This window comes from Dermabacter sp. HMSC08H10, from assembly GCF_001807585.1.
GTDB lineage: Bacteria > Actinomycetota > Actinomycetes > Actinomycetales > Dermabacteraceae > Dermabacter > Dermabacter hominis.
The window spans coordinates 1-57,360 of the sequence record NZ_KV789425.1 but is presented as its reverse complement, the minus strand read 5'-3'; the positions used below and the strand labels follow the sequence as shown (position 1 = coordinate 57,360).

Genomic DNA, 57,360 nt, shown 5'->3' with positions numbered 1-57,360 from the left:
ATGCTTGTCCAGGACGTCAACGGTCTCGATGGCACCGTGATTCACCCGGGTCAGGAGCTCGCGCTGCCCACGCTCTAGCGGGTAGGGCCTCGGAGTATGAATGGGGCGCCCTGGTAGAATCGCGGGGTGCACTGCCCATTTTGTAGGAATGAAGATTCGCGCGTCGTGGACTCGCGTACAGCCGACGACGGCATGACAATCCGCCGCCGCCGGCAGTGCCCTGCGTGCAATAAGCGATTCTCGACTACGGAATCAGCGTCGCTCGCGATCCATAAGCGCTCTGGCGTGATTGAACCGTTCTCTCGGTCCAAGGTGATTTCTGGGGTGCGTAAAGCATGCCAGGGGAGACCAGTGACTGACGATCAACTCGCGGTCCTCGCGCAGCGCGTGGAGGAGGCGATTCGTCTCAAGGGCGTGTCGGAGATCGACGCCCATGACGTAGGCCTCGCGATTCTGCAGCCGCTCAAAGAACTGGACCTCGTCGCCTACCTTCGTTTCGCGAGCGTCTATCGCGGATTCGACTGCCTCGAGGATTTTGAGTCGGCCATCGAGGAACTACGAACCGAGGGCGAGAAGTAGGACGCAGCACTCCTGCCGAGCGCGTTGAACGAGCCGAAGGCTGACCGGCGATGCGCGTTGCTTGCCCCGGCCCCACTAGCCCGGGATTCCGTAGCTTTCCTCCGGAGCAGGCAAAAATCTCGCGGCATATCTCTTTGCTTGAGAGATTTTGAGAAAAGTGGTCGGAGGCCCTCGAAAAACACTGTATGATTTTCTTGGCCGATGGTCGCGGAGGGGAAGCCGCGGCCATCGGTTCTTTTATGCTTCCGCCGAAGTGGATGCCTCGGCCCGAACCCAGAAGCCGCCGGGGCCCTACGCGCCTAATCCGGCGGGGAGAACTCCCGAATAAACCACGCTGAGTGCCTGAGTCGGCCGCGTAAGCGCGACGTACAGATCGTTAGCGCCGCGATCATGGCTCGTGAGAATCTCGGCGGGGCGCACGATGACGACCGCGTCGAACTCGAGTCCCTTGGCATCCGTCGGAGTCATCACGGAAACTTCTCGGTCCACACCGATCGAACCACGGCCCACTGCCGAGGCGCCGAATACGGCCGAAGCTCCCGCCAAGAGGGCATCAAGATCCTCGGCGAGGCAAAGGATCGCCACGCGGCCCTGCGTGAGGTCGGCAAGCGTGCGTGCGTCGTGAACTGCTTCCTCGATGACCCTGTCGGAACGTGTGCGCCGGAAGCGGACGTCGTGTTCACCTTCGCGTACGCTCTTGACCTCCGTCACTCGCAAGCCGTGTGCGGCAGCGAGTGCGGAGGCGTGACGCATGATCCGCGACGGCGTGCGGTAATTGACGGTGAGCTCCTCGATGCTGGCCCGATCCTCAAGAAATGGCGAAAGTGCGTGATCCCACGAGTCGGCGCCGGAGACCGAGGAGGTCTGCGCCACGTCGCCCACGATCGTGAACGACTTCGTGGGGTTTCGACGCATGAGTGCACGCCACATCATGGGTGAGAGCTCTTGTGCCTCGTCGACCACAATGTGGCCGTAGGTCCAGGTGCGATCCATTGCGGCTTTCTCGGCGAGAGTGCGGCTGTCGCGCCGTGCGCCAACCTGAGCGGCGAGCTCGGCGGCGCTGACGATCCCCTCGGAATCAATCATGGACAGCACCTTTTCGGCGTACTCGAGGTTCGAGCGTTCGGTGGTGCGAGCCTTGTTTTGCTCGCGCTGCGCGGCGGTGTCGTCATCGCCGAGGAGTTCCGCGATTTCGTCGAGGAGGGCGACGTCTTCGATCGTCCACTCGGCGTCCTTCGGGCGGTGAAGGAGCGTGATCTCCCGCGTGCTTATGTGCTCGCCCGCCGCGTGAACCAGCCGCTCGGTACTCGCGAAGAATGAACGGGCGAAAGACTGCGGGCTGTATGGCAGCCAGCACCGGTTGAGGGCGACTTTGACATCGTGGTTCGTTCGCAGATCGTGAAGGAGATCCGCGCGGTCTTCCTCTGCCCACGGGCGTTCGAGGCGCGTGAGCTCGGCGACATAGGCCTCAACGAGGCGGTCGAGTGCGGCGCGTACGAAGGTTGTGCGTGCATGGTTGTGTGGCCTGCCCGTCGCGCGGGCTTCGGCGCGTGCTGCACGGACATCGCCCGGAGTAAGAGTGATGTGGACCCCGTCGATATTGAGGTCGATAGGACCCTTGGGGACTTGCTGGCGCGCCTTGACGGCGCGGCGTAGCACCTTCGTCATCGCGAGGGACCCTTTGACGCGGGCGACGTCGTCGCAATCGTGTGTGTCTGCCCGCACGCCCGGAACGAGTTCGCCAGGCGTGAGGGTGACGACGCCTGTTTCGCCGAGGCTGGGCAACACGCGCTCGATGTAGCGCAGGAAGCCGCGCGTGGGGGCAACGATGAGAACGCCCGAATGCTCGAGCCTCTTACGGTGCGTATAAAGCTGGTATGCCGCGCGGTGGAGGGCGACGGCAGTCTTGCCGGTGCCGGGGCCTCCCTGCACAACGAGCGCGCCGCGTGTTTCGTGGCGGATAATGCGATCTTGTTCGGCCTGGATTGTCGCGACGATATCGCCCATGCGGCCCGTGCGTTTCGCGGAGACCGCCGCAAGGAGTGCTCCTTCTCCCTGGAGACTCGAATGGTGCTCATCTGAGTCGAGGAGCGTGCCGTCGAGAACGTCGTCTTCGATATCGGTCACGGTGCGTCCCGAAGTGACGAGGTGCCGACGCAAACGAACGCCTTGCGGGTGCCTCGGCGTTGCCTGGTAAAACGCGGCGGCTGCGGGGGCGCGCCAGTCGACCAGGAGTTGGGTGCCTTCAGCGGTGAACACGCCGATGCGCCCAATGTAGTGCCGGGTGGCGTCGGACCTGTCGAGCCGGCCAAAAATAGCGTTCGATGAGACGGACCTCAGCAGTCCGATCCGATCCTCGTAGAAAGTCGCGAAGGAGTCTCGCTCGCTGCGGTTTTGGTGAGTGCTCGCCGTTTGGGCGCTGATGACGTCAGTGAGTTGCGTTTCGAGGCGTGCAATTTGTTCGTCGATGCGTGCGTAGACTCGGTCGGCGTAGCGCTGCTCGAGGGCGATTTGCTCGTCAGAGGAAGCCACGTGGGGTCCTTCCAGGATGGGTCACGATTCGCTTGCGTCCCTTCGCGGGAGGCAGAAGCGACATTCCATTATGGTCGCTTTTCATGTGCGTTCCAACCCGGTGTGTGCGCTCGCGTGGCCAGCAGGAATCCACTCGACACGCTGAAGGGAAACTGGGCGCGCGAACGTCCAGCGTGGAATGATGGTACCTGCGCGTGTTTTCGCGCAATTTGGTACGAGAAGTTAGGGGAGTCCACGCATGGCACAGGGCTCAGTTAAATGGTTCAACGCCGAAAAGGGTTTCGGCTTCATCGAGGTTGATGGTGGCGGCGCTGACGTGTTCGTTCACCACACGAGCATTGACATGGACGGTTTCCGCACCCTCGATGAGGGCCAGCGCGTCGAGTTCGAGGTTGTCGACGGCGACAAGGGTCCGCAGGCCGCGCACGTTCGTTCGCTCGCGTAGGTTCACCTCGCTAGGCTTTCGTTCCGCACCCGTGCAGGGTGCGGAACTTTTTAATGCCCGACGGTGGCTGCGTTCGCGTTGCCTCCGAGCTCAACGACGCTGCCGCCACTGGCGAGTTTGTCGACGGTCTTTTTGTCGAGAGTGCGCACTGTCACCGCGTCGGTTCGAATCGCTCGGCGGGCATCGTCGCTGAGCCCGCCGGGCGCGTAGACGGCGATGCAGTTAGAGCGGCGGCGTTTCTTGATGGCGCTCGGTTCCGCGATGAGCTCGATCTCGCCGAAGACTTCGCGCAGCGTGACGATCTCATCGGCGAGTTCGTGCTGGTCTCGGTCCATGGCGATGTTGGCGAGAAACATGCCGTCGTCGTTGAGTATTCGGCGCTGTTCGCGTGCTGCTTCGAGGCTGCGCATGGCGAGGGGCGTGCGGGAGTTGGAGAAGACGTCGCGTATGACCACGTCGAAGCGTGCCGTGCGCAGTGTGGGAAGGACGGCGAAGGCATCGCCCTCGCGAATGGCGACGCGAGGTGAAGGGGGAAGGTCGACCCATTCGCGAACGAGGTTGATCAGCTTCGCGTCGAGTTCGATGACGGAGTTCCGGGAGGCGGGGAAATGATGGGCGAGGGCTCGGGGGAGCGAGGCGGCTCCGCCGCCGAGGTGGGCGATGTTCAGTGCCGTCTCACTGGGGTACGTCGTCGTCATAATCAGGGCGATCCACCGCATGTATTCGAAGACGAGGTGTTCGGGATCGGGGTGGATGTGGGAGCTCTCCATGCCATCGATGATCACGGTGTAGGAACCGTCTGTTTCGGGTTCCAACCGCACGACTGAGTGGCTAGTGGGAATGTCCTCGAAGAAGGGGAGGTGGAGGGGGAGCCGGTTCGATCGACGGTTGCGTGCCATGACTCGAGTTTAAATGTCTCACCCCCTTCCTATCGTCGTGAGTGTCGAGAAAGGGGAAGAATCATGACATCGACCATGACAGTGGCGGCGCCTGCGGCGCTGCGCGAAATTCGGGACCTTAACGCGGATCTGGATCGCCTGGAGACTTTCGAAGCCGAGATCCACGCGAGCCTCGATGAGGCAGGCATGAGCGTCGCTGAACGATTTGAGCGCGTCCACCGCGCGGCGCTCAAGAGTGCGGGGCTCGCGATTCGCCGGGCAAACGCTCACAGGAAACGCAAGCTCCCGCTGAACGTGTGGGTGGCGCTTGAGCGCATGGGGGGAATGCACAGGGCGCGCGCACGGGAGGCGGCGCGTTTTGTCGAGCTTCGCCGTAGCGCGGAGCACTACTGGGAGCACACGAGTCGAATCTCCCAGCAGGACGTGCAGGAGCACGCCGAACAGACCCTCGCCTATGTTCACTCGGTGAAGGAAGAGCTCCTCGGGCTTGAGGCTCTTGCCGCTGCCTGACCGCGTAGGCTTAAGTGCCAAGCGTTGGGAGGTGCGGCATGGACGGTGAGCCGTGGCAGCGCGCGATCGCGCATGTCGACATGGATGCCTTTTTCGCCTCCGTCGAAGTTCGCGACGACCCGCGTTTGCGGGGCCGCCCCCTTGCGGTTGGTGGCGATGGGCCCAGGGGAGTCGTCGCGACCGCTAGTTACGAGGCACGCCGATACGGGGTCCACTCGGCGATGCCCATGAGCCGCGCGCGTGCACTGTGCCCCGATCTGATTGTTTTGCCCGGTCGGCACGCCCACTATCGGGACGTGTCCGCGCAGATCATGGCTGTTCTCGACCGGTTTACGCCCGTTCGCGAAGCGGTAAGCGTGGACGAGGCGTATCTCGATATCTCCGGGGTGCAGCGTCTGCTAGGGGAGCCGGCAACGATCGCGAGAGACATCCGCCAGGCTGTATGGGACAAAGTCCACCTGACCTGCTCCGTGGGCGTTGGTATCTCAAAATCCGTCGCGAAGATCGCGTCCTCGCGCGCCAAGCCCCACGGCATTGACGTCGTTGAGCCTGAACGCACGGCTGAGTTCCTTGCGCCGCTTCCGCTTTCCGCCATCGGTGGCGTGGGCCCCGTCGCGCAGAAGAAGTTCACGAACCTCGGTGTCGTCACCGTCGGAGATCTCGCGGCCCTCCCTCCGAGCGTTGTGAGCAGAGCCGTGGGCTCCGCCGCCCCCGCGCTGCTTGCGCTCGCGCGCGGCGAGGATCCGCGTCCCGTCGGCGCGAGTGCGAAAGATAAGAGCATCGGAAAGGAGCGTACGTTCTCGACCGATATCGCTGATCCCGTGCGGCTGCGCTCGATCGCGACGAGCATGGCTGACGAAGTCTCGTTCCGATTGCGCAGGCGGGGCCTGGCCGCGAAGAGCGTCTCCATCAAGGTTCGTCGCCCCGATTGGTCGAGCCTCACGCGAACGGGTAGCTTCCCCATTCCGGTTCAGGAGAGCGAGGAGTTTCGTGAGCGCGCCCTCGTCGTGTGCGAGCGTGCCCTCGAGGGGGTGGGTGCCGTACGCCTGCTCGGAGTGCGGGCCGAGCACCTCGTGCCTGCCTCGAGTGTGCATGCGCAAGGTGATCTCGAAGGGCGATCGGCGACGTGGAGCGATGTGGATCGGGCGATGGACCGTGCTCGTGAACGCTTCGGCGTCAGGTCGCTCGCCAGAGCGTCCGGGCTCGACAAACGTGACCTTGAGGCGAAGGACGGCACGGATGCGGGCACAGGCGAGACGCGAGGCGGGGGCTCTCGATAGCGGTGCGTTTTCCGAATCTCAGGTTTGCTGCCTACACTGAAGGCACGACGATCCGCCGAGCAGCGCCCCTCACTCTCGTGCGTAGATAGGGCCTACTTTGTCTCGGTGTAAGGAGGCACCAATGCCACTTTCCGAAAAAGAGCAGAGGATCCTCGACGAGCTCGAAAAGCAGCTGTCGAGCGATGACCCCACGCTTGCGCACCAGTTCGGTGGGGCTGAAAAGTCGTCGTCGTTTAACCCTCGCCGCATCGCACTCGGTGGCGGCGTCATCGTCGGTGGTCTCGCGCTTCTGATTTTTGCGGTGTCGCTGCCGGCAGTGTGGCTCGGTGTTCTTGCCTTTATCGTCATGGTCGTCGGGGCATTCGTGTGTCTTTCAGCGGAAAAGCCGAAGACCATCCCCCTCGATGACCCTCGACGGATGCACCCGTCCTTCACGCAGGGAGTTGCGGGGAAGAATTCCAAGGGGTCTCAGCAGTCGAGCTTCATGAAGAAACTCGAAGATCGCTGGGACGAACGCGGTCGCGAGCGCTAGCGTTTCCCGGGCGCCGTTGCCCGGATCGTCCTGTAGGAACCGGCTTCACGAAAGGGAAGCCGGTTTATTGTGTAGGCAAGCGCCAGCGATAAAGGAAACCGGCATCGTCCTTCGATCCCGGCTCTCTACTGCATTCCTTAGGTTCTAAGTCCTAGAGCGTGCTTCCCTCGCCCTCGACTTTCCACTGCCTCCTCCACTTCCCTCCACTCTCCCCACTTTCCTCCACCCGCGTTGCCCTCCAGGATCTTGCGACCTTGGTGCGACGGTGCACTCTTTGCGCCAATTAGCTGTTCTGAACAGGCATTTTGTGTGTAAATGCGTCTCGGTCGGTGTCGCGCAATTTCCGTGCGGGTAGTGCGGTGAGTCTGGGAAAACCCTCCGATTTTGGGTGCTTGAAGAGCTGTGCGGGGAATCTCCTCCACTTGCCTCCACTGCCATGAACTGCAGTTTTATGCCGATTTCGTGACAAAGTGGGGGAGGGGGTGTTGTTTGTGGTGGGAAGTGGGGTAAAGTGGGGGCGTAAGGAGAGGTCCACCCGAATTGAACGGGGGAATGGAGGTGCCCATGTTTCTTGGCACCTTCACGCCCAAGCTCGATGACAAGGGGCGGCTCATCTTTCCGGCAAAGTTTCGTGACCAGCTCGCGGCTGGACTCGTCATGACCCGCGGCCAGGAACACTGCGTGACGGTGTATCCCATGCGTGAGTTTGAGAGTCTCCACGAGCAGTTGCGGCAGGCGCCGGTCACGAGCAAGGACGCGCGCGATTACCTCCGCGTGCTCCTCTCGGGAGCGGAAGACGTCGTGCCGGATAAGCAGGGGCGCGTGACCATTCCTTCGCACCTTCGCTCGTATGCGGGACTCGATCGCGAATGCACGGTTATTGGTGCCGGTAATCGCATTGAGATCTGGTCGAGCGAGGCGTGGGAGACATATCTGGGACAGACCGAGGAGGCCTTCGCTCAAACGGCAACCGAAATCGTTCCAGGTTTGTTCTAGACGACGTGCCGCGAGGCATCTCTTCGCTTGCGCCCCGACGCATCTTCCCCGGTGGCGGGACGCAAGCGAGGAGATGTCTGACGGTATGACGTCACCCGCGAAATGACCAGGACATCGGCGCCGCAACGGCGAAAGTAAGCGAAGCGCGAAGGGAGGCACGGTATGGACGCATCCCAGCTTCACGCACCCGTCATGCGCGAGGAGTGCCTCGAACTCCTTCGACCGGCGCTTGAGCGGGAAGAATCCACCTACGTGGATTGCACCCTTGGAATGGCTGGCCACGCCTGTGCGGTGCTCGACGCTTTCCCGCATGCGCATCTCGTCGGTATCGACCGTGACCGCGCCGCGCTTGGTCTCGCGCGTGAGCGGCTCACGAGCGAAGGCTTCGAGGGGCGTTTCACTCTCGTGCACACCACGTACGATCGCGTTGCCGACGCGCTCGCACACGCGGGGCGCGATAGGGCCGACGGCATCCTCATGGACCTCGGGCTCTCGAGTTTTCAGATTGATACGCGCGAACGCGGGTTTGCGTACAGCGCAGATGCCCCGCTGGATATGCGTATGAACCCTGATGGAGATGCGCTCACCGCGGCGGACATCCTCAACACGTGGTCTGAGCAGGACATTGCGAACGTCCTGTATCGCTACGGCGAAGAAAAGTTCTCCAGGCGAATCGCGCGCACGATCGTGAAGGAGCGGGCGTCGGAACCCTTCGAGCGCTCCCCTCAGCTCGTCAGTGCGATCGAAAAGTCCATTCCCGCGAAGTCCCGCCACTCAGGCGGTCACCCGGCCAAGCGCACCTTCCAGGCGTTGCGTATCGCCGTGAATGAGGAACTCGACATCCTGCACGGCGCGCTCGACAACGCTCTCGCGGCCCTCGCGCCGGGAGGGAGGCTCGTGATCGAGTCGTACCATTCGCTCGAGGATCGAATGGTCAAGGAAGCCTTCACCGCGGCGAGCTCGTCGAAGACCCCCGAAGGATTGCCCGTCGACCTCGCTCAGTTTGCCCCCGATTTTTCGCTCGTGAAGCGTGGCGCTATGAAGGCGCCAGCGAGCGAGCAAGAAACCAACCCCCGTTCCGCAAGCGTGCGTTTGCGCGCCATTGAACGCATAACACCACCGGAGATCTCATAGCTATGGCACAGCTCGCTGCATCCCCCGCCTCACGCAGGCGTGCTGGCTTCGCCCCTGCTCATGCGCGCAAGGCGAACCTCGCGCTTGTCTCGCGCCCGCACATCCAACGCAGCTCCATTCCGTTCACGGTGCTGTGCTCGCTCGTGCTGCTCGGCGCCGTGGTCGCGACCCTATTGCTCAACATTTCGATGACGAACATGAGCTACGAGGTCGCGAAGCTCCAGCGCGAATCGCGTGAACTGAGCGAGCAGACGCAGATGCTCGAGGAGAAGTCGGATCTTCTCGGAACACCACAGGAGCTTGAGCGCCAGGCACGTGAGCTCGGGATGGTGCCTGCAGGGAAGGTCGCCTACATCGATCTCGCGAACGGCAGCATCATTGGTGAGCCTGCGGCCGCGACGCAGGGAGCGGCCGCGCTCGTTCCGCACGTCGCAAAAGCGCCGAAGAATCTTTACGATTACGGCATGGGTAACGAGAGGGCGCGCTAGACGTGCCGAATTCCCGTCCGCCGCGAGATTCTCGCAGCCGCCCGCCGCGCACCGTGCGTGACGGGCGTTCTCACGCTTCCCGTCGATCGGCCGGCGCCGCGCGTGTCCGGAACGGGTATGAGCCGTATCGCCGCCACCGCGTGATCGTGGCGCTCATGTTGATTGCGGCCCTCGCGATCAGCGTGCGCCTGGTGTGGATTCAGGGCATCAACTCGGCGGAGCTCGCGGCTGAGGCCCGGGCGAAGCGCTTGCACACCGAGCCAGTTCCGGCTCTACGCGGCGATATTCTCGACGCGAATGGGCAGGTGCTCGCGACGAGCACCGAGCGCTACACGATCATTGTGGACCAGCGTCAGATGCCCGAGTACCGAGCAAAGTCTCAAACGGCGACGGTCAAGGGAGTCAAGGCCGTCGCGATGGAGCTTTCACCTCTTTTGCAGATGAGTGTGGAGGAGCTCGAAGAGAAGCTCACGGGTAAATCGGGCTACACCGTCCTTGCGAAAGACGTGAGCCCTGAGGTTGAGGCTGCCGTCAAGCAACTCAAGATCGGTGGTGTCACCTCGGAGCGAGTCGCCGAGCGCCTGTACCCGGCGGGCCAGGTCGCCGGTAATATCGTGGGCTTCACGGGCTCCGACGGCACGGCCCTCGCGGGCGCTGAGCTGTCATTCGACAAGATTCTGCGAGGGACCGACGGCGAACGCCAGTATGAGCGGGGTGCGGGCGGCCAACTCATTCCCTCGGCTAAGGTCCATGAAAAAGAAGCGATCGACGGTGAAAGCATCGAGCTCACGATCGATCGAGACCTTCAATACCGCGCCCAGGAAATTCTTGCGCAGCGCGTCAAGGATTTTGGTGGCAGCGGCGGTTCGGCCGTGGTGATCGATCCCAAGACCGGCCATGTTCTCGCGCTCGCGGACTACCCCACGTACGATCCGAACAACCCGGGCGCGTCCGACGCAAAGTACCGCGGAAACCAGTCCGTTTCCAACGTCTTCGAGCCCGGCTCCACAGGCAAACTTTTCACCGTGGCTACGGTGATCAACGAGGGGAAAGCAAAGGTCGACGACCACTTCACGATCCCGTACCGCAAGGAATTTGGCGGGGAGAGTATCAAGGACTCGCACGAGCACCCCGTAGCGCACTACACGCTCGCCGGAGTCTTGAAGTACAGCTCCAACGTCGGCACGGTCGAAATCGCTGAACGGGTCCCGAAGGAAAAGCGGGAAGAGTACTTGCGGGGTTTTGGGTTCGGCGCGAAAACCGCAGTGAACCTCCCCGGCGAATCCGCAGGCATCCTCCACGCGGCGAAGGACTGGCGCGGGCGTACCCAGTACGCGACGGCCTTTGGCCAGGGATACGCCGTCACCGCGCTCCAGATCACCTCGGCGGTGGGGACGTTTGGGAACGACGGCGTGCACATTCAGCCGCGCATCGTCAAGGGACGCGTTGCCAATGACGGCTCCTTTACCCCCGAACCCGAGGGAGAGCACACTCGCGTGGTCTCGAGTGAGACCGCTGCGACCATGAGAGCTCTCATGGACAACGACGTCGATGACGACGGTAAGGCGTCCGGCAGCGTCGCGGGCTACGCGGTCGGTGGAAAATCCGGAACGGCGCAAGTGCCCGGGGGAACGTACACCTCATCGTTTATCTCAATGGCCCCGATGGATGACCCGCAACTCGTCGTTGGCGTGTTCGTCTACGGAATTAAGGGGTTCAAGTCGGGCTCGGTCGTGGCGGGCCCCGCGGTTTCTGAACTCCTTGGCTACGCTCTTCAACGCCGCGGCATCGCCCCCTCCGGCGAGCCTGGAACTCAACTTCAGAACGAATGGAAGTGAAACTCGTGAGTGATCGCACCGATCTCATGCTGGGAGATCTCGCCCGGCAGCTCGAAGGGGCGCCTGGAGCGGGCGTACTCGAGCTGCGCGGTAGGAGTGTGCCGATCTCATCCGTGACGATCGATTCCCGCAAGGCGGGAACCGGCGCTCTCTTCGTCGCCGTGCAGGGTGAAAACGCGCACGGAGCGACCTACGCCGAGGCGGCGCTCGGCCAGGGCTGCGCCGCAATTCTTACGGACGAAGCGGGCGCTGCGATCGTGAACGACGCGCATCCGGGGGGCGACTACTCGGTGCTCGTGTGCGAGGATCCCCGCGCGCTCGCGGGCTTCGCCGCAAATCTCGTGTATGGCGAGCCCTCGCATGCCATCCCACTGATCGGTGTGACCGGAACGAACGGCAAGACTTCGGTCACGACGATGTGTGCGCGCACGCTCCAAGAGCTCGGTGAAAGTGCCGGAATCGTCGGCACGAACGGGACGTTTCTCGCCTGGGCAGGCGGGCGCGAGGAGCAAATTCCGACGGAGCGCACGACCCCCGAGGCGACTGACGTCCACGCGCTTATGCGCCACATGGTCGACGAGGGCATGACGTGTGCCGCGCTCGAAGTATCGAGCCACGCGATGGTGCTCCACAGAGTAGCCGCCGTCCAGTTCGAGGTTGCGGTGTTTACGAACCTCAGCCAGGACCACCTCGACTTTCACAAGGACATGGAGGAGTACTTCGAGGCGAAGGCATCACTGTTTACGCCCGCGCATACGAAGCGGGGAATCGTGTGTGTCGACGACGAGTGGGGCCGTCGTCTCGCAGCCCATGCGAGCGTTCCGGTGACGACGTACTCCGCAAAAGGACACGAAGCCGACTTCACGGTGGGGGAGATCCGCCGCGGAGAGTACGGAACGGTGTTCACCGTGCAACCGTCGGAAGGCGAACCTTTTACGCTCGAAAGCGCGCTTCCGGGCACCCACTACGTAGCCAATACCCTCGCGGTCGCACTCGTCCTTCGAGCGCTCGGCTTCGAGGGGGAGGCGGTGCGTCGGGCGCTTGCGGTGGCGGGCACGGTCCCGGGGCGCATGGAGAGGGTCGCCGAGTCCGACGCTTGCCCACGCGTCGTCGTGGACTATTCGCACACTCCGGACGCTCTTGAGCAGGCTCTCGAGACGCTCCACACCCTCGAGGGCGTCGGAAAAATCGTAACGGTTTTCGGTGCGGGTGGGCACAGGGATTCGCTCAAAAGGCCGATCATGGGAGAGATCGCTGCGCGACTTTCTGATCGCGTGTTCGTCACGGACGACAATCCGCGCGATGAGGATCCGGCATCGATTAGGCGCGATGTGCTCGCGGGCATTCCGACGACGTGCCGTGCCGACGTCGAGAACGTGGGAGATCGTGCCGAAGCGATCGCGCGAGCGATCGGCGAAGCGGATGCGCGTGACGTCGTGCTTATCGCGGGCAAAGGCGCGGAAAGTGGACAGGTACTCGCCGATCGCACGATTGAGTTCGACGACCGGGTCCACGCACGCACGGCGCTAGCGGCGTGGCAGCGTGCACATAAGGCGGACCTGACGACGGAGGTGCGCGATGCGTAAGACGACGGTTGGCGCAATCGCGCGTCTCGTGGGCGGCCGACTCGTCGGTGGCGCTCACGGCAACGAAAGCGTCCACGGAAAGGCGAGCGTTGATTCGCGTGTCATCGGTGAAGGAGACCTGTTTGTCGCCTTCGAAGGCGAGCACGTCGATGGTCACGACTATGTGGGCGCGGCCGCGAGGGCCGGTGCCGCTGCGGCTCTCGTGACGAAGGCTGTCCCCGGTCTCGAGCTTCCCGCTATTCAGGTCGCGGATCCTCTCGAGGCGCTCGAAATCCTCGCACGACACGAGTTGGCCGAAGCACGTGCGAGTGCGAGGCCGCCGATCGTGATCGCGCTGACAGGCTCGAACGGTAAAACGAGCACGAAGGATCTGCTTCACGCAATCCTCGCGCCAGTCGGGGACACAATCGCACCCATTGGAAGCCGCAATAACGAGCTGGGTCTTCCCCTCACCGTCCTCGAGCTCAGCGAAACGACGCGCTTTCTCGTGCTCGAGATGGGGGCACGGGGCATTGGGCACATCGCCCATCTCACGCACATCGCGCGCCCCGATATTTCCCTTGTTCTTAACGTCGGCTCGGCCCACGTGGGCGAGTTCGGAGGCCTCGACAACATCGCCCTCGCGAAAGGGGAGCTCGTCGAGGTTCTCGAGGAAACCGGAACCGCCGTGCTTAATGCCGACGATGCGCGGGTAAAGGCAATGCAGTCGCGCACGTGCGCTCGAGTCGTGCACTTTTCCCTTACTGACGACTCCGCGGAAGCCTACGCGAGCGATGTCGGCCTTGATGGCGCCGCTAGGGCGAGCTTCATGCTCCATATGGGCGGTAAGAAGGCGCCCGTCTCTCTCACGCTCACGGGCGAGCATCACGTGAAAAACGCTCTTGCAGCCGCGGCCGCGGCCGCAGCTGCTGGGGTGGGCTTTGAGGACGTCGTCGCAGGGCTTCGCTCCGCCGAACAGCGCTCCCCAGGGCGCATGCAGGTGAGCGAGTTGCCGGGCGACGTGACACTCATCAATGACGCCTACAACGCGAACCCCGATTCGATGCGCGCGGGCTTGAGCGCCCTTGCGGTTCTTGGTCATGAACGCCACACCGTTGCGGTCCTTGGCGAAATGCTCGAACTCGGTCCCGAGAGCGAGAAGGCACACCGGGATATGGGTGTTTTCGCAGTAGAGCAGGGGATCGACGTCATTGTCACGATTGGGTGCGGGGCGCATGCGATCCACCAAGGTGTGACCGAAACCCGCGGTGAGAACGAGCGCGCGGTGTATGTCGAACGCCTCGAGGATGCGCCCGCTGTGCTAGAAACGGTGAAGAGGCCCGGAAGTACCCTCTTGCTCAAATCATCGAACGGTGCGGGTCTCGCGAAACTTGGTGAGTCCCTCGTGCGCACGTGGGCAGCTGAGCCCACGAAAGCGGAAGACGCAGGAGAAAAGGCATGATCGGAATCTTGATCGCGGGGGCCGTAGCCGCGGTCCTGTCGTTCTCCCTGACCCCGCTTTATATTCGCTTCCTCGTGAAGAAGCAGTACGGGCAGTTTGTGCGCGACGACGGCCCCACGACCCACGCGACCAAGCGTGGAACGCCCACGATGGGCGGCGTCATGATCATCCTCGCGACCCTCATCGGCTACGGCATGGGGCACCTGAGCATTCTTCGCGCGCCGTCAGTGTCGGGCCTGCTTGCACTCTTGCTCATGGTCGGGCTCGGCGTGCTCGGCTTCATGGATGATTACGCCAAGATTGCCAAGAAGCAGTCGCTCGGTCTTTCTCCACGCGCAAAACTTGTGGGGCAAGGACTGATCGGTACCGCCTTCGCCGTTCTTGCTCTCCAGTTCCCCGATCGCTGGGGGCACACGCCTGCCTCGATGCACATCTCATTCGTGCGCGACATCCCGTGGCTGAATCTCGCGTTTGCCGGTACGGCCGTCGGCATTGTCCTGTTTGCGATCTGGTCCAACTTCCTTGTTGCCGCGTGGTCGAACGGGGTCAACCTCACGGATGGCCTCGACGGTCTGGCCTCTGGGGCCACGATTATCTTTGCGGGTGCCTACGTGCTGATTTCATTTTGGCAGTGGCGCCAGCAGTGCGGCATCGAAGAGATTCGCTCGTGCTATGCCGCGAGGGATCCGCTCGACCTTGCGATTGTCGCTGCCGCGGTGCTCGGGGCGTGCGTGGGCTTCCTGTGGTGGAACACCTCGCCCGCACGCATTTTTATGGGCGACACGGGTTCGCTGGCTCTCGGCGGCGTGCTTGCGGCCCTCACAATCCTGTCGCGCACGCAGCTCGTCGGCGGAATCATTGGCGGCCTCTTCGTCATCATCTCGCTGTCCGTGATCATTCAGGTCACGAGCTTCAAGCTGACGCGCAAGCGCGTTTTCCGAATGGCGCCTCTCCAGCACCACTTCGAGCTCAAAGGCTGGAATGAGGTGACGATCGTCGTGCGCTTCTGGATCATCGCGGGGGTGTTCGCGGCGTTCGGCCTCGGCCTGTTCTACCTTGACGCTTTGCGCTTTATCTAACCCACGTCCGTTCTCGACCAATTGCCAGGTGGCATCGCGTGACTGCATCTGAAACATCTAAGCGACTTCCCGAGCGCCCCTTCCCGGGTCTCGACGTGTCGGGCGCCCGCATTCTCGTGACGGGTTTTGGAGTCTCGGGCTACGCGATCGTGGACCAGACCCTTCAGCGAGGAGCGCACGTCACCGCCGTGGACGCGTCGCGATCAGAATCGAACCTCGAGCGTGCCAAGGTGCTCGAGACCCTCGGAGCCCGGATCCTGCTCGGCGAAGAGCACACTCGCGCGCTTCCCACGAACGCCGACGGTTCCCCCTTCGACGTCGTTGTCACGTCTCCCGGGTGGCGGCCCGACCACCCGCTTCTCGTTGCCGCGCAGAACGAAGGCATCGAGATCTGGTCGGAGATCGAGCTCGCGCGTCGCATGCAAAAGGCCGATGGCCCGGCGTGGCTCGCGGTCACGGGGACGAACGGGAAAACCACGGTCGTCACGATGATTGAGTCGATTCTGCAGCATGCCGGTGTTCGGGCGGTCGCAGCGGGCAATGTCGGGCTCCCGCTCATCGAAGCGGCCCTCGATCCCGTGGGCTTCGAGGCGATTGCGTTGGAGCTGTCGAGTTTCCAGCTTCACTGGACGGACAACCTCGGCGCCCATTCGAGTGCAATCCTGAACATCGGTGCCGATCATCTCGATTGGCACGGGGGGATGGACGCCTACGCGCAGGCAAAAGCGAAGGTTTATGCCGGGACTGAGCACGCGTGCCTGTACAACAAAGCCGACGAAAGGACGCTCCGTGCACTTGAGGATGCCGATGTGGTCGAAGGCTGCCGCGCAATAGGCGTTGGGCTTTCCTCGCCGGGGCCGAGCGAACTTGGCCTTGTCGAGGATCTCCTCGTGGATCGCGCTTTTTGCGAGAGCCGGTACTCTCAGGCAGCGGAGATCGCGAACCTCGATACCGTTGCGCACCTCGGTCCCCACGGCGCCCCGCCGCACGTTGCACTCAACGCCCTTTTTGCCGCCGGCCTCGCGCGCTCGTTTGGCGTCGAACCGATCCACGTGCGCGAAGGTCTCGCGGCTTATCGCGCCGGCGAGCATCGAAGCGAAATCGTCCACGTTGAGGGCGGCGTCGCCTTCATCGACGATTCGAAGGCGACGAACCCCGATTCTGCAGCGGCGGCGCTCAGCGCCGCGCAGTCAGTGGTGTGGATCGCCGGCGGCGACGCTAAGGGGGCGGACCTCCACAGTCTCGTCGCCGCGCAGGCCGAGAGGCTCAAGGCGGTCGTGCTCATTGGCCGCGATCCGGAGCCTTTCACCGCGGCGCTTAATGACAACGCCCCGGATGTCCCTCGTGTCTGGATTGACCCCGAAAAATACGGGGACACGCGTGCGCTTATGCAGGCGGCCGTGACCGAAGCGGCGTCGCACGCGAGCGACGGTGACGTTGTGCTTTTGGCGCCGGCTGCTGCGAGCATCGATCAGTTCACGAATTACGCCGAGCGGGGGAACCTGTTCGCGGAAGCTGCTCGGGGGCTCGGGGGCACGCCGTGAGCGAGCGCGCACGGCAGCGAGGCGCACGCACGCCGCAACGCCCGAGCGAGCAAAACCCGCTCGGTGACGTTGGCGGCGAAGTGAAATCAACGCTCGGCCGCTGGCTCCAGTCGCCCGCGCTTGATTTCTACGCGATCGCCGTGATCGGCGGTATTCTCATCACGGTTGGTCTCGTGATGGTGCTGTCCAGCTCCTCGGTGACCAATATCGCGAAAGGCAACTCCCCGTACGCGTCATTCATGACCCAGGGAGCATTTGCCGTCATCGGCCTTGTACTGCTGATTGCCGCGGCGCTCACTCCGGTGAGGTGGTACAAGAACATCGGCGTTGCGACGCTGCTGCTCGTTCTCGGCCTGTTCCTCCAGGCGCTCGTGTTCACGCCTCTCGGGCTCGGCAAGGGCGGCAATAGGAACTGGATCCACATCGGCCCGATCCGTGGCCAGCCGTCGGAATTTCTCAAGCTTGCACTCGCGGTGTGGCTCGGCGCGTTCTTGTCGAAGAACCGCGACCGGCTGCGCGAACTTCCCGTGCTCGCAACCGCTATCGCGGGAACGAGCGCGGCGCTCGGACTCATTATTCTCGGCCGAGACCTCGGCACGATGATGATGGTGGGCATTCTCGCCGCGGGAGCCTTCTGGGTTGCCGGCGTGCCAAAACGCTGGTTCCTCATCGCTGGTAGCGGTGCCGCCGCGATCGTCATAGGACTCGTCCTCGCGAGCCCTAACCGCATGGCGCGCGCTCTCAACTGGTTGCACGGAGAGTGCGCTGGCGATTCGTGCTACCAGGCCGACAACGGCCTCATGGCGCTCGCGACAGGCGGTTGGTGGGGCGTCGGTATCGGGCAGTCCCGCCAAAAATGGGGGCGTGTGCCCGAGGCCGACAATGACTTCATTTTTTCGATCATCGGCGAGGAACTCGGACTTTTCGGCACACTTTTGATCGTGGTGCTCTTTACGCTGCTCGCTCTCGTGCTGTACCGCATGATGGTCCGCCTGCGCGATCCCTTCGTACAGATCACGATCGCGGGCATCACGTCGTGGATTCTCGCGCAGGCGTTCGTGAACATGGCCGTTGTGACGGGCCTACTGCCGGTTCTTGGCGTGCCGCTACCTTTTGTGTCGGCTGGTGGATCGGCGCTCATTGCCTCGATGCTCGCGCTCGGCGTGCTACTCGCCTTTGCGAAATCGGAACCCGGTGCGGCCGAGGCACTTCGGGCGCACGCGAACTACTCGAAGAAGTCGGCGACGGTGGTCGCGAAGCCGGCGTCGGAAACACGTGCCACGAAGGGATCGCGCTCATGACACCTCAACCCAGCATCCAGGCAGATGCCGAGGCAACCGTTCTCGTCGCGGGCGCCGGAAGCGCGGGACACGTCTCGCCCATGCTCGCGGTTGCCAGAGCACTAACGGAGCGCTATGAGGGAGTGCGAGTGGTCGCCCTCGGCACGAAGGTCGGCCTCGAAGCGGATCTCGTTCCGGCGGCGGGCTTCGAGCTCCTCACGATTGATAAGGTGCCATTCCCTCGCCGTCCAAACGCCGCAGCCTTGCGATTTCCGCGCGAGTTCGGTCGCGGACTGGGCGATGTTCGGCGGTTCATTCGCACCGAGCACGTCGATGCGATCGCGGGGTTTGGTGGCTACGTGTGTCCGCCCGCCTACCTTGCGGGGAGGCACGCCAAGCTTCCGCTAGTGGTCCATGAAGCCAATAAACGGCCCGGAATGGCCAACAAGCTTGGGGTGCGGCTCGGGGCGCGCGCCATGACCGCTTTCGATATGAGCGGGACGTCGGGGCCGTTTTCACAGGCAGAGTGGGTAGGAATGCCCATGCGACCCGAAATCGCGCATCTCGATCGCGAGGCAAAGCGGGCCGAGGCGCGGGAGTCGTTCGGCCTTGACCCCGACAAGCCGACCCTTCTCGTGACGGGCGGCTCGCTCGGCGCGCAGCGCCTCAACGAAACCTTGATCGCGGCTATGGGCCCGCTCGAGGGCCTCGGCGTGCAGATTCTCCACGTCACCGGCAAGGGCAAGCGGATCCCGGCTCGGGGAAAACACTACGTGCAGGTCGAGTACGTGGACGGCATGGAAGGCGCCTACGCAGCCGCCGATTTCGCGCTCACACGCTCGGGAGCGGGAACCGTGTGTGAACTCGCCGCCGTCGGGCTGCCCGCGCTGTTCGTGCCGCTCCCCATCGGCAATGGCGAACAGGCGCTCAACGGGGCCGACATGGTCGCGGCCGGCGGCGCGCGCATGATCAAGGATGCGCTCCTTACCCCCGAGCTTCTCGTCGAGACCGTCGGTGAATGCCTGCTCGATACCGAAGTGCGCGGGCGGATGGAGAAAGCGGCTCTCTCCCTCGGCAAGCGGGATGCTGCTGAAAAGGTCGCCGACCGCATCGCTGCGACGATTCCGGCGCTCGCGACTCAGCGCCCCAAAGGAGGTGCCCGATGACCACGTCGAGCGATTTTCTCTCTCACCTTCGCCCGTTCTCCCCGGGGGAGGTGCGCACTATGCTGAGGCCCGGCGCAGTCGTGACTGCTGCCGAGTGGCCCGAAGAGAGCGTCAGGAAGGTCCACGTGATCCGCATCGGCGGGGCGGGTATGAGCGCCGTCGCGCGCCTCGCGCTCGAAGCGGGCCTCGAAGTTACGGGCTCCGAATCCCAAGAGGGTCGGTTCCTGCCGCCCCTGCGCGAACTCGGTGCACGTATCACCGTCGGTTTCGACGCTGACTCCGTAGAAGAGGACACCGATCTCGTGATCGTGTCGACTGCCGTACGTGCCGATAACCCCGAAGTACGACGCGCGCACGAGCTGTCTATCCCCGTGATTCACAGGGCGGCGGGGCTCGCGGGTCTCCTCGGCACGCATGCGATCATCGCTGTCGCGGGCACTCACGGCAAGACTACGACGAGTGCGATGGCGACACTGGCCCTGCGCGCAGCGGGTGCCGAGCCCGCCTGGGCGGTTGGTGCGGCGGTCGCGCAGCTCGGTGCGAACGCGAGCCAGGGCGCGGGTGAATATGCGGTCGTGGAGGCGGATGAGTCCGACGGCTCCTTTGTCGCCTTCGCTCCCTCGGTTCTCGTGCTCACGAACTTCGAGGCCGACCATCTCGACTTCCACGGCACCGAACAGAACCTCCGCGCGGTGCTCTCGGCGTTCGCCGCGAGGCTCTCAGAGACGAACGGCACGCTCGTTGCGTGCGCGGACGACCCCGGCGCGCACGCCTTTGCCCTGGACGCGCGCGACGCAGGCCTTCGCGTCGTGCTGTATGGCGAACACCCCGAAGCGACGTGGCGGATTGTCGCCGATCACTCGAATGCTTCCGGCGCTCACGTCCAGGTCGTCGCACCGAACGGGCAGAACGTCGACCTCGCCTTGCGCGTTCCAGGCCGACATAACGTCCTCAACGCCCTCGGCGTGCTCGCCGCTCTCGACGTCCTGGGCATTGAGCGCGAGAGCGCCCTTGGCGGACTCGCCGAGTTCGAGGGGGCGGATCGTCGCTTCCAGGTTGCGGGCGAAGTGAATGATGTCGCCGTGATCGATGATTATGCGCACCACCCGCGCGAGGTCGCGGCTGCGCTTGCGGCGGGCCGCGAGCGTGCAGAGGGCGGGCGGCTCGTTGCCGTCTTTCAGCCGCATCTGTTCTCGCGCACGAAAGCGTTTACGCGCGAGTTTGCCGAGGCACTGAGCCTCGCAGATGAAGCCGTTCTCCTGCCGATCTACCCGGCACGCGAGGATTTCGATCCGAGTATTCGAAGCGAGGACATCGCCGCTCTCGTGGACGGCGGTGCCCGCGTTTTGGAGGCGGGCGATGTGCCCAACTACCTCGCTGAGCACGCGCATGACGCGCGCGTGATCCTCATGATGGGGGCCGGAGACATCGTGGATGTGAGCCCGCGCGTGCTCGAGGCGCTCAAGGCGAGGGGCGCATGAGCCCAGCAAAACGCCCGCCGCGCCCCGTGCGCCCCACGCGCAGGACGGAACACTCAGCCCGTTCAGGTGCGAAGGCCGCGCCGAACGCGAGCGCCGAAGCTTCCCACGAATCCGCCCAACAGTCTCGAGTCGTGGCAAAGCCTCGCTCGGGTGCACACCCTCGTCCGCCCGTGAATCCCGAACGCGCGGGGGATAAGAAGGCAAAGAGCAGCCAAGTCCCAAAGCCCTGGCGTGCGCTCGGCAACCGTCGGAAGAAAAAAAAGACTCCCGTTGGTGCCCACGCGCCTTCCCGAACGAGACCCTCGGACGGGCCGATTGTCGATGCAAGGGAGAGGTTCACGAGTCGCGTGCGGAGGAAGCCGTGGCAGCAGGGCCGGCACTGGCTTACTCTCACCGTCGGCACGATTGTGGCGCTTGTCGTTCTCGCGTTGCTCGCCCTGGCCTTTCTCCCGCAGCTCAAGGTTTCCGAGGTGCGCGTGGCTGGCGCAACGTACGTCGATGCGAGCGCCCTGGAACAGATTGGGAGCGCCCGTGAGGGTCAGGCTCTCGCCTTTGCCGACCTCGACTCTCTCGAAAAGGACCTCGCCGCTGTTCCAGGGGTCAAGGAGGCGAAGGCATCGCGTCACTGGCCGAGCACGATCCGCGTCGTCGTCACGGAGCGGACCGCGATCGCCAACCTCGATTCGGGCGGCCGCAGCGTGCTCGTGGATGGCTCGGGCACCGCGCTTCCCTCGACTGCGGCGAACCCGGCGGATCTGCCGCACCTTGTTGTCGATCCGGCATCGGCGAATACGAAGGCGACCGAAGCGGCCCTCCTCGAGATCGTGCGCGTACTCCCGCCGAATTTGCGTGCCGCCCTCACGAAGGCCACGGCGAGCGCGCCGTCGAACGTGACACTCGAAGTTTCCACGGAAGCGGGCCCTCGCACGGTCGTGTGGGGAGGCCCCGAGGATTCCGAGCTCAAAGCGAAGGTGCTCGAGGCACTTCTCAGCCAGCCTGGCGCGGTGATTGACGTCTCTTCGCCGGAGGCCCCGACGATTCGCTAAAGGGAAGCACGTACGCCCAACTACGCGCGCGTCGTTCCCACGTTCCGTGGAGGCTGTGACGAGAAAATGACATTCGTGTAAGACACGCGCCCGACAATGTTGCCCTAGACGCCTGTCAGGCAATAGCGTCGAGTACGAGACAAATGTGCCACTCCATGTCTCTTCTGTCCTGTCCGCGCCGGGCGCGGGAGGCCCACTAGGCAGTGTGATGGGGTGGAGCTGGAGCAACGAAAGCAAGGACATCCACGTGGACGGATCGCAGAACTACCTCGCAGTCATTAAGGTCGTCGGTGTCGGCGGCGGCGGCGTCAACGCCGTGAACCGGATGATTGAGTCCGGCCTCAAGGGCGTCGAGTTCATTGCCATTAACACCGATGCCCAGGCGCTGCTCATGTCTGATGCCGACGTCAAGCTCGATGTTGGCAAGGAACTGACCCGCGGCCTCGGCGCCGGCGCTGACCCGGAGGTCGGGCGCAAGGCTGCCGAAGATCACAACGACGAGATCGCCGAGGCGCTCGAAGGCGCCGACATGGTGTTCGTGACCGCTGGTGAAGGTGGCGGCACCGGAACGGGCGGCGCGCCTGTCGTCGCGAAGATTGCCCGCTCGCTCGGTGCTCTCACAATCGGCGTGGTGACGCGTCCGTTTACGTTCGAGGGCCGCCGCCGCTCGACCCAGGCCGATTCGGGCATCGATGCTCTCCAGGCTGAGGTCGACACCCTCATCACCATCCCGAACGACAAGCTGCTCCAACTTGCCGATGTCAAGGTGTCGATGATCGACGCGTTCAAGCTCGCCGATCAGGTTCTCCTTCAGGGCGTGCAGGGCATTACTGACCTCATTACCACCCCGGGCCTCATCAACCTCGACTTCGCTGACGTCAAGAGCGTGATGAAGGATGCCGGCACTGCGCTCATGGGCATCGGCACCGCGAGCGGTGACGACCGTGCCCTCCAGGCCGCTGAACTCGCGGTTTCGAGCCCCTTGCTCGAAGCGTCGATCGACGGCGCCTACGGCGTGCTCCTGTCGGTTCAGGGTGGCAGCGATCTCGGCCTCGTCGAAGTGTCGGATGCCGCGCGCCTCATCCAGGAAGCCGCTCACCCGAGCGCGAACATCATCTTCGGTACCGCCATCGATGATGCCCTCGGCGACGAAGTGCGCGTGACCGTGATCGCCGCTGGTTTCGACCCGAAGCCCGAGCGCGCAGAGGATGCCGCGCAGCAGAAGCAGCAGGGGGTGCCGAATAGCGCCCCGCAGGCCGCCCCTGCCCAGCCCGAGCAGCAAAGCTCGAGCCGCGACTGGGTGTCGGCTCCCGCGCAGGGCCAGGGCTACATCCCGGCTCGCTCGCCGCAGGTCAATACCGAACAGGCTCAGGGTGCGCAGCAGGATCCAGCTGAGGCGGAAGGCGCAGTCCAGGTTGAACGGCCGCAGGTGCCCAACGTTCCCTCGATCCAGCAGGATTCGAACCCGGACGACGACCTCGATATTCCCCAGTTCCTTCGCTGAACCATGAGCAGCGAATCATGTGCGCGGGCCTTCGACTTGTCGGGGGCCCGCGCCCTTTTCACGGGCGTTGCTGAAGGCAACCTTGCGCTGCATGTAGGCGATGACCCGAATAAGGTGCGTGCGCGTCGGGAGGTTCTGGAGCGCGAACTCGGGGTGCCTCTCGTTTTCGTCGAACAAGTGCATTCCGCGGACGTCGCTATCGTGCGCAGCGAGCGGGACGTCCATGCCATGCGGGAGCGGGCGCACGTCGCGGATGCGCTCGTGACGGACCGTTCCGACGTCGCCCTTGCGATCATGGTCGCCGATTGCGTTCCGGTGCTGCTCGCCGATGAACAGCGTGGCGTGATCGCGGCAGCGCATGCGGGGCGCCGCGGCCTTCTCGGCGGAGTCCTCGGTGCGAGTGTTGAGGCGATGGTGGGCCTCGGGGCACGCCCCGCAAAGATCCGCGCGCTCGTCGGCCCGTCGGTGTGCGGGCGATGCTACGAGGTTCCCGAGCCGATGTTCCGGGAATCGGTCGAGATTCAGTCTGCGCTGGCCTCGCGCACGTCGTGGAATACCCCGGCGCTCGACCTGCCAGCCGGTGCTGTCGCCGCGTTGCGCGACGCGGGTCTTGCGGCCGAGGGGATCGAGGTTCTCGAGCGGTGCACGCTCGAAAGCGAAGAACTCTTTTCCTACCGCCGTGATCCACGAACCGGGCGCTTTGCGGGCGTCATTACGCTGAGCCCCCGGGCCGTGTGAGAATCGCGCCTAAGCGCAACGTGCGACACGCGTGTAAATTCCGCGGCGCCAGGGTTTCCTGCGGTAGTTTCAAGAAAGACCCCGCACTCCCGTGCTTCCCCAGGGGCGAACAACCGGCTTCTTTATAGGGAGAACTTCGATGGGCGCATTGCGCAACTTGATGGTGAGCGTTGGGCTCGCCGAAGAACAGGACACCTACTACGACGACACTCAGAGCTACGCGGCCGAGGACACGCACGCTGCGCGCGTCCCGGAGCGCACCGCGGAGCCCAAGGTCCAGGAGGCAAACGTGACCCCGCTTCGTCCGCACCAGACCGGCGTCTCGCTTGCGCCGGCCGCACCGGAGACCATGCAGCGCATCACGACGATTCACCCCCGCTCCTACAACGACGCCAAGAGCATCGGTGAATCGTTCCGCGATGGCGTTCCCGTCATTCTCAATCTCTCTGACATGAGCGAAGCTGACGCCAAGCGCATGGTGGACTTCTCGGCGGGCCTCGTGTTTGGTCTTCGCGGCACGATTGAGCGCGTGACCACCAAGGTGTTCCTGCTGTCGCCGGAGTTCATCGAAGTTGAGGGTGAGTCCCGCACCGACGAGGGCACGTTCTACAACCAGAGCTGAACATGGCGATCCTCGCCTCTGTCGTCTACCTCGCGGCGTATCTTTTCTCGATCCTTCTGCTCGTGCGGATTGGCCTCGAGATGATCCAGTCGTACGCGCGATCGTTTAAGCCGCGCGGCTTTGTGCTCGTCGTATGCGAGTTGATCTACACGGTGACGGACCCTCCGGTGAAGGCCCTGAGGTCCGTGATTCCGCCACTGAGGCTCGGCGATGTAGCGCTCGATGTGAGCGTCCTCGTGATCTTCTTTGCGTGCTCAATCATCTCGATGCTCGTCGCTCCCTTCGTGCTGTGAGCACAGCTGCGGGAAACGAACCGTGTTTTCAGGGTGCGCCCGCACTCTCAGGTAGAGTTAAATAGTCATCATCTGTTCAAACGACAAGAGGTGGAACCCATGGCTCTTATGCCAAAGGATCTCGAAGACAAGCGCTTTACTCCCGTGCGCTTTACCGAGGGCTACGACATGGACGAGGTCGACAAGTACCTCGACGACGACGTCATTCCCCGCCTTCGTGAACTCATCGAGGAAAACGACCGCCTGAAGCGCGAGCTCGAGGAAGCACAGAGCCGCGTTGCCGAACTCGAGGCCCGCGTCAACCAGGAAGGCGACGGTGCCGTCACGCCGGCAGCCGTCGGAACCGAAAGCGCCGATGAGCCGACCGAGGCCCCCGCGACCGAGCCGGAGACCGAAACCGCTGTCGCTGCCGTCGCTCCCGGTGCGGCCGCAGGCGCGACTCGCGTTGGCGAAACCGATTCCGCCTCCGAGCTCATCACGCTCGCGCAGCGCCTCCACGACGAGCACGTCGCGAACGGTCAGGCCGAGCGCGATCGCCTCATCAGCGAGGGTACCGCCGAGCACGAGCGCATTATCAACGAGGCCAACGAGACCTCGCGCACCACGCTTGAGCGCCTCGAAGGCACCAAGAGCGAACTCGAGAAGGAAATCGAATCGCTGCGCACCTTCGAGCGTGACTACCGCACTCGCCTGCGTAACTACCTCGAGAACCAGCTTCGCGATCTCGACACTGGCGAAAGCCAGGAGAAGGCCGCCAACTACGGCCTGTGAGCGGCAACACGATGAAGGGAAGCGCCGGAACCGCACGTGCGGCCGGCGCTTCCGCCCGTTCCACACTGATCGTGGCGTTCGTGATCGCCACGATCGTCTTTGTGCTCGACCAGCTGTCGAAGCTGTGGGCCGAAAACACCCTCGAGCACAACGTCGCGCAGCCCCTCGTCGGGGACATCCTCAAACTCCGCCTCATCTATAACTCGGGCGCTGCTTTCGGGCTCGGCGGTTCGATCACCCCGATCATCACCGGTGTTCAGATCGGGATCGCGCTCGCCGTTATCGTCGTTCTCGTCCGTTCCGTGCGCTCGCGCGCGTGGACGATATCGCTCTCGCTTCTTCTCGGGGGCGCACTCGGAAACATCGTCGATCGCCTTTTTCGGGACCCGGGGCCGCTCACCGGTCACGTTGTCGATTTCCTCGAGCTCCCGCACTGGCCGATCTTTAACGTCGCGGACATCGCCGTCACGAGCGGAGCCGTTCTGCTCGTGCTCCTCACCCTTGTCAACGCCCCGTTGGATGCGGGGGAGAAGATCGAGGTGAGCGAGTGAGTGGCGAGCGACTTTTCTTCGTCCCCGGTGGGCTCGAAGGGGAGCGCGTTGACGTCGCTCTTTCCCGCCTCCTGGGGCTCTCGCGCACGAAGGTTGCGGATCTTGTGCAGTCGGGCAACGTCCTCATCGACGGGGAGGTCCCCGCTCGCTCGGAACGCGTGAGCGAGGGCCAGGAGCTCGCGGTGACGCTTCTCGAGGTGCGTGACATCGCCGATGTTGCCCCCGAAAAAGTGGACGGTATGGACATCGTCTTCGAGGATACCGACATCGTTGTGGTCAATAAGCCCGTGGGCGTTGCCGCGCATCCGAGCGTCGGGTGGGAAGGCCCAACCGTTCTTGGCGGCCTGCTTGGCGCGGGCGTGGCTATCACGACCAGCGGCGCGCAGGAGCGTCGCGGTATCGTCTCCCGCCTCGATGTGGGTACGAGCGGCCTCATGGTTGTCGCGAAGAGCGAAGTCGCCTACTCGGTCTTGAAGAACGCGTTTCGCAATCGGCTCGTCGACAAGCGTTACCACGCTCTCGCCCAGGGGCACTTCGACAACATGAAGGGCACAATCGATGCACCTATCGGGCGCAGCCAGAAGCACGACTACAAGTTCGCCGTCATGGCGAGCGGAAAGCCGTCGGTCACACACTACGACGTGATTGAGATGTTTCCGGGCGCTTCCCTCCTTGACATCAAACTCGAGACCGGCAGGACCCACCAAATACGCGTGCACATGAGTGCCGCTGGGCATCCCCTTGCGGGAGACCCACAGTATGGTTCCGATCCGAAACTCGCCGAAAAGCTTGGCCTCGTGCGGCAGTGGCTGCACGCGCGAGCGCTCGCGTTTGAGCACCCCACGAGGCATACGCGCGTAACATTCGAGGCCCCGTACCCGACGGATCTCGAGCACGCGCTCGAGGTGTTGCGCTCAAGCTAAGAGCAGGATCGCACGCGCGGGTTTCTGAGGCCGCCTATTCGCGTTCGGCCGACTACCATCGTGGGCATGGCTTCAGAGGATTTCGTTCACCTTCACGTCCACACCGATTACTCGATGCTCGATGGGGCCTCGAAGATCAGCAAGCTCGTGAACGCCGCCGCTGAAGCCGGCCAGAAGGCAATCGCGATCACCGACCACGGATACGTGTTTGGGGCCTACGAGTTTTACAAGAACGCTGTAGCCGCGGGCGTGAAGCCCATCATCGGTGTTGAGGCGTACGTGACGCCCGGCACGAGCCGTCACGATCGATCGCGCGTGCAGTGGGGCACGAAGGCGCAGCAGGATGCCGGCGATGATGTTTCGGCGCGCGGTGCCTACACCCACCTCACACTCCTGAGCCGCACGACCGCGGGCATGCACAACCTGTTCCGGCTCGCGAGCTTCGCTTCGCTCGATGGTCAAATGGGCAAGTGGCCCCGCATGGACCGCGAGATTCTCTCGAAGTATTCCGATGGTCTGATCGCCTCGACGGGCTGCCCGTCCGGTGAGATCCAGACTCGCATTCGCCTCGGGCAGTGGGACGAAGCCGTCAAGGCCGCTGGCGAATACCAGGACATGTTCGGTAAGGAGAACTACTTCGTCGAGCTCATGGACCACGGTCTTGAGCTTGAGCGGCGCGTCACAAAAGACCTCATCGAGCTGTCGAAGAAGATTGGCGCGCCTCTTCTTGCCACCAACGACCTGCATTACGTGTACGAAGATGACGCGAAAATCCAAGACGCACTTTTGTGCATCAACTCGGGCTCGACGTTCGATACGCCGGGGCGCTTCAAGTTTGATGGCTCGGGCTATTACCTCAAGAGCGCACGCGAGATGCGCGAACTCTTTCGTGAGCTACCCGAGGCGTGCGATAACACTCTGAGGGTCGCCGAAATGTGCGACGTGCAGTTCACGACGACCGCGGAGGGCGCGAACTACATGCCGCGCTTCCCGGTTCCCGAGGGAGAGGACGAGCACTCCTGGTTCGTGAAGGAAGTCCAAAAGGGTCTTCACGAACGGTACCCGAGCGGGATCCCCGACGAAGTGCAGGAACGCGCCGACTACGAGGTTGGCATCATCACGCGCATGGGCTTTCCGGGGTACTTCCTCGTCGTCTCCGACTTCATCCGCTGGGCGAAGGAACGCGGTATCCGCGTGGGACCGGGTCGTGGCTCCGGTGCGGGCTCGATGGTGGCGTACGCGATGCGAATTACCGACCTCGACCCCCTTCCTCACGGGCTTCTCTTCGAGCGCTTCCTCAACCCAGATCGCGTGTCCATGCCCGACTTCGACGTGGACTTCGACGATCGCCGTCGCGGCGAGGTGCTCGAGTATGTGACCGAACGCTACGGAGACGACAAGGTCGCTCAGGTCATCACGTACGGCGTGATGAAAACGAAGAACTCGATCAAGGACTCGGCGCGCGTGCTCGGCGAGCCGTATGCGCTCGGCGACCAGATGACGAAGGCGCTTCCGCCCGCCGTGATGGGCAAGGACATCACGCTCAAGGGCATCTTCGACGAGAACGATAAGCGCTACGCGGAGGCTGAGGATTTCCGCCGTCAGTATCGTGAGAATCCTTCGTGGCAGCGCGTCATGGATATCGCGCAGGGCGTCGAAGGCCTCACGCGCGGCTGGGGTGTACACGCGTGCGCGGTGATCATGTCGAGCGAGACCCTCACCGACATCATCCCGATGATGCGTCGCCCTTCCGATGGGCAGATCATCACGCAGTTCGACTATCCGACGTGTGAAACCCTCGGCCTGCTCAAGATGGACTTCCTTGGGCTGCGTAACCTCACGGTGATTTCTGACGCGATTGAGAACATCGAATCGAACGGCAAAGAGGTCCCCGACCTCGACCACCTTGGCTTCGAAGATCCGGCGACATTCGATCTGCTTCAACGCGGCGATACTCTCGGCGTGTTCCAGCTCGATGGTGCGGGCATGCGCTCCCTGCTTCGCCAGATGAAACCCGATAAGTTCGGCGACATTAGCGCCGTGTCAGCCCTGTATCGTCCGGGCCCGATGGGTATGAACTCGCACACGAACTATGCGCTCAGGAAGAACGGACTCCAGGAGATCACGCCGATCCACCCGGAGCTCGAAGAACCGCTTCACGACATTCTTGCCGAGACCTACGGCGTGATCGTGTACCAGGAGCAGGTCATGCAGACCGCGCAGAAAGTCGCGGGCTTCACGCTTGGTCAAGCTGACATTCTTCGTCGAGCCATGGGCAAGAAGAAGAAGGCAGAACTCGATAAGCAGTACGTGGGCTTTCGCCAGGGCATGCTCGACCACGGCTATAGCGATTCCGCCGTGCAGGCCCTGTGGGATGTGCTGCTTCCGTTCGCGGACTACGCGTTCAACAAGTCGCACTCGGCGGCGTACGGGGTCGTGTCGTACTGGACCGCCTACCTCAAGGCGAACTATCCCACCGAATACATGGCGGCGCTTCTCACGTCGACCCAGAACAACCGCGACCGGCTCGGCCTCTACCTCGGCGATTGCCGCCACCGGCACATCACCGTGCTTCCGCCGGACGTGAACTCCTCGCTCATGAACTTCGCGGCCGTCGGTTCTGATATCCGCTTCGGGCTGTCGGCGATTCAGAATGTCGGCGCGCACGTCGTCGAAGAGATCATCAAGACGCGTGAGGAGAAGGGCGAGTTCACGTCATTCACGGACTTCCTCGACAAGGTTCCGCTTTCGGTGTGCAACAAGCGCACGATCGATTCGCTCATCAAGGGCGGCGCGTTTGACTCGCTCGGTCACAACCGCCGTTCGCTCGTCCTCGTGCACGAGGACGCGGTTGACGGGATCGTGGACGTCAAACGCAAGGAAGCTCAGGGGCAGGATGACCTTTTCGGCGGCGGCATGTTCGGCGACGACTATGCGTCGGGTAGCGCCGCGACGATTCAGATTCCGGAGCTTCCCGAGTGGGATCGCAAGCAGAAGCTCGCGTTTGAGCGCGAGATGCTTGGCCTCTACGTGAGCGATCATCCCCTTCAGGGCCTTGAGCACGTTATTGCGCAGGCGAGCTCGCATTCGATCACAGCCCTCGCGGAAGCCGAGGATACGGACTCGCTTGGGATGGTCACGATCGCGGGTCTCATCACGAATATTCAGCGCAAGATCACGAAGAAGGGCGATACGTGGGCGATCGTCACCGTCGAGGATCTCGAGGGTGCAATCGACTGTCTCATGTTCCCGCAGTCGTATCAGCAGGTTGCGACGGAGCTCGCGGGCGATCTCGTCGTCTCGATGAAGGGGCGCGTCGATAACTCGAAGGGCTCACCCGAGATGCGCGTGCAGGAGATGCGGGTGCTTGACACGTCCGGGGCGATGTCCGATGGTCCCTTGATGATCACCGTTCCCGATTCACGCATGACGAGCGAGGTCGCCCAGCAGCTCCGGGGGATTCTCGAGGATAACCCGGGCGGGAGCGAGGTGCGCCTGCGTCTTACCGAGCCCGGCCGATCGACGCTTATGCGCGTGGACCGGCGACTGTCGGTGGCGCCTTCGCCTGCCCTTTTTGCCTCCCTCAAGACCTTGCTGGGCGCGCAGTGCTTGAACTAGGGGCGCTCGGGGTGCGGCCGCGGGTTTAGTGCGTGGAGCTGTGTCCGACGTCTGCCTGCTTCCGTCGCGTCACAAGCCCCGCGATCACACGCCAGCCCAGGAGGAAGAGCGCGTTGACGGCGAAGGAGACGAGAACGAACGGCAGCGCGGTGCCCGCGCCCGTGAGGGTGCGCAGAAGCATCGCGGTCACGACCGTGATGGCAACGATGAACACGCCGTGGGGCCACAGCCGCCATGGTTCGACCCGCCACGCGCGCAGCACGAGGTGGGCGAGCACGAGTCCCGCGAGGAATGGCCACGCGACACGCGCAAGGTTCACGAGCGTGAGCGCGCCGTTGTGGCTCAGAGTTCCGAGTACGGAAAAGAGGACAACAAGGAAAGCGTCGGCCGCGAGGGCCCTGTAGTAATTTCTCACCCCGCCACCCTAGCCCCTTCCCGGGGCGTAAAATTACGTGAGGGTCCGTGAAGGTGACGGACCCGCCCACCGACGTCGACGAAAGGCCCGCACGATGACCGCGACCCCCAGCAACGGCGAGAACGGCGAGAGCGATCGCGATAAGGCGAAAATCGATGCCGAGTTCGAGGCGATGATGCGGGGGATCGACATCGACGATTCGATCCTAGGCTCAGGGGACGAACCGCCCACCGGATACGCGGTTCCCGGCAGTCTGCGCAAGCCAACGGGACCCAACACGCCGGGAAGCGCCGGCTCGCTCACGGGCCCCACTCCAGCGACGCCCGGCGGAAGCGGCGATGACGTGGAGGTCCCCGACGATCTCTCGACCCTCCATGATTCCGCGCCGGCCGAAGACCCGGCAGCCCCCACCCCGATCGCCATTGTCGCAACCCCACTCGCGTCGGCGAAGGCGCTCGCGGGCGTGGTGCGTCTTGCGCTCGCCGCTGAAGACGATCGCACACCGTTTCCCGAGGGAGCCGTCACTGCGCAGGCGGAAACAGGCGCGATCCTCACGGGCCACGTGGATGAGGAAGAGGCACACACGCTTGCCCGCCTCGTGTCCCTCGGGCTTCAGCGCCAAGGCGTCGTGATGTTTTGGCGCCGCGGTGATCGCATGATTGCGTTCCGCTACCGCGCGGGTCGCAACGAAGGGGAGACCTCACCGGCACTCGTGCTCGGCGCGCTCGCGGGGGAGGTCGAGGATCTTCTCCTCGGCGTCGATGCGCTCGAGGATCTCGAGGAGACGTACGATCCCTCGAGCATCAGCCGCCTCGAAGCGGTGAAGTGGATCGCGGGCGGGCGACGCAAGTGATTCTCGCCTACGTCATGCTTGCCTTTGGAGGGATTCTCCTCGGCGGCGCCTACTCGTTCACGAAGCAAAAGAAGCCGGTTCTCGCTGTCATCGCGCTCGCAGTTACTGGCCTCGCGTGCGTTCTCGTCGCCTTTTGGCGTATCCGGATGGGCTAGGGATGGAGCATGTCTCAGCTCACCCTTCTGCCCGCTATTGACATCGCGGATGGGGCTCTCGCGCGCGCACCGCGCGGGCACGACGGCCCGCACCCAGCCGAGGCTGCGCGCCTCTTCGCGCGCAGCGGCGCCGCGTGGATCCACCTTGCTGACCTCGACCGGGCTTTTGGGAGAGGGAGCAATGACACGCTGCTCGCCGAGATCGTGCGCGGCGCACAGGACCTCGGGGTTCGCACCCAGTGTTCGGGCGGTATCGACTCTCCCGATGCCCTCACCACGGCGCTCGCAACCGGGTGTGCGCGCGTCAATCTCTCCGCTTCCGCGCTCGCGGACCGTGGCTTTGTGCGAGAGGCGATTGATATGCACGCAGAGCGTATCGCCGTGTGCGTCGACGTGCGCGGAACCCTCGTTCACCCTCGCGGAAGCGCGGACCCCATCGGGGAGCTCACGGACATCCTCGCGTTTCTCAACGACGCGGGCTGCGCTCGCCTCATCGTCACGGAGATCGATCGCGACGGCGCTCTCTCGGGCCCGCCCCTTGCCCTCCTCGAGAGCGTCTCGAGGGCGACCGACGCCGAACTCATCGCATCGGGAGGAATCGCGGATCTGAAAGACATCGAGGAGCTCGCGCGGCTTGCCGGCCACACCCGAGTGGCGGGTGCCATCATGGGCCGTGCCCTCCTCGAAGGGCGCTTTGGTCTCGCGGAGGCTCTCGCGTGCGTGCAGAGAGCCGAAAGCGAGGGTGCCGAGCAACCGTCGGAAAGGAAAAAATGAGCCTTCGGAGACAAGATCCCAAGGTCGCGCGCACGCTACCCCCGCATTTCGCAACGAAGGATCAGCGCGCGGACACCGCGGGAACACCGTGGCACGGGCGCGACCTCACGCCCTCACACTTCCCCGGTGATGTGGGGGAGCGACACGAGGGTGTCGCCAAGGCGCTCGACGCGTGCGATGCGGGGGAGGACCCTACACGCGAAAAGCTCGTCGAGGCCCTAGCCGGCACGCGTGTGCTCATTCCAATCCAAGCGATCGCAACCGAGACCGCGACAACAGCGAGCGGGCTGCACGCCGATAACGCCTCCGACATGGCTATGCTCAAGCTTCAACTGCGCGATGGGCACATGGCGCTTCCCGTGTTCACAAGCGCCGCGGCTCTATCCGCGTGGAGTCCCGAGGCCCGACCCGTGCCGATGGTGCTCGAACAGGCAGCTCAGTCGGCCGTCGCCGAGGGGTGCACGTGCCTCGCCCTCGACCTCGGACGCGACGGCGCACCGCTCGTTCTTCGCCGATCGGCGCTCTGGGCAATCGCGCAGGGCAGGCGTTGGTGCGCGCCTTACAAAGACTCGACGGTGCTCGACGAAATTGAGGCGCTCGTGGCTGCCATCGACGGAGTTGAGGGTGCCGAAGTGCTGGCAGGGCAGGAGCGCGAAGTCGAGTTGAAGCTCGGCCTCACTCCCGGCCTCGAGCAAGCAGAGCTCGATGCACTCATGGCGCGGGTCCACACCTACCTCGCCCACTCCCAGGTCATCGCGGAGCGAGTCAGTTCCCTGAAAATCACCGTGATCCCCGCGCGGCGATAGGATCGTCTGGTGGCTCTTTCGACGTACCGCGAGGTTCTCCAGGTTCCCAAGGCACCCTCCATTTATCTCCTTGGGTTCCTCGCACGCTTCCCGTTTTCTGCAACGGGTCTCGTGCTGACGCTCCACACCGTCATGAGCCTCGGCCAGAATTACATGATGGCCGGCCTCGTCGTGACCTCTTCGACCCTTGGTGCAGCGATCTCGGCGCCGTGGCGAGGGCGGCTCATGGATACGAAGGGGCTTGCGCGCACCCTCATCCCGCCGATCATCGTCAACCTCGCCTTTTGGGCGATCGCGCCGTTTTTGCCGTTCGGACTTCTCCTCCCAGCGGTCTTTGTTGCGGGGCTGTTTTCGATCCCGGTCTTTTCGATCGTGCGTACCTCCCTTTCGGTCGTCATCCCCGCAAAAATCCGTAAATCCGCGTTCGCTCTGGACTCCGTTATCACCGAGTTCGTGTTCATGCTCGGCCCGGCTGCGGGAACCGTCCTTGTCTTCACGTGGGGCTCGTACGTGGCGATGTGGGTGATCGGCGGCGCGGTTGTCATCGCCGGCATCGGGCTCATGATCGTTGACCCGCCCCTCTCGAGCGAGCAGATCGTGCTGCCCACACGTATGCCCGAGCCGCTCGAAGTTGCTGAGAGCGGCCTCGAGCGCTCGCCCGCAGCGGTCGCTGAGCGCATCGCCTTCGAGAACACACAAACCGGTCAAATCACCGCTCTGTCCCAGGCCGACCTCGACGAGACCTCTCCCGAAACGTCGCGAGCGCTCGACGAAGCCCGCTCCCTCGCGCGCAGGCAACTCCTCTCGCTCGGCGGCATCGCGATCCTCATCGCGACGGCGGTGGGCAGCGTCATCCTCGTCACCGGGGACTTGGGCATCGTTGCCCTCATGGAAGAACTCGATCACAAAGACTTCATCGGCCCCGTCGTCGCGATCTGGTGCCTCGGCAGCGCGATCGGTGGCCTCGCCTACGGCGCCATGAAAAACGATCTTCACCCGCTGTGGGTGCTGTTCTGGCTGTCGATCGTGACCATGCCCATTGCGCTTGTATCGAACCTTCCCACGGCCTTCATCCTGTGCTTCATATCCGGGCTCGGGATCGCGCCGAGCATCGCCGCAACGGGCGAAGCGATCTCGCGGCGCGTTCCCGAGATTGCGCGCGGCGAGGCCATGGGCTGGCACGGTAGTGCCATGACGATCGGCTCGAGCCTTGGCAGCCCAATCGTGGGCGTCGTCATCGACGCGGGTGGCGCCGGCGCGGCGTTCTTTTCCGCGGGTGCGTTCGGTCTTGTTGTCGCCGCGTGCGGGCTTGTAGCCATGCGCGTGCACCGCTCGCGCGTGAGGGCGCGCGCAGCGCAAGAACTCGGTATCGAGGCGGCCTAGGCGACCGTCGGCCCCAGAACGGTTCGGGCAGCCGCCTGACGTGCCCTGATTCCCGGCCCGCCCAACCGGCTTTTGCCGCCCTCAGATGGCGTGTGCGGCAGGTCTAGAAATAGACGGCGAGCGGCCCGCGCGGCCCGTCAACGACGTCGACGTCGGTCTTGAACACGCGCGAGAGGGTTTCGCCGCACACGATTTCGATGGGTGAGCCCTGGACGGTGACCTTGCCGTCGTTCATCGCGATGATGTGGTCCGCGTAGTGGGCCGCGAAGTTGATGTCGTGCACGACGATCACGACCGTGCGCCCCAGCTCGTCGCTCGCGCGACGAAGCTGTTTCATCATTTGCACGCTGTGCTGCATGTCGAGGTTGTTGAGTGGTTCATCGAGCAGCAGATATTCGGTGTCTTGCGCGAGCACCATCGCGACGTATGCGCGCTGGCGCTGGCCTCCCGAAAGCTCGTCGAGAAAGCGATTCTCGAGCGGCGTGAGGTTTACGAAGTCGATCGCTTCGGACACGATTCGCTCGTCTTTGACGGTGAGCCGGCCACGCGAATACGGGAAGCGACCAAAAGCGACGAGCTGGCGCACCGTGAGGCGAGTGACGAAGTGATTGTCTTGGCGGAGGATCGCGAGCATCGTCGAGACTTCGCGCGAGGGCATCGTGGCGATATCGCGTCCGTCGATCGTGACGGTGCCCGAATCCGCCTCGAGCAGGCGGCCAATCATGGTCAGGAGAGTAGATTTGCCCGCGCCGTTCGGGCCCACGAGAGCGGTGAGGCCGCTCGAAATCTCGACGTTGACGGGACCGATCTGTACGCCCTGCCCATAGTTTTTCGTGAGGTTCTCTACGCGAATCACAGGCGCCCCTTTCGGAGGATGAACAGCAAGAACGCGAGCCCGCCAATGAGCTCGATGATGACGGTGACCGCACCCTGCGCGTTAAAAATGTGCCGGAGGATGAAGTAGGCGAGCGTCATGACGTCATAGCCGATGAGGACCGCCGCGGGAAACAGGAGCCGGTGGTCATAGGTGTCGGTGAGCTGGTAGGTGAGGGCGGCGATGAGGAAGCCGAGGAAGGTCATCGGGCCGACGAGCGAGGTCGTCATCGCCATGAGAATCGAGACGAGGAGAAGCACGAAGATCGTTGCGCGCTTGTGGTGAACGCCGAGGTTGGTCGCCGTTTCACGTCCGAGTGCGAGGACGTTGAGGCGAGGCGAGTAGGCGAACAGCAGTGCTGCGGTGAGCGCGACGATCGGGATCACGAACGGGAGGTGGCTGAGTTCGGCGTTTGAGATATTGCCGAACATGCGGGTAGTGAGGATATCGAAGTCGCTCGGATCAAGCAGCCGCTGCATAAACGTTGAGAGTGAGCCTAGGCCGCCGCCGAGGATGATTCCCACGAGGAGCATGACGTGAATGCTGCCCGTCTTAGAGTTGAGCAGCCAGCCGTACAAAAGCCCGGAGAAACCCACCATGAGGGCTGCCATAAGGAAGAACTGCCCGGTGCCCGTGAGCTGCGTAATCCCCGCCGCGCCAAGGAAAAATACCGCGGACGTGTGCAAAAGGACGTACAGCGACTCGAAGCCCATGATCGAGGGCGTGATGATGCGGTTTGCCGTCGCCGTTTGGAAGGCGATGGTGGCGAATGCCTGGCACGTGGCGACCACAGCCATGACGACGATCGCACTCGCGCGCATCGTCGCGATCCGCCAGAAACCCTCGCTTCCGAAGGGCAGCGGGTTGTTCCACGCCAAGATTCCGGTGGTCGTCAGCACCGCAATCGTGGCGAGACTCGCGAGCAGGAGCGCGTATCGGGTGCGCGAGGAACGGGTGATGAAGGGACCGGAGTGTCGTTCGGGAGCGCACGCGCTTACGCGCGCTGGTCCGACGGTTGCCAGCAGATTGGGAATGCCCTTGTGCGTGCGCTGCTCCTGGGCTTTCTCGACGTCGCGAATGTCGGTGACGGTCGCGAGCGAGGGATCCTTGAGAGTTGCCGCGCTCGGATGGAGGTTGGGGTCGCGAGTGCTATCGTCCACGACGGTTCCTCCTCACGATGAGGGCGAGAAAGACTGCCGCGCCAATGATGCCGAGCACGACGCTCACGGGCATCTCGAATGGGGCGATGATCGTGCGTGCGATGAGGTCGCAGACCGTCACGACCCATACCCCGAGCAGCATGACCCAGGGGAGGTTCGAGCGCAGATCGTCTCCGCGGACCATCGAGACCATGTTCGGGACGATGAGGCCGAGGAAGGGCAGACGCCCCACGATCACGGTGACAATTCCGGTTGCCACTGAGACGAGGAAGACACCGAGAAAAACGACGGCGCGATAGTTGAGGCCCACGTTGGTGGCGACGTCCTTGCCGAGGCCCGCGACCGTAAAGCGATCCGCGACGATGAATGCTGCGACGAGAACGAGGAGCACGAGGAAGAGGAGCTCGTAGCGGCCGCGCACAAGGCCCGTGAAACTTCCCGTGAACCAGATGCCGAGGCTTTGCAGCGTGTCGGTTTCGAGGGCAATAAAGGTTGTCAGTGATCCGACGACAGCGCCGAGCATGATGCCGACGATGGGCACGATGAGAGAACTCTTAAGGCTCACGCGCTCGAGAAATGCGAAGAACACGAGCGTGCCGATGAGCGCGAAGATAATCGCGCCGATCATGCGCGGGACGAGTCCGGCCGTGGGGAAGAGGATCATGACGGTGATCAGGCCGAGACTCGCCCATTCGGTTGTCCCCGTCGTGGACGGCTCAACGAACTTGTTTTGCGTGAGCAGCTGCATGATGAGGCCGCACATGGCCATCGCACTGCCGGATAGAACGAGTGCGAGCGTGCGCGGAACGCGAGTGATGAGGAAAATGTCCCAGCCACGCTCGCCGCCCGTGATGTCGTAGACGCCTACGAAAAGGGAGAGCGCCAAAAGAGCGAGGGTCGCGACGATCGCACACATGAGCGCGATGCGGTTACGCCAGGGGCCCGCGAGCGACGTGGCGCTCGCGGGCGTTGCGGCTGTCCTTGAGTGGGAGGTCTCGCTCAGGCTCATGCGAATGAGGTCTTAGTTTTTCTTCGCCTCGAGGGCACTCGCAAAGGTGTTGAGAACTTCCGTGTAGGCCTGGATGTCTTCGGTCGTGTAGAACGTGGCTGGCATGTAGACGACATTACCCTCGGTGATGGCCGTGACGTGCGAGAGGGCCTCGGCCTTTTCGATGAGCTCCGCTGCGGGCTGGTAGCCTTCCTCGTCAGCGGCGACGGCTGCGTCGCGGTCCATGACGATGATCCAGTCGGGGTTCGCGGTGGCGATGGCTTCGAGGGAGACGTCATCGCCCTTGTGATCGCTCGTGCCTTCGACCTCGAGCGCGGGAGTGAGGCCGAGGACGGGGAAGAGTGGGCCGACCGCCCTGCCGGTCTTCGGCGCCGCATAGTTGATGGTTCCGCCCGAGGTCACGAGGCCCATGACCGTATCGTCGGTGGAGTATGCCGCCTTGACGCGCTCGATCGCGGCTTCGAAAGCCTCGATGAGTTTTTGAGCTTCGGCTTCGTGCCCGAGGGTAGCGCCGAGAAGTGTGATTTGGCGCTTGAGCTCGTCGTCGAGCGGTTTCTTCTCGATGTCAATGTCGGTGTCGACGATCGCCGCTTTCGGTGCGAGAGCCTTGATGTCGTCGTAGTACTGCGCATAGCGCTGGCCATTGAGCACGAGATCGGGGTCAGCCGCGACGAACTGCTCGAGATCGGGTTCGCGGTGCGAGCCCGTGTTGAGAATTTTCTCGTTGTCCCGGTAGCTGACGCCCTCTGGCATGAGGTCGCGTGGTGCAACAACGAGTTCGACCCCCCAGGCCTCGAGTGTGCGGAAGATGCGATTGTCGGTTGCCCCGATTCGCTTGGGGGAGGTGGGAACGTCGACGCTGCCGCGAGCGTCGGTGACGGTTCGTGTACCGCTTGCCCCCGAGTCGCTACCGGACGAAGCGCCTCCTTGTGATGAAGCTGAGCCACACGAAGCGAGAGCCCCAGCGGAGCAGGCAGCAAGGGCAAAAAGTCCGAGTTCTCGGCGTGTCATGGACATTACGCGTTCTCATTTCTGTGTCGACCCCGGCCGCTCATCGACTGAGGTAAGGCTGCCCTATCCTTACAGAAGTCGCCCCGATTATGCAAAATCGAGGTTTCTTAATTGGTGATGTGTGAGCGGTGTGGCGAATGGGAAAGTCGTAGGGGGTGGGTAGCGTCGGGCTTGTAAGGCCTGCCACACGGGCGCGGCCATCCCTTCCGCACAATCGCGCCGCCTGCTAGTGTTGTCACTCGGAACATTCGCGTTCCCTTACAAGTGGAGCCCACTCCCACCCGATCGGCTGCGGCTGGCGGGTCAGTACAGCGCTCGCGCCGTCGCGCGAGTCGGGCCTCCGCATGCACGGGGGCCTTTTTTGATGTTCCAGGCATTTCTATTGTGTGAGGAGCAGTCATCAGCGAACAGCGAATCAACGGGCAGATCCGCTCGCCCAAGGTCCTTCTTGTGGGGCCCAACGGTGAACAGGTCGGGGAAGTCCGTATCGAAGACGCGTTGCGGCTCGCGAACGAAGCCGATCTCGACCTCGTCGAGGTTGCTCCGGGTGCGAACCCGCCGGTCGCACGCCTCATGGACTACGGAAAGTTCAAATACGAAGCGAAGCTCAAGGCTCGCGAGGCGCGCAAGAACCAGGTCAATGCCCAGCAGAAGGAAATTCGCATGGGCCTCAAGATTGACACGCACGACTACGAGACCAAGAAGCGCAACGTCGAGAAGTTCCTCAACGGTGGCGACAAGGTCAAGGTCATGATTCGATTCCGCGGCCGTGAGCAGTCGCGCCCCGAAATGGGCATGAAGCTCATGCAGCGAATGGCTGAAGACGTCGCTGAAGCCGGCTTCGTCGAATCCCACCCGCGCGTCGATGGCCGCACGATGGTCATGGTGCTCGGGCCACACAAGAAGAAGTCCCAGGCTCGCGCCGAAGCCCGCAAGCGCAAGAGCGATGCGGAAAAGGCCGCAGCGAAGGAAGCCAGCGCCGAATAGGGCGCTTAATCAGAAGGAGAACAGGCACTATGCCGAAGAACAAGACGCACTCCGGTGCGAAGAAGCGCATCCGCATCACCGGCTCCGGCAAGCTGCAGCGCCAACGCGCAAACGCGTACCACAAGGCCGAGGCCAAGACCTCGCGCCACAAGCGCCGCCTCGCCGGCGTGACCGACGTTGCCAAGAGCGATGTCAAGAACCTCAAGCGCATGCTTGGCCGCTGAGTTTTCAGCACCCCATAAGACTTTTCATTTCGACCAAAGGAGAATCACGTGGCACGCGTGAAGAGGGCGGTCAACGCCAAGAAAAAGCGCAGGGAGATCCTCGAACAGGCCTCCGGTTACAGCGGTCAGCGCTCGCGCCTGTACCGCAAGGCGAAGGAGCAGGTGCTCCACTCGGGTACCTACAGCTACCGCGACCGCAAGGTTCGCAAGAGCGACTTCCGTCGCCTCTGGATCCAGCGCATCAATGCTGCGGCACGCGCCAACGGCATGACCTACAACCGCTTTATCCAGGGTCTCGGCCTCGCGGGTGTCGAGGTTGATCGCCGTATGCTCGCCGAACTTGCCGTGAACGACTCGGCTGCTTTCGCCCAGCTCGTGACCATCGCGAAGAACGCCCTCCCGAAGGACGTCAACGCACCGGTAGCCTGATCTACCCAATGACACACTCTGAGCGCCCGGAGGGTGCGATGCTGACGCCGCGCAGTGCGCGTGTCGGAAAAATCGCCGCCCTTTCCGGGCGCTCAGTGCGTCAGCGCGAAGGTCGATTCCGGGTGGAGGGGCCCCAAGCGATACGCGCGCTCCTCGAACGCGAAGCTCGCGACAGAGCCGAGGGGCGGGGCGGCATCCTCGACGAGCTCTACCTGACGACAAAAGCGCGCGACGCCCACCCGGAGCTCGAGCAGCTTGCTGAAACGGTCGGCGCGCGCCCGCGCCTCGTCGCCCCCGACGTCATAGAGGCCATGGTGCGCGAGCAGGGCCATCAGAGCGTCACAAATCCTCAGGGCGCCATCGCCGTTGCGCGAAGTGTGGAGCGTAACTGGCGTGATCTACTCGATGCCCAGGGGGCGGGGCCCGTGACGATCGTCGTGTGCGAGCGCCTTCAGGACCCCGGTAACGCCGGGCTCGTCATGCGCACGGCCGACGCCTCCGGCGCCCACGCCGTGTTCTTTTCCGAGGGCTCCGTCGACCCGCTCGCGCCCAAGGTTGTGCGCGCAAGTGCCGGAAGCCTCTTTCACGTCCCTTTCGCCCGCAAGGTCCCCATGGGGGAACTCCTCGACGCGCTGCGCTCTCGCAACATCGCAACGGCGGCGACGAGCCCGCGAGGCGCGCAGAATCTATTTGACTGGACTCCTCCCGAGCGCCTCGCGTGGCTCATGGGCAACGAGGCCCACGGTCTTGACGAGGCAACACTCGAGGCGGCCGATACACGCGTGGCCATCCCGATTTACGGGAGCGCCGAATCTCTCAACCTTGCAACCGCCACAACCCTGTGTCTGTTCGAGTCGGCGCGCGCACGAGCAGGTGCGCGGTGAAAGGGCTCTCGCGCACTCTCTTGCCCCTGAGCGTCCTCGTCATTGTTGCCGGTGGCCTCGCCGGGGTCCTTGGTCTCGCCCTCACCGGTGAAGCAAACGGACCGCTTGCGAGCACGTTTGGCACCATCACCAACGACCTCATCATTGGCGTCAAATGCGCCGAATACCTGGCGCTTGCCCTCGCCTTTGGCTATGCACTCACGCTGAGCCTCTTTCAGCCGGGTGTTGGCCGCACGCGCGGCCATAAGAGTCCTCGCCTGAGCGATGTGCAGGATCGGCAGCGCCGGCTCGCCGTACTCTTCACCCTCGGCTACGCGCTGCTCCTCGCGCTCGGCACCTATCTCACATACGCCAACGCGCGGGGCTCGATGTCCCCGCAGCAGCTCGGCTACTTCATATGGAGGACCGACCTGGGGCGCGCCACCGTGTGGGCCCTCGTCTTCGCCCTCCTATCCGCGGGGATCGGCGCCCTCACGAGGCACCTGCGCGGAGCAGGGTGGCTGACTGCCCTGCTTGCCCTGAGCGTCATCGCGCTCGGCTTCCTCGGGCACGCCGGCAACTCGACCGACCACCTCAACGCCGTCAACGCCATGATCGCGCACCTCCTTGGCGTTCTCACGTGGCTCGGTCCGCTCCTCGTGTTCCTTGCCGAAGCGCACCGAACCGATACCGCGACTCTCGCAACGTGGCTCAAGCGCTATAGCCCGTGGGCTCTCTTTGCCATCCTCGCACTCGTCTATTCCGGGATCATCAACGCCGCGATCCGGCTGGAAAACCCGGCGCAATTCGTCACTACTCGCTACGGATGGCTCGTGCTTCTCAAGGCCCTGCTTACGGTTGCCATCGCCGCGATTGGGTACGCGCAACGACGCCGCGCGCTCACCCCGCTTGTGAATACCTACACCTCCGTCGCGCGCGGCGACAGGATGAAGGGAACCGTCGGACCGGCCCACGCGCATGCCGAGCGCGCAGCCCGCCGCGCCTTCGCCCGCCTCGCGCGCGTGGAGGTGCTCATTGCTGCCGTCATTCTCGGCGCCTCAAGTGCCCTCGGCCGTTCCCAGCCGCCCGTGCCCCAGTACGTGCCGCCCGATACCTATCGCGTACTTTCTCTCGTAGGATACGAGCCTCCGAGCGGCGAGTTCTCCCTCCTGAGCCTCATCACCGTATGGCAGATGGACTGGATGTTCACGGGCGTTGCTGCTCTCTTTGCCGTGCTCTACCTCATGGGGCTTGCCCGTCTGCGTGCACGCGGAGACCACTGGCCGCTCTCGCGCACGATCTTCTGGCTTGCGGGGTGCCTCGCACTTTTCTGGGTGATGAGCGGTGGTGCGGCCGCGTTCGGGCGCGTGCGCTTCGATGCCCACATGACCCAGCACATGGCGCTCATGGTTATTGTCCCCCCACTTCTTGTACTCGGCGCACCGGTCACGATGCTCAGCCGGGCCGCGACGCCCAGGAGCGACGGCTCGCGCGGCATGCGCGAGTGGATCCTCGCGATCCTTCACACGCGCTACGCGGCCGTCGTCTCAAGCCCGCCGATTGCCGGTTTTCTCTTCGCGGGCTCGCTCGTGCTGTTTTATTTCACCCCGTTTTTCACGTGGGCGATGTTCGAACACGTCGGTCACCTCCTCATGACCGTCCACTTCCTCCTTGCGGGCTACCTGTTTGCGTGGGTGATTATCGGCATCGACCCCGCCCAAAAGCCCATAAGTCCCGTGCTCAAGCTCGTCACGCTGCTTGTGACGCTCACGTTCCACGCCTTCTTTGGCATCGCTGTCGTGAGCGCGACCTGGCTCATCGGCGGAGATTGGTACACGCTTCTCAATATGTTCCCGCGCGCTGAACTTGAGCGTCAGCAATTTGCGGGCGGCTCGATCATGTGGGGTATCAGCGAGGTCCCCACGGCGTTCTATGCCCTCATCGCGGGAATCCAGTGGTCGCGCAGCGAAGAGAGGGCGGCCCGTAACTATGACCGCAAGGCGGAGCGCGACGGTGGAGCTGAGCTCGAAAACTACAACGCCTACTTGCGTGCCCTACAGGATGGCGAGGGCACGCACGTAGGCGATGAGTCTGATTCCGCTCAGCGGAGGTAGGCGAGGTCCTCGGCGAAGCTCTCTTTGGCCTTCGCGAGCAGCTCGCGCGCGACACCGACGCCGTCGACGAGCGGGTGGGAGAAGAACGCCTCGACGGCCAGATCGGCGCTTCCCTCGCGGGAAGCAGCGATCACGGTGCGTTCGGCGTTCTTGACCTGGGTGACGAGGGCGAGCTGGTGGCCTGTGAGCGGGGTGACCTCCAGTGGCGTCGCACCCTTGGAGTCGATGCGGCATGGAGCTTCGACGACGGCATCGTCCGGGAGCGACGGAATGCGGCCCCTATTGGGCGTGTTGACGATCAGCTCGGTCGCCTGATCGAAGGCGAGGGCCTTCATCACGGCGAGCGCAACGCGATCGTAACCGCCCGATTCGATGTCCGCGGCCTCGCGCTCGATTCCACCCGCGGCTTCGCGGTTCGTCGCCATATACGTTTCTTCGCGCTCTTCACGCGTGCGGTTCCATGCCTCGAATGCCGCGTGCCCGTCGAGCTGCGCGGCCTCGCGATAGAAGTCGGCCTGCTGGGCGGCGAGGAAGATCCCGCGCGTTGCTTCCGCGCGGTCGTCGGCAAGGCGCGCCTCGCGCGCGTAGTAGTAGTAGTGCAGGTACTCATTCGGCAGCGCGCCAATGTGCTGAACCCACTTGGCGCCGAAAAGCTTGCCCTCCTCGAACGATTCAATGAGGTCGGGGCGCTCGAGAACCGTGGGGAGAACATCGCGGCCGTTCACGAGGATGCGGTGTACCCAACCGAGGTGGTTGAGGCCCAGGTAGTCGATGTGCACCGGACCGCCGGTTTCGAAAATGCGACTGCTCGTGCCGGGATCGACCTCGCCGGCATCTTCGAGTGCCGTGAGAGCGTGGCGGGCGAGGCCCACGGGAGAGTCACAAATGCCGATCACGCGGTCACCGAGAATCTCGCTCGAGACCTCGGTAATGATTCCCGCGGGATTCGTGAAGTTGATGAGGTAGGCGCTTGGAGCCTCATCGCGGATTGCCTCCGCGATGGCCCTCGCCACGGGAATGCCGCGAAGTGCGTAGCTCAGGCCGCCGAAGCCCGTCGTCTCCTGGCCGAGCACGCCGCACGAATGCGCGATGCGCTCGTCTTGCGCGCGGCCATCGGTGCCACCGACGCGAATTGCACTAAAAACGAAATCGGCTCCGCGCACCGCATCGCGCATATCGGTAGCGATGCGTACGCTCGGCGCATGGGGGACCGAGGCGGTCATAGCTTCGACGATCCGCGCCATCGTGCGCAGGCGCTCCTCGTTCGCGTCCCACAGGGTGAGGGCGCGAACCCGCTGTTCGGAGCTGTCCTTGAGGAGCGTGCGAACCATGAGCGGGACGCGGAAGCCTCCTCCACCGAGCAGCGTGAGTTTCATGTGAGGGCCTCCTCATGGGTGTGGTGTGAACGACGGCGAGAGATGCACTCGCGTCTTTGACGGGCGCCCGTGCGCGCCATAGCCTTTTTACGTGACGAACCTGAATCAAGATCTAGCCTGCAACGATGCGGCACCCACGACCCTATCGCTTCGTGATCTCGCATGCGTGGGACCTGTGTTCCTCGATGTCCTTTTCACGCCTTTCACCCAGCTCCCGGATCTTGGCGAGGAGTGTCATACGCAGTCCGTTGCCCTCGCTGTTGGAGGCGCGGCAAACGTTGCGCGTGCCGCGGCGGCGCTCGATATGGACGTCACGCTCGGAACCGAGCTTGGTGAAGGGCCTATTTCCCGACTCGTCGAGCCGATGCTCGAGGCCGACGGTGTGGGACTCGGAGCGAGCGTGAGGCGCGCTGGCTGGGATGTTCCGTGTACAGCGGCGATCCCGTACGAAGGCGATCGCATGTTCTACACGGGGGGCCTGCCGAGCGCTCCGCTCGCGACGACCGAGCATGTTCTTGCCGAGCAAGCGCAGCACCTCACGGTCTCGCTCGAGCGCGACACCATGCCTCTGCTTGCGGCGGAGCGGGAGCGCGGCACGCGAATCTGGGCCGACGTTGGCCACGATGACTCGGGCGCGTGGGATCCGGCGATCTTGCGCCACCTCGAGCACTGCTACGCGTTTTGCCCAAATGACGAGGAGGCCAAGCGCTACACACGTACCGATTCCGCGCTCGAGGCCGCGCGCGCACTTGCCGATCGGGTGGAGCTCGTCGTGGTGTCTCGTGGCCGAAAGGGGCTTGTCGCGATCGATGCGGGTCGCGGTCAGGTGCTCGAGAGGCCGGGGTTTGTCGTCGAGCGTGCGAATGCGACGGGGGCGGGGGACACGCTCGTGGCGGCGCTCGTGACCGCGGTGGTCGCGGGGCGTGAGCTCGGGGAGGCTCTCGATTTTGCTCAGCTCGTCGCCGCTGCGCGCGTTGCGGGTGCTGCCGCGCACGGTATGCCGCCGGGGAGAGAGGCGCTCAGCGCTTTCGCTGGCACGTATGGAGCGCGAGAAAAAGAGCTGGTCGAGGAGACCCTCGACCAGCTCGCTTCGCGGTAATTGCGGCGTGAGGGGCGTTTAGAGCCAGTCGCCCTTCGCGCGCTCACGCTCGGCGCCGATCGTTGTATCCGGGCCGTGGCCCGTGTGAACGATGGTCGCGTCGTCGAGGCTAAAGAGCTTTTCGCGGATGCTGTCTTCAATTTGCCCTCGGTCGCTGTAGGACCGTCCGGTCGCGCCGGGGCCCCCTTCGAAGAGCGTGTCGCCGGAGAACACTTGATCGGGCTCGCCTTCGGTGGTGCTGCGCAGGAGGTAGCACACCGACCCGGGGGAGTGCCCGGGCGTGTGGATGACGTTGAGCTCGTGGTCGGCGATGCTGAAAGCGTCGCCGTCCTCAAGGTCGGCATCCCATTCGAGATCTCCGTGGGTGAGTGCCCACAGCTTCTTATCGCCCGGGTGCAGGAGCATCGGTGCGTCAAAGCGCTCGGCGAGCTCAGGGGCAAAACGCGCGTGGTCGTCGTGGGCATGCGTCAAGAGGATCGCGAGGAGCGTACGCTCGCCCACGAGCTTTTCAATGGTGTCGATGTCGTGTGGAGCGTCGATCACGACGCAGTCCTCGTCGTTGCCGACGACCCACACGTTGTTGGCGACGTCGAATGTCTCGCCGTCGAGGGTAAATGTGCCCTCGGTGACGGCATGGTCGATTCGGAGGTTCATGGTGAAGTCCTTTTTCGGTGATGTGCGTGAGGGTTGGATTTAGGCGCGTGGCATTTCCACGACACTGCGGAGAATGGTGCCGCCCTTCATACGCTCGAAAGCGCCCTCGACATCCGTGAGCGCGATGCGTTCGCTCACAAATTCGTCGAGGGGTAGGCGGCCTTGTGCGAAGAGATCAGCGAGGTAAGGAAAGTCGCGCTCGGGCAGGCAGTCCCCGTACCATGAGCTCTTGAGGGAGCCGCCCCGACTGAACACGTCGATCAGGGGCAGCGTGATTTCGGCGGTCGGGTTTGGTACGCCGACGAGGACAACACGCCCCGCGAGGTCGCGCCCGTAGAAGGCTGCGGTGTACGTGGCGGGGATACCGACGGCATCGACGACGACGTCGGCACCAAAGCCGCCCGTGAGCTCCCGGATTCTTTCGGCAACCTCCTCAGGTTCGAGCCCTTTCGTGGCAACCGTGTGGGTGGCTCCGAGGGCGCGTGCTTTGTCAAACTTCTTGTCGTCGAGGTCGAGAGCGATGATCGTGGTGGCGCCACCGAGTTTTGCGCCGGCAACGGCGGCGAGTCCGACGCCACCCGCGCCGATCACCGCAACCGACTCACCACGCTGGACCTCGCCCGTGTTGAGCGCCGCGCCGATTCCGGCCATGACGCCGCATCCGAGGAGGCCGACGGCTGCCGCATCGGCATTGGGATCGACCTTCGTGCACTGGAGTTCGTGAACGAGGGTTTTTTCGGCGAAGGAGCCGATGCCGAGGGCGGCCGTGAGTTCGGTGCCGTCGGTGAGGGTCACCGGTTTCGAGGCATTGAAGGTGTCGAAGCAGTATTTCGGCTCGCCCTTTTTGCATGCGCGGCACTGCCCGCACACGGCGCGCCAGTTAAGGATGACGGTGTCTCCAACCTCGACGTGGGTGACATCCTCGCCGATCTCACTTACGACTGCGGTTGCCTCGTGACCGAGCAGAAACGGGTAGTCGTCGGTGATGTCTCCGTTGCGGTAGGCGAGATCGGTATGGCACACCCCGCACGTGTTCACGTCGACGATCACGTCGCGCGGGCCGGGCTCGGGAATCATAATGTCGACGACCTCCGCGGGTTCATGTGCGGCGAAGGAGACGAGTCCTTGGACTGTCGTGGGCATGAGGGGAGCCTTTCTGTTGTCGCGCGGTTCAAGGCGCGGGGGAACGCCCGGAAGGGTGCGCGTGCGCCGCCAGGTGCGGAGCTTTGCGCTGAGAGGGCGTGCAAGCCCCACCGTATCGCCCACGTATCATTACTAATGCAAAGAACGTGCACCCCGCGTATGTATCCGATGCCAGCGGCGATCGAGTGCGGGCATGCGCGCGTGCTGTGTCAACGTGAGGATGTGGAGAATTCGTGTCAGATGTGACGAACAGTGTGGACATGAGCGAGGAGGCGATCGCGCGCGCGGTCGATTCTGCGCTCGCCGCGATTGCGGAGGCCACGACGTCGGCCGAGATCAAGCAGGTGCGCATCGCCCATGTCGGGGACGATTCCCCGCTTTCACGCGCGAACCGCGGCATTAAGGATCTACCCAACGAGAAGAAAGCCGCTGCTGGCAAGCTCATCGGCGGTTCCAAGGGGCGCGTGCAGCAGGCACTCGCGGCGCGCTCGAAGGAGATCGCCGAGAAGGAGGAAGCCGAGGCGCTCGCGAAGGATCGCGTGGATGTCACGACAGCAGTTGACCGGCTTCCGCGCGGTGCACGCCACCCACTCGGAATCCTCCAGGACCGCATCGCGGACGTATTTGTTGGCCTCGGTTGGGAAATCGCGGAAGGCCCAGAGATCGAAGCCGAGTGGTTCAACTTCGACGCGCTCAACTTCGACGAGGACCATCCTGCGCGCCAGATGCAAGACACGTTCTACGTGGCGCCCGAAGGAAGCGGTCAGGTGCTGCGAACGCACACCTCTCCCGTTCAAGCGCGCACGTTGCTTGAGCGCGGCGTTCCCCTCTACATCGCCTGCCCCGGCAAAGTTTTCCGTACCGATGAACTCGATGCCACCCACGCCCCCGTGTTCAACCAGGTCGAGGGGCTCGCGATTGACCGGGATCTGACGATGGCGGATCTCGTGGGCACGCTCGACAAAGTCGCCGAGGCTCTGTTTGGCGGCAAGCCGATCACGCGTCTGCGACCCTCATACTTCCCGTTCACCGAACCGAGCGCCGAGATGGACTTCCGATGCTTCAAATGCGAGGCGAAGAACGGTCTCGATGCCGATGCGGATCCCGCGTGCCGCGTGTGCAGCGGAACGGGCTGGATTGAAATGGGCGGCTGCGGCATGGTCAACCCCGCTGTGCTTCGCGCTTGCGGGATCGATCCGAGTGAATACCGCGGCTTCGCGTTCGGCCTCGGAATTGAGCGCATCCTCATGCTGCGCAACTCGGTAACGGACATGCACGACATCGTGGAGGGCGACGTGCGCTTCTCCCAGCACTACGGAACGGAGATCTGAGCAATGCCTCGCATTCCCCTTTCATGGCTCGGCGAACACGTTGAGCTTGCCGATGGCGCTACCGCCGAGGCTGTCGCAGCCTCGCTCGTCTCCGTCGGCCTCGAGGAAGAAGGTATCTTTGGCGCTCAGGTTACGGGGCCCCTCGTCGTGGGCCGCGTCTTGAACCTCGTCAAAGAAACCCACAAAAACGGTAAGACCGTCAATTGGTGCCGCGTCGACGTTGGCGACGCGCACAATGAAGCACTCGACAACCCGAAAGATCCGCAGCCCGGCGAAGAAGTGCCGAGCCGCGGCATCATTTGCGGTGCGCACAACTTCGTCGAAGGTGACCTCGTCGTGGTGTCACTTCCCGGAACCGTTCTTCCCGGGAACTTCGAGATTGCGGCACGCAAGACCTATGGTCACATTTCCGACGGCATGATCTGCTCGACCAGCGAGCTGGGCCTCGGCGAGGATCCCGAGGACGGCATCATCGTTCTCGGCCGCGGGATCGCCGACGGTATCGAAGCGAAGCCTGGCGATGACGCGATCGCCCTTTTTGGCCTCGATGAGGAAGTCGTTGAGATCAACGTGACGCCCGATCGCGGCTACTGTTTCTCGATGCGAGGCGTTGCACGCGAGTACTCCCACGCGACCGGGGCGCGCTTCACCGACCCCGCCCTTGAGATCGAGGTGCCCGAGGCAAGCGGTGAGGGCATTCAGGTCCTCCTCGAAGATGACGCCCCGATCCGCGGCAACGTCGGCGCGACCTCCTATGTCGCCCAGCGCGTGAACGGCGTGGACACCTCGGCTCCTAGCCCTCGTTGGATGCAGCAGCGTCTTTCGCTCGCTGGCATGCGCCCGATCTCGCTCATCGTCGACGTCGGCAACTACGTCATGCTCGATCTCGGCCAGCCGCTGCACATGTTCGATGCCGCGAAGCTTACGGAACCGATCGTGGTGCGCCGCGCTAAGCAAGGCGAGGTGCTCACGACTCTCGACGACAAGGCCCGCACGCTTCACCCCGAGGACCTCGTGGTGGCGGACTCGACCGGCGGGCACGGCGCACGTCCCGTCGCGCTCGCGGGCGTCATGGGCGGAAGCGAAACCGAGGTCGACTCCTCGACCGTCGACGTCGTGATTGAGGCTGCGCATTTCGACCCGACGACTCAGGCGCGCACCGCGCGCCGCCACAAGCTCGTGTCCGAGGCCGGCAAGCGTGGCGAGCGCGGGGTCGATCCTGCGCTGGTGGAGGTTGCAGCCCGGCGTGCCGCCCAGCTCCTCGTCGAGTACGGCGGTGGAACGCTTGACTCGAACCGAACGCACGCGCGCGCCGGAAAGGAGGTCGCGACCGAAATTTCGCTGCCTCTTGACTACGCGGAGCGTGTTGTGGGCGTTGCATACACGCGTGAGCAGGTCGTCGGATCGCTCGAGAAGATCGGCTGCACCGTTTCCTCCGCCGCCGGCGGAGACAACGGAGAGGAAACTCTCACGGTTGTTCCGCCCACGTGGCGCGGCGATCTTCGCATCCCCGAGGATCTCGTCGAGGAAACTGCGCGGCTCGAGGGTTATGACGCGATTGCGTCGAGGCTGCCGTCGGCCCCCGGCGGGCGCGGCCTCACTCGCGCCCAGCGGGCGAGGCGTGCGGTCGCAAATGCCCTCGCTGAGGCGGGCGCGACCGAAGTCGTGAGCTTCCCGTTCACGAACGACAAAGCTTTCGCGAAGCTTCGTTTGCCGGAGGATTCTCCGCTGCGCAATGCGGTGCGACTGCTCAATCCGCTCGCTGACGATGAACCGCTCATGCGAACGGCGATTCTCGAAACTCTTCTTCCCGTTGCCCAGCGCAATCTCGCGCGCGGCGAGGATTCGGTTGCGGTCTTCGAGTCCGGTCTCGTTTTCGAAAAGCGAGGCGAACGCGTTCCGCTGCCGAGCGCTTCCTCACGTCCCAGCGATGCCGAGTTGGAGGAGATCGCTTCCTCGCTCGCAAAGCAAGATCGCCACGTTGCTCTCGTGGCGGGCGGCCCCATCACTGCTGCGGGACCGTTGACCAAGCCTCGTGCATGGGACTGGGCCGATGCGATTGCCTTCGCGCGTCGCGTCGCTGCCGCTGCCGGTACCGAACTCGTGGTCGAACAGGGAACAGCGAGTGCTTTCCACCCGGGTCGCACGGCGATCCTGTCGACCATCGAGGGGGAGCGTGTGGGCATTGCCGGCGAGCTTCACCCGGCGGTCATCAAGGCGTTCAGTCTTCCGAAGAACGCGGCTGCGTTTGAGCTTGATCTCGAAGCCGTGATTGAGTCCGCACCCGCCGTGGTGCCGGCGGAGCCGATCTCGACGTTCCCGATCGCCAAGGAAGATTTTGCGTTCGTCGTGAATGACGACACGCCTGCCGAGGCCGTGCGTGCGGCCCTCATCGTGGGGATTGGCGATGTTGCGGAAGAGGTTCGCCTCTTTGACGAATACCGCGGTGACCAGGTCCCTGAGGGCAAGAAGTCGCTCGCATTCGCCGTGCGACTTAGGCCTCATGAGAAGACGCTCAAGGGCGCCGAGATCGACGAGATTCGTGCCCGAGCCATCGCCGCGGTTGAATCGGCCGTGGGTGGTGAGCTGCGCGCCTAAGGACTTCGCCCCTCGCGGGTAAGCAGTCGGCCTGAGCCCCGTCGCTTGCATTGAGCGGCGGGGCTCAGGCTTTTTATGTATAGTCATGCATGCGACTGCAATAGAATGCTTTGGCGGTGCGCGGTGTGCCGCCCGCGCGAGGACCCCTCGGCATGAAAGGACATCGATGAGCGATCAACCGCAGCAACCGCAGACCAAGATCTCGCGCCAACGCAAGATCGTCGACATCCTGAACCGTACCGAGGTCACATCGCAAACCGCTCTTCTCGCGCTTTTGGAGAAAGACGGCGTGAGCGTTACTCAGGCGACGCTGTCGCGCGACCTCGTGGAGCTGCGTGCCGAAAAGGTGCGTTCGAGCTCCGGTTCTCTCGTGTACATGCTTCCTCCCGAAGGAGGCGAGCGGGTTCACAGTTTGCGACGCCCACCCTCGCAAGAACACTACGCGGCGAGGCTTCAACGCCTTGCGGAAGAGCTGCTCGTGAGCGCGGAGGCGAGCGACAACCTGGTGGTCGTGCGCACGCCGCCCGGGGCTGCACAGTATCTCGCGAGCGCACTGGATCACTCCGTGCTGCCCTCGATCCTCGGCACGGTTGCGGGAGACGACACGATCCTCATCGTCGCTCGCGGCGCAGCGCAGGGGCGCGAACTCGCGGCTACGCTGCGCGAGCTCGCCGACGGTCGCCGGGCAACAGCCGACGACCACACGTAGAACACGGATGCGAGCCACCCCGATCCACTCGACCTAGGAGGAAAAACCCATGACAGAACGCATCGTTCTTGCCTACTCAGGCGGTCTCGATACATCCGTGGCTATCGGCTGGATCCACGATGCCACGGGCGCTGACGTCATCGCGTGTGCGGTGGATGTTGGCCAGGGAGGTGAAGACCTCGAAGTAATCCGCAAGCGTGCGCTGGACTGCGGAGCCGTCGAAGCATACGTCGCCGATGCACGTGAGGAGTTCGCGAGCGAATACTGCATGCCCGCCCTCAAAGCGAACGCTTTGTACATGGACGCGTACCCGGTCGTTTCCGCCCTTTCGCGCCCCGTGATCGCAAAACACCTCGTGAAGGCCGCGAAGAAATACGGTGCGAGCACCGTCGCGCATGGCTGCACCGGTAAGGGTAACGACCAGGTGCGATTCGAGGTCTCAATTACCTCGCTCGCCCCGGAACTTCAGTGCATCGCACCCGTGCGAGACCTCGCACTCACTCGCGACAAGGCAATCGACTACGCGGAGAAAAACAACCTCCCGATCACCACGACGAAGCACAACCCGTTCTCCATTGACCAGAACGTTTGGGGACGCGCGATCGAAACCGGGTTCCTCGAGGATATTTGGAACGAGCCGACGAAAGACGTGTACAACTACACGGATGACCCGGCATTTCCACCGGTCTCCGATGAGCTCGTCGTGACGTTCGAGCGCGGCATCCCGGTCGCGATCGACTCTCGTGCAGTGAGTCCGCTCGAAGCGATCCAGGAGATGAACCGCCGTGCTGGAGCTCAGGGAATTGGCCGCATCGACATCGTCGAGGACCGTCTCGTAGGTATCAAGTCGCGCGAGATTTATGAGGCCCCGGGAGCGATGGCGCTCATCGAGGCGCATCGCGAACTCGAGCGTGTGACCCTCGAGCGCGAGCAGGGGCGCTTCAAGCGAGAGGTGCAGGACCGCTGGACCGATCTCGTATACGACGGCCAGTGGTTTAGCCCTCTCAAGCGCTCGCTCGAGGCCTTCATCGACGACACCCAGCGCTACGTGAGTGGCGAGATTCGCATGCGCCTGCACGGCGGCCGCGCGACGGTAACCGGTCGCCGCAGCGACAGCAGTCTCTACGACTTCAATCTCGCGACCTACGACGAAGGCGATACCTTCGACCAATCGCATGCGAAAGGCTTCATTGAGATCTACGGTCTCGGCTCGAAGCAGGCAACGGCTCGCGATGAAAAATTCGGCAACGCACCCTCCCTCGAGGCTAACGTCGGCGCTAGCGAGGAGTGAGAGACGTGAGCGATACACACGAGGTACACAGGCGCACAGATGCGCCGGAGGAGTCCGTCGAGCGCGTCGCCCTGTGGGGCGGGCGTTTTGCCTCCGGTCCCGCCGACGTCATGGCTGCCCTGTCCAAGTCCACCGACTTCGACTGGCGCCTCGCGCCGTACGATGTTCGCGGCTCGAAGGCGCACGCGCGCGTCCTTGCACGCGCGGGGCTCTTGAGTGAGAGCGAGCTTCGCGACATGCTCGCGGCGCTTGACGAGCTCGGGCGGCGCGTTGAAACCGGGGAGTTTACGCCACACGTGAGCGATGAGGACGTCCACTCTGCCCTCGAGCGAGGCCTTCTTGAAATCGCCGGCCCGGCCCTCGGGGGGAAGCTTCGCGCGGGCCGTTCACGCAACGACCAAGTCGCAACCCTTGGGCGCATGTATATTCGCGACCACGCCCGCGTGATTGCGGCACTCACGCTTGATGTCGTAGACGCGCTCATCCAGCAAGCGTCGGAATACCCCGAGGCTCCCATGCCGGGCCGCACCCACCTTCAACACGCCCAGCCCGTGTTACTCGCGCACCACCTTCTCGCCCACGCATGGCCGCTCATGCGCGACATCGAGAGGCTACGTGACCTGGACGCGCGCGCAGCGATCTCGCCCTACGGCTCGGGTGCCCTCGCGGGATCGTCACTTGGGCTTGACCCCGAGGCAGTCGCGGTCGAACTCGGTTTTGATGCGGCGAGCGAAAACTCGATTGACGGCACGTCCGCGCGCGATGTGTACGCCGAGTACTCGTGGTGTCTCACGATGCTCGGAGTCGACCTTTCGCGACTGTCTGAAGAGATCATCGTGTGGAACACGAAGGAATTCGACTTCGTGACCCTGGACGATGCCTATTCGACCGGATCATCGATCATGCCGCAGAAGAAGAACCCCGACGTCGCCGAGCTTACGCGCGGCAAGGCCGGCCGCTTCATCGGCGACCTCGCCGGGCTGCTCGCAACTCTCAAAGCGATGCCCCTTGCCTACAACCGTGACCTGCAGGAAGACAAGGAGCCGATGTTCGATCAGACCGACCAGCTCGAGTTGCTTCTGCCGGCATTCGCGGGCATGGTGCGTACCCTCTCCTTCAACACCGAACGAATGGCGTATCTCGCGCCGCGCGGTTTTGCCCTGGCAACGGATATCGCCGAATGGCTCGTGCGCCAGGGAGTTCCCTTCCGCGAGGCTCACGAGATTTCCGGCGGATGCGTCCAACTCGCAGAATCGCGAGGCGAAGAACTGTGGGACTTGAGCGACGAGGATCTCGCGTCGGTCTCGCCCTCGCTCAAGCCCGAGGTGCGCGGCGTTCTCACGACCCTCGGATCGATCGACTCGCGTTCCTCGAAAGGGGGAACGGGGCGAAAAAGCGTCGCGACCCAGCTTCGACACGCAAAAGTGACCTCGAGCGAACTGCGGGAGTTCGCGAAGCCTCTCTAGGGGCGTGCGCTACTGTGGAGAGGATGCGCGGCGTGTGAGAGCCGCCCTGACGAAAGGAATGGAGAGGCACGATGGTCAACATCGTTGACGAGCTTGAATGGCGTGGCCTGCTGGTGAATTCGACCGGGATCGAGGCGATCCGCACCGCAGCAAACGAGGGCCCGATCAAGCTCTATTGCGGTTTTGACCCGACCGCGTCCTCCCTCCACGTTGGGCACCTCACACAGATTCTCACCATGCGCCGCTTTCAGCTCGCGGGCAACAAGCCGTTCGCCCTCGTCGGCGGCGCTACGGGCCTCGTGGGTGATCCTCGCATGTCGGGCGAGCGCAAGATGAATTCGGCCGACATCGTGGCGACCTGGGTTGAGTCGCTCCGCGGCCAGATTGAGCGCTTCCTCGATCCCGAAGGCGAATTCGGGGTCACGATGGTCAATAACTACGACTGGACCAAGGATCTCAACGTCTTGAGTTTCCTTCGCGATTACGGCTCGCAGTTCCGCATGGGCACGATGCTGTCGAAGGAAATTGTCGCGAAACGCCTGAACTCCGAAGAGGGCCTCAGCTACCTCGAGTTCTCGTACCAGATTCTCCAAGCGATGGACTTCCTTGAGCTGTACCGACGCTACGGCGTGACGCTTCAGTATGGCGGGAACGACCAGTGGGGCAACATCGTTGGCGGTGCAGAGCTGATCCGTAAGGTCGAAGGCGTGCAAACGCATGCCCTCACGACCCCGCTCGTGACGAAGGCCGATGGAACGAAGTTCGGTAAGAGCGAGGGCGGCGCCGTGTGGCTCGATCCCGAGCTCACGAGTCCGTATGCCTTCCACCAGTTCTGGCTCGGAGCTGACGACCGCGACGTGCTCAAGTACCTGCGCTACTTTACGTTCCGTCCCGAGGAAGAAATTGCAGCGGTCGAGTCGGCAACGGCCGAGCGCCCGCATGAACGTGCGGCGCAAAAGCTTCTCGCGGACGATATGACGACCCTCGTTCACGGCGAGCAGGCCACGGCCCAGGCGAAGTCGGCGGCATCGGTGCTGTTTGGGCGCGGGGATGTGCGTGAGCTCGATGATCCGACGGTTGCTGTGATCGCAGGGGAGCTTCCGTGTGTGGAGCTTCCCGCGACGGCGAGCATCGTCGAGGCCTTTACAGCTACCGAGCTTTTGAACTCGAACGGCGCAGTGCGGAGGGCACTCAAGGAAGGGGGCCTCTCGGTCAACGGCGAAAAGATTGCGGGCGACGTCGACGTTCTTGAGACCGAGCTAGGCGCGTACACCCTGCTTGCCGGTGGTTACCTGCTGCTGCGGCGCGGCAAGAAGAATGCCGCCATGGTGAAAGTTGCACGTTGAGCACGCGGTGAACCGTTGCTGAACTCGCCTATCTAGCGCCTGCTGCCCCCTCGCTGAGGGCCGCAGGCGCTGTGCATTGTGGCGGTGAGCACGCGGGCGTCTTTGTGGCTTGACCAGGGGGGTGGGGTCGCGTAGTGTATTTGTTCGTTGGTTCGCGAAGCCGAAGAAATTCGACTTCCAACCGCGGCCGAAAGTGGCCGCCGTGAAGACCGAGCACAAACCCCGGGTGAGCATCCGGTAAAGAGTGGCGCGGAACACGGTGAGTCAACTTGACCGGGTCGGAAAGGGTTGCTAAGCTAGTGACTCGCGCCGAGAGGTCGAGTGAACTTCCGGCGAACATCAGCTCCTCGCGAGCCCCACGAAAATGGGGCAACTGGGGTGTGCGTGTGTTGTTTGATATCTCAATAGTGTGTC

General features: G+C 63.6%; 53 protein-coding genes (1 of these 53 only partly in view). 43 read left to right on the top strand and 10 right to left on the bottom strand.

All coding sequences use genetic code 11. The annotated features are described in order from the left end of the window. Positions 1–78: the final stretch of a LysM peptidoglycan-binding domain-containing protein gene (locus HMPREF3176_RS05990; RefSeq protein WP_070458921.1), read on the top strand. 270 nt of this gene lie to the left of the window's left edge; the window shows 78 of its 348 coding nt (coding positions 271–348); its start codon lies beyond the left edge, outside the window; its stop codon occupies positions 76–78. Positions 79–126: 48 nt separating this feature from the next. Beyond that, positions 127–579, top strand: a complete 453-nt coding sequence (gene nrdR, locus HMPREF3176_RS05985; protein WP_070458918.1) for a transcriptional regulator NrdR — start codon at positions 127–129, stop codon at positions 577–579. A 291-nt stretch (positions 580–870) separates the two neighbouring features. On the opposite strand, the gene HMPREF3176_RS05980 is transcribed toward nrdR, so the two are convergent. After that, positions 871–3,111 carry a HelD family protein gene (locus HMPREF3176_RS05980; protein ID WP_070458916.1) on the bottom strand — a complete coding sequence of 747 codons (2,241 nt, stop codon included), beginning with the start codon at positions 3,109–3,111 and terminating at the stop codon, positions 871–873. A 238-nt stretch (positions 3,112–3,349) separates the two neighbouring features. Between HMPREF3176_RS05980 and HMPREF3176_RS05975 the strand changes: the two genes are divergently transcribed. Next, a complete protein-coding gene (locus HMPREF3176_RS05975; RefSeq protein ID WP_016663000.1) occupies positions 3,350–3,556 on the top strand; it encodes a cold-shock protein in 207 nt (68 codons plus the stop codon). Between the two features lie 50 nt (positions 3,557–3,606). Here HMPREF3176_RS05975 and HMPREF3176_RS05970 read toward each other — a convergent pair whose 3' ends face one another. Continuing rightward, a complete protein-coding gene (locus HMPREF3176_RS05970) occupies positions 3,607–4,455 on the bottom strand; it encodes a spermidine synthase (RefSeq protein ID WP_034370171.1) in 849 nt (282 codons plus the stop codon). A gap of 63 nt (positions 4,456–4,518) precedes the next feature. Between HMPREF3176_RS05970 and HMPREF3176_RS05965 the strand changes: the two genes are divergently transcribed. From HMPREF3176_RS05965 to dnaE, 23 genes are all read left to right on the top strand, one after another. Further along, positions 4,519–4,965, top strand: a complete 447-nt coding sequence (locus HMPREF3176_RS05965; protein ID WP_052126677.1) for a hypothetical protein — start codon at positions 4,519–4,521, stop codon at positions 4,963–4,965. Between the two features lie 38 nt (positions 4,966–5,003). Continuing rightward, entirely contained in the window at positions 5,004–6,245 is a 1,242-nt protein-coding gene (gene dinB, locus HMPREF3176_RS05960; RefSeq protein ID WP_070458914.1) for a DNA polymerase IV, read from the top strand. Between the two features lie 121 nt (positions 6,246–6,366). After that, positions 6,367–6,777, top strand: a complete 411-nt coding sequence (locus HMPREF3176_RS05955; protein ID WP_070435806.1) for a DUF3040 domain-containing protein — start codon at positions 6,367–6,369, stop codon at positions 6,775–6,777. A 564-nt stretch (positions 6,778–7,341) separates the two neighbouring features. Further along, positions 7,342–7,773 carry a division/cell wall cluster transcriptional repressor MraZ gene (gene mraZ, locus HMPREF3176_RS05950; RefSeq protein WP_016662995.1) on the top strand — a complete coding sequence of 144 codons (432 nt, stop codon included), beginning with the start codon at positions 7,342–7,344 and terminating at the stop codon, positions 7,771–7,773. A 162-nt stretch (positions 7,774–7,935) separates the two neighbouring features. Beyond that, entirely contained in the window at positions 7,936–8,907 is a 972-nt protein-coding gene (gene rsmH, locus HMPREF3176_RS05945; RefSeq protein WP_034370161.1) for a 16S rRNA (cytosine(1402)-N(4))-methyltransferase RsmH, read from the top strand. A 2-nt stretch (positions 8,908–8,909) separates the two neighbouring features. After that, a complete protein-coding gene (locus tag HMPREF3176_RS05940; RefSeq protein ID WP_101687059.1) occupies positions 8,910–9,395 on the top strand; it encodes a cell division protein FtsL in 486 nt (161 codons plus the stop codon). Between the two features lie 2 nt (positions 9,396–9,397). Further along, on the top strand, positions 9,398–11,233 hold the full coding sequence (locus tag HMPREF3176_RS05935) for a peptidoglycan D,D-transpeptidase FtsI family protein (RefSeq protein WP_246826682.1): 1,836 nt from the start codon (positions 9,398–9,400) through the stop codon (positions 11,231–11,233). Positions 11,234–11,238: 5 nt separating this feature from the next. After that, a complete protein-coding gene (locus tag HMPREF3176_RS05930; protein ID WP_168161956.1) occupies positions 11,239–12,819 on the top strand; it encodes a UDP-N-acetylmuramoyl-L-alanyl-D-glutamate--2,6-diaminopimelate ligase in 1,581 nt (526 codons plus the stop codon). After that, positions 12,812–14,260: a UDP-N-acetylmuramoyl-tripeptide--D-alanyl-D-alanine ligase gene (gene murF, locus HMPREF3176_RS05925; RefSeq protein WP_016662990.1), complete on the top strand. Its 1,449-nt coding sequence runs from the start codon at positions 12,812–12,814 to the stop codon at positions 14,258–14,260. Before HMPREF3176_RS05930 ends, murF begins: the two co-directional genes overlap by 8 nt. Then, the gene (gene mraY / locus HMPREF3176_RS05920) at positions 14,257–15,339 is read left to right on the top strand and encodes a phospho-N-acetylmuramoyl-pentapeptide-transferase (protein ID WP_016662989.1); all 1,083 of its coding nucleotides are present in this window, start codon (positions 14,257–14,259) and stop codon (positions 15,337–15,339) included. Before murF ends, mraY begins: the two co-directional genes overlap by 4 nt. Positions 15,340–15,377: 38 nt before the next feature. Next, entirely contained in the window at positions 15,378–16,883 is a 1,506-nt protein-coding gene (gene murD / locus HMPREF3176_RS05915; RefSeq protein ID WP_016662988.1) for a UDP-N-acetylmuramoyl-L-alanine--D-glutamate ligase, read from the top strand. Next, positions 16,880–18,184 carry an FtsW/RodA/SpoVE family cell cycle protein gene (locus HMPREF3176_RS05910; RefSeq protein ID WP_016662987.1) on the top strand — a complete coding sequence of 435 codons (1,305 nt, stop codon included), beginning with the start codon at positions 16,880–16,882 and terminating at the stop codon, positions 18,182–18,184. The genes murD and HMPREF3176_RS05910 overlap by 4 nt, the downstream gene beginning before the upstream one ends. After that, on the top strand, positions 18,181–19,329 hold the full coding sequence (locus HMPREF3176_RS05905) for a UDP-N-acetylglucosamine--N-acetylmuramyl-(pentapeptide) pyrophosphoryl-undecaprenol N-acetylglucosamine transferase (protein WP_016662986.1): 1,149 nt from the start codon (positions 18,181–18,183) through the stop codon (positions 19,327–19,329). Before HMPREF3176_RS05910 ends, HMPREF3176_RS05905 begins: the two co-directional genes overlap by 4 nt. After that, positions 19,326–20,810, top strand: coding sequence for a UDP-N-acetylmuramate--L-alanine ligase (gene murC / locus HMPREF3176_RS05900; protein ID WP_016662985.1), 1,485 nt, complete (start codon positions 19,326–19,328; stop codon positions 20,808–20,810). Before HMPREF3176_RS05905 ends, murC begins: the two co-directional genes overlap by 4 nt. Beyond that, complete coding sequence (locus tag HMPREF3176_RS05895; protein ID WP_070435809.1) at positions 20,807–21,856, top strand: cell division protein FtsQ/DivIB; 1,050 nt, start codon at positions 20,807–20,809, stop codon at positions 21,854–21,856. The genes murC and HMPREF3176_RS05895 overlap by 4 nt, the downstream gene beginning before the upstream one ends. Positions 21,857–22,103: 247 nt before the next feature. Further along, a complete protein-coding gene (gene ftsZ / locus HMPREF3176_RS05890) occupies positions 22,104–23,360 on the top strand; it encodes a cell division protein FtsZ (protein WP_040386615.1) in 1,257 nt (418 codons plus the stop codon). 3 nt (positions 23,361–23,363) lie between these two features. Then, complete coding sequence (gene pgeF, locus HMPREF3176_RS05885; protein WP_070458909.1) at positions 23,364–24,098, top strand: peptidoglycan editing factor PgeF; 735 nt, start codon at positions 23,364–23,366, stop codon at positions 24,096–24,098. A 139-nt stretch (positions 24,099–24,237) separates the two neighbouring features. Next, entirely contained in the window at positions 24,238–24,720 is a 483-nt protein-coding gene (locus tag HMPREF3176_RS05880) for a cell division protein SepF (protein WP_061212235.1), read from the top strand. 2 nt (positions 24,721–24,722) lie between these two features. Beyond that, positions 24,723–25,013 carry a YggT family protein gene (locus HMPREF3176_RS05875; RefSeq protein WP_034370136.1) on the top strand — a complete coding sequence of 97 codons (291 nt, stop codon included), beginning with the start codon at positions 24,723–24,725 and terminating at the stop codon, positions 25,011–25,013. A gap of 99 nt (positions 25,014–25,112) precedes the next feature. Continuing rightward, on the top strand, positions 25,113–25,784 hold the full coding sequence (locus tag HMPREF3176_RS05870) for a DivIVA domain-containing protein (protein ID WP_070458907.1): 672 nt from the start codon (positions 25,113–25,115) through the stop codon (positions 25,782–25,784). Further along, positions 25,781–26,335 (top strand): signal peptidase II, encoded by a 555-nt coding sequence (gene lspA / locus HMPREF3176_RS05865; RefSeq protein ID WP_246826680.1) that lies wholly within the window; start codon positions 25,781–25,783, stop codon positions 26,333–26,335. The genes HMPREF3176_RS05870 and lspA overlap by 4 nt, the downstream gene beginning before the upstream one ends. Next, positions 26,332–27,258 carry an RluA family pseudouridine synthase gene (locus tag HMPREF3176_RS05860; RefSeq protein ID WP_070458906.1) on the top strand — a complete coding sequence of 309 codons (927 nt, stop codon included), beginning with the start codon at positions 26,332–26,334 and terminating at the stop codon, positions 27,256–27,258. The genes lspA and HMPREF3176_RS05860 overlap by 4 nt, the downstream gene beginning before the upstream one ends. A 66-nt stretch (positions 27,259–27,324) precedes the next feature. Then, entirely contained in the window at positions 27,325–30,876 is a 3,552-nt protein-coding gene (dnaE, locus tag HMPREF3176_RS05855) for a DNA polymerase III subunit alpha (protein WP_070458904.1), read from the top strand. Between the two features lie 25 nt (positions 30,877–30,901). Here dnaE and HMPREF3176_RS05850 read toward each other — a convergent pair whose 3' ends face one another. Next, the gene (locus tag HMPREF3176_RS05850) at positions 30,902–31,291 is read right to left on the bottom strand and encodes a DUF3054 domain-containing protein (RefSeq protein ID WP_016662975.1); all 390 of its coding nucleotides are present in this window, start codon (positions 31,289–31,291) and stop codon (positions 30,902–30,904) included. Positions 31,292–31,385: 94 nt separating this feature from the next. Between HMPREF3176_RS05850 and HMPREF3176_RS05845 the strand changes: the two genes are divergently transcribed. Genes HMPREF3176_RS05845 through HMPREF3176_RS05830 form a run of 5 tightly spaced genes read left to right on the top strand, consistent with a single transcriptional unit; the run spans position 31,386 to position 35,262 of the window. Next, a complete protein-coding gene (locus HMPREF3176_RS05845; protein ID WP_016662974.1) occupies positions 31,386–32,144 on the top strand; it encodes a hypothetical protein in 759 nt (252 codons plus the stop codon). Then, the gene (locus HMPREF3176_RS10335; RefSeq protein ID WP_016662973.1) at positions 32,141–32,299 is read left to right on the top strand and encodes a hypothetical protein; all 159 of its coding nucleotides are present in this window, start codon (positions 32,141–32,143) and stop codon (positions 32,297–32,299) included. The genes HMPREF3176_RS05845 and HMPREF3176_RS10335 overlap by 4 nt, the downstream gene beginning before the upstream one ends. A gap of 9 nt (positions 32,300–32,308) precedes the next feature. Continuing rightward, positions 32,309–33,073, top strand: a complete 765-nt coding sequence (locus HMPREF3176_RS05840; protein ID WP_016662972.1) for a HisA/HisF-related TIM barrel protein — start codon at positions 32,309–32,311, stop codon at positions 33,071–33,073. Next, positions 33,070–33,879 (top strand): SseB family protein, encoded by an 810-nt coding sequence (locus HMPREF3176_RS05835; RefSeq protein WP_070458902.1) that lies wholly within the window; start codon positions 33,070–33,072, stop codon positions 33,877–33,879. The genes HMPREF3176_RS05840 and HMPREF3176_RS05835 overlap by 4 nt, the downstream gene beginning before the upstream one ends. A gap of 9 nt (positions 33,880–33,888) precedes the next feature. Then, a complete protein-coding gene (locus tag HMPREF3176_RS05830) occupies positions 33,889–35,262 on the top strand; it encodes an MFS transporter (protein ID WP_070458900.1) in 1,374 nt (457 codons plus the stop codon). 103 nt (positions 35,263–35,365) lie between these two features. On the opposite strand, the gene HMPREF3176_RS05825 is transcribed toward HMPREF3176_RS05830, so the two are convergent. Genes HMPREF3176_RS05825 through HMPREF3176_RS05810 form a run of 4 tightly spaced genes read right to left on the bottom strand, consistent with a single transcriptional unit; the run spans position 35,366 to position 39,322 of the window. Continuing rightward, positions 35,366–36,118: an iron ABC transporter ATP-binding protein gene (locus HMPREF3176_RS05825; protein ID WP_070458898.1), complete on the bottom strand. Its 753-nt coding sequence runs from the start codon at positions 36,116–36,118 to the stop codon at positions 35,366–35,368. Next, positions 36,115–37,296, bottom strand: a complete 1,182-nt coding sequence (locus tag HMPREF3176_RS05820) for an iron chelate uptake ABC transporter family permease subunit (RefSeq protein WP_083286276.1) — start codon at positions 37,294–37,296, stop codon at positions 36,115–36,117. Before HMPREF3176_RS05820 ends, HMPREF3176_RS05825 begins: the two co-directional genes overlap by 4 nt. Next, on the bottom strand, positions 37,286–38,305 hold the full coding sequence (locus HMPREF3176_RS05815) for an ABC transporter permease (protein WP_070458896.1): 1,020 nt from the start codon (positions 38,303–38,305) through the stop codon (positions 37,286–37,288). The genes HMPREF3176_RS05820 and HMPREF3176_RS05815 overlap by 11 nt, the downstream gene beginning before the upstream one ends. Positions 38,306–38,317: 12 nt before the next feature. Continuing rightward, a complete protein-coding gene (locus HMPREF3176_RS05810) occupies positions 38,318–39,322 on the bottom strand; it encodes a siderophore ABC transporter substrate-binding protein (RefSeq protein WP_141742374.1) in 1,005 nt (334 codons plus the stop codon). Positions 39,323–39,715: 393 nt separating this feature from the next. Between HMPREF3176_RS05810 and infC the strand changes: the two genes are divergently transcribed. Genes infC through HMPREF3176_RS05785 form a run of 5 tightly spaced genes read left to right on the top strand, consistent with a single transcriptional unit; the run spans position 39,716 to position 43,933 of the window. Next, positions 39,716–40,303, top strand: coding sequence for a translation initiation factor IF-3 (infC, locus tag HMPREF3176_RS05805; protein WP_051120580.1), 588 nt, complete (start codon positions 39,716–39,718; stop codon positions 40,301–40,303). Positions 40,304–40,332: 29 nt separating this feature from the next. After that, positions 40,333–40,527, top strand: coding sequence for a 50S ribosomal protein L35 (gene rpmI, locus HMPREF3176_RS05800; protein WP_016662964.1), 195 nt, complete (start codon positions 40,333–40,335; stop codon positions 40,525–40,527). A gap of 48 nt (positions 40,528–40,575) precedes the next feature. After that, positions 40,576–40,956, top strand: a complete 381-nt coding sequence (gene rplT, locus HMPREF3176_RS05795) for a 50S ribosomal protein L20 (protein WP_016662963.1) — start codon at positions 40,576–40,578, stop codon at positions 40,954–40,956. An 8-nt stretch (positions 40,957–40,964) separates the two neighbouring features. Continuing rightward, positions 40,965–41,840, top strand: a complete 876-nt coding sequence (locus HMPREF3176_RS05790; RefSeq protein ID WP_070458894.1) for a TrmH family RNA methyltransferase — start codon at positions 40,965–40,967, stop codon at positions 41,838–41,840. Beyond that, the gene (locus HMPREF3176_RS05785; protein ID WP_070458892.1) at positions 41,837–43,933 is read left to right on the top strand and encodes a bifunctional copper resistance protein CopD/cytochrome c oxidase assembly protein; all 2,097 of its coding nucleotides are present in this window, start codon (positions 41,837–41,839) and stop codon (positions 43,931–43,933) included. Before HMPREF3176_RS05790 ends, HMPREF3176_RS05785 begins: the two co-directional genes overlap by 4 nt. On the opposite strand, the gene HMPREF3176_RS05780 is transcribed toward HMPREF3176_RS05785, so the two are convergent. Further along, on the bottom strand, positions 43,921–45,309 hold the full coding sequence (locus HMPREF3176_RS05780; protein ID WP_070435819.1) for a family 4 glycosyl hydrolase: 1,389 nt from the start codon (positions 45,307–45,309) through the stop codon (positions 43,921–43,923). The two genes, HMPREF3176_RS05785 and HMPREF3176_RS05780, sit on opposite strands and share 13 nt — an antisense overlap. Positions 45,310–45,400: 91 nt before the next feature. Between HMPREF3176_RS05780 and HMPREF3176_RS05775 the strand changes: the two genes are divergently transcribed. After that, entirely contained in the window at positions 45,401–46,408 is a 1,008-nt protein-coding gene (locus tag HMPREF3176_RS05775; RefSeq protein WP_083286275.1) for a carbohydrate kinase family protein, read from the top strand. A gap of 18 nt (positions 46,409–46,426) precedes the next feature. On the opposite strand, the gene HMPREF3176_RS05770 is transcribed toward HMPREF3176_RS05775, so the two are convergent. Together HMPREF3176_RS05770 and HMPREF3176_RS05765 are read right to left on the bottom strand one after the other, a co-directional pair. Further along, positions 46,427–47,062: an MBL fold metallo-hydrolase gene (locus HMPREF3176_RS05770; protein ID WP_061212220.1), complete on the bottom strand. Its 636-nt coding sequence runs from the start codon at positions 47,060–47,062 to the stop codon at positions 46,427–46,429. Positions 47,063–47,101: 39 nt separating this feature from the next. Continuing rightward, a complete protein-coding gene (locus HMPREF3176_RS05765; RefSeq protein ID WP_070459189.1) occupies positions 47,102–48,205 on the bottom strand; it encodes an S-(hydroxymethyl)mycothiol dehydrogenase in 1,104 nt (367 codons plus the stop codon). Between the two features lie 260 nt (positions 48,206–48,465). On the opposite strand from HMPREF3176_RS05765, the gene pheS reads away from it, so the two are divergent. From pheS to tyrS, 6 genes are all read left to right on the top strand, one after another. Beyond that, on the top strand, positions 48,466–49,536 hold the full coding sequence (gene pheS / locus HMPREF3176_RS05760) for a phenylalanine--tRNA ligase subunit alpha (RefSeq protein ID WP_034374040.1): 1,071 nt from the start codon (positions 48,466–48,468) through the stop codon (positions 49,534–49,536). Positions 49,537–49,539: 3 nt separating this feature from the next. Continuing rightward, a complete protein-coding gene (gene pheT / locus HMPREF3176_RS05755; RefSeq protein WP_070458888.1) occupies positions 49,540–52,134 on the top strand; it encodes a phenylalanine--tRNA ligase subunit beta in 2,595 nt (864 codons plus the stop codon). 166 nt (positions 52,135–52,300) lie between these two features. Continuing rightward, positions 52,301–52,843 carry an arginine repressor gene (locus tag HMPREF3176_RS05750; RefSeq protein ID WP_070458886.1) on the top strand — a complete coding sequence of 181 codons (543 nt, stop codon included), beginning with the start codon at positions 52,301–52,303 and terminating at the stop codon, positions 52,841–52,843. Between the two features lie 49 nt (positions 52,844–52,892). Continuing rightward, positions 52,893–54,134, top strand: coding sequence for an argininosuccinate synthase (locus HMPREF3176_RS05745; protein ID WP_070458884.1), 1,242 nt, complete (start codon positions 52,893–52,895; stop codon positions 54,132–54,134). A gap of 5 nt (positions 54,135–54,139) precedes the next feature. Beyond that, entirely contained in the window at positions 54,140–55,600 is a 1,461-nt protein-coding gene (argH, locus tag HMPREF3176_RS05740) for an argininosuccinate lyase (protein WP_070458882.1), read from the top strand. Positions 55,601–55,671: 71 nt separating this feature from the next. Then, positions 55,672–56,946, top strand: a complete 1,275-nt coding sequence (gene tyrS, locus HMPREF3176_RS05735) for a tyrosine--tRNA ligase (RefSeq protein WP_070458881.1) — start codon at positions 55,672–55,674, stop codon at positions 56,944–56,946. Positions 56,947–57,360: the final 414 nt, after the last annotated feature.

Coding starts and splice junctions, on each gene's coding strand:
- HMPREF3176_RS05975 (WP_016663000.1), top strand. CDS start 3,350: ATGGCACAGGGCTCAGTTAAATGGTTCAACGCCGAAAAGGGTTTCGGC.
- HMPREF3176_RS05970 (WP_034370171.1), bottom strand. CDS start 4,455: ATGGCACGCAACCGTCGATCGAACCGGCTCCCCCTCCACCTCCCCTTC.
- HMPREF3176_RS05965 (WP_052126677.1), top strand. CDS start 4,519: ATGACATCGACCATGACAGTGGCGGCGCCTGCGGCGCTGCGCGAAATT.
- dinB (WP_070458914.1), top strand. CDS start 5,004: ATGGACGGTGAGCCGTGGCAGCGCGCGATCGCGCATGTCGACATGGAT.
- HMPREF3176_RS05955 (WP_070435806.1), top strand. CDS start 6,367: ATGCCACTTTCCGAAAAAGAGCAGAGGATCCTCGACGAGCTCGAAAAG.
- mraZ (WP_016662995.1), top strand. CDS start 7,342: ATGTTTCTTGGCACCTTCACGCCCAAGCTCGATGACAAGGGGCGGCTC.
- rsmH (WP_034370161.1), top strand. CDS start 7,936: ATGGACGCATCCCAGCTTCACGCACCCGTCATGCGCGAGGAGTGCCTC.
- HMPREF3176_RS05940 (WP_101687059.1), top strand. CDS start 8,910: ATGGCACAGCTCGCTGCATCCCCCGCCTCACGCAGGCGTGCTGGCTTC.
- murF (WP_016662990.1), top strand. CDS start 12,812: ATGCGTAAGACGACGGTTGGCGCAATCGCGCGTCTCGTGGGCGGCCGA.
- mraY (WP_016662989.1), top strand. CDS start 14,257: ATGATCGGAATCTTGATCGCGGGGGCCGTAGCCGCGGTCCTGTCGTTC.
- HMPREF3176_RS05905 (WP_016662986.1), top strand. CDS start 18,181: ATGACACCTCAACCCAGCATCCAGGCAGATGCCGAGGCAACCGTTCTC.
- murC (WP_016662985.1), top strand. CDS start 19,326: ATGACCACGTCGAGCGATTTTCTCTCTCACCTTCGCCCGTTCTCCCCG.
- HMPREF3176_RS05895 (WP_070435809.1), top strand. CDS start 20,807: ATGAGCCCAGCAAAACGCCCGCCGCGCCCCGTGCGCCCCACGCGCAGG.
- pgeF (WP_070458909.1), top strand. CDS start 23,364: ATGAGCAGCGAATCATGTGCGCGGGCCTTCGACTTGTCGGGGGCCCGC.
- HMPREF3176_RS05880 (WP_061212235.1), top strand. CDS start 24,238: ATGGGCGCATTGCGCAACTTGATGGTGAGCGTTGGGCTCGCCGAAGAA.
- HMPREF3176_RS05875 (WP_034370136.1), top strand. CDS start 24,723: ATGGCGATCCTCGCCTCTGTCGTCTACCTCGCGGCGTATCTTTTCTCG.
- HMPREF3176_RS05870 (WP_070458907.1), top strand. CDS start 25,113: ATGGCTCTTATGCCAAAGGATCTCGAAGACAAGCGCTTTACTCCCGTG.
- dnaE (WP_070458904.1), top strand. CDS start 27,325: ATGGCTTCAGAGGATTTCGTTCACCTTCACGTCCACACCGATTACTCG.
- HMPREF3176_RS05845 (WP_016662974.1), top strand. CDS start 31,386: ATGACCGCGACCCCCAGCAACGGCGAGAACGGCGAGAGCGATCGCGAT.
- HMPREF3176_RS05840 (WP_016662972.1), top strand. CDS start 32,309: ATGTCTCAGCTCACCCTTCTGCCCGCTATTGACATCGCGGATGGGGCT.
- HMPREF3176_RS05835 (WP_070458902.1), top strand. CDS start 33,070: ATGAGCCTTCGGAGACAAGATCCCAAGGTCGCGCGCACGCTACCCCCG.
- HMPREF3176_RS05815 (WP_070458896.1), bottom strand. CDS start 38,305: ATGAGCCTGAGCGAGACCTCCCACTCAAGGACAGCCGCAACGCCCGCG.
- HMPREF3176_RS05810 (WP_141742374.1), bottom strand. CDS start 39,322: ATGTCCATGACACGCCGAGAACTCGGACTTTTTGCCCTTGCTGCCTGC.
- rpmI (WP_016662964.1), top strand. CDS start 40,333: ATGCCGAAGAACAAGACGCACTCCGGTGCGAAGAAGCGCATCCGCATC.
- HMPREF3176_RS05790 (WP_070458894.1), top strand. CDS start 40,965: ATGACACACTCTGAGCGCCCGGAGGGTGCGATGCTGACGCCGCGCAGT.
- HMPREF3176_RS05780 (WP_070435819.1), bottom strand. CDS start 45,309: ATGAAACTCACGCTGCTCGGTGGAGGAGGCTTCCGCGTCCCGCTCATG.
- HMPREF3176_RS05770 (WP_061212220.1), bottom strand. CDS start 47,062: ATGAACCTCCGAATCGACCATGCCGTCACCGAGGGCACATTTACCCTC.
- HMPREF3176_RS05765 (WP_070459189.1), bottom strand. CDS start 48,205: ATGCCCACGACAGTCCAAGGACTCGTCTCCTTCGCCGCACATGAACCC.
- pheS (WP_034374040.1), top strand. CDS start 48,466: ATGAGCGAGGAGGCGATCGCGCGCGCGGTCGATTCTGCGCTCGCCGCG.
- pheT (WP_070458888.1), top strand. CDS start 49,540: ATGCCTCGCATTCCCCTTTCATGGCTCGGCGAACACGTTGAGCTTGCC.
- HMPREF3176_RS05750 (WP_070458886.1), top strand. CDS start 52,301: ATGAGCGATCAACCGCAGCAACCGCAGACCAAGATCTCGCGCCAACGC.
- HMPREF3176_RS05745 (WP_070458884.1), top strand. CDS start 52,893: ATGACAGAACGCATCGTTCTTGCCTACTCAGGCGGTCTCGATACATCC.
- tyrS (WP_070458881.1), top strand. CDS start 55,672: ATGGTCAACATCGTTGACGAGCTTGAATGGCGTGGCCTGCTGGTGAAT.